This is a genomic window from Clostridium sp. AM33-3, assembly GCF_003480315.1.
In the GTDB taxonomy this organism is placed as follows: domain Bacteria; phylum Bacillota; class Clostridia; order Lachnospirales; family Lachnospiraceae; genus Brotaphodocola.
This window is the reverse complement of the sequence record NZ_QUIV01000012.1, coordinates 547-55,649: the sequence shown is the minus strand read 5'-3', so window position 1 is coordinate 55,649 and position 55,103 is coordinate 547. Positions and strand designations below refer to the sequence as shown.

The 55,103-nt window shown below is 47.9% G+C and carries 70 protein-coding genes (1 of these 70 running past the window's edge); 8 read left to right on the top strand and 62 right to left on the bottom strand.

Features of this window, described 5'->3' with window-relative positions:
- The 51 genes from DW819_RS08800 to DW819_RS15655 form a co-directional block, all read right to left on the bottom strand.
- Positions 1-649, bottom strand: partial view of an Ig-like domain-containing protein gene (locus tag DW819_RS08800; protein ID WP_118732969.1) — the 5' portion only. The gene continues 266 nt to the left of window position 1, outside the view; the window shows 649 of its 915 coding nt (coding positions 1-649); the start codon lies at positions 647-649; the stop codon falls past the left edge of the window.
- 531 nt (positions 650-1,180) lie between these two features.
- Positions 1,181-2,221 (bottom strand): phage tail protein, encoded by a 1,041-nt coding sequence (locus tag DW819_RS08795; RefSeq protein ID WP_118732968.1) that lies wholly within the window; start codon positions 2,219-2,221, stop codon positions 1,181-1,183.
- A gap of 13 nt (positions 2,222-2,234) precedes the next feature.
- Complete coding sequence (locus DW819_RS08790; protein WP_118732967.1) at positions 2,235-2,915, bottom strand: hypothetical protein; 681 nt, start codon at positions 2,913-2,915, stop codon at positions 2,235-2,237.
- Positions 2,912-4,090 (bottom strand): baseplate J/gp47 family protein, encoded by a 1,179-nt coding sequence (locus tag DW819_RS08785; RefSeq protein WP_118732966.1) that lies wholly within the window; start codon positions 4,088-4,090, stop codon positions 2,912-2,914. Before DW819_RS08785 ends, DW819_RS08790 begins: the two co-directional genes overlap by 4 nt.
- Entirely contained in the window at positions 4,083-4,445 is a 363-nt protein-coding gene (locus DW819_RS08780) for a hypothetical protein (RefSeq protein ID WP_118732965.1), read from the bottom strand. The genes DW819_RS08785 and DW819_RS08780 overlap by 8 nt, the downstream gene beginning before the upstream one ends.
- Positions 4,446-4,449: 4 nt before the next feature.
- A complete protein-coding gene (locus tag DW819_RS08775; RefSeq protein ID WP_118732964.1) occupies positions 4,450-4,848 on the bottom strand; it encodes a Gp138 family membrane-puncturing spike protein in 399 nt (132 codons plus the stop codon).
- Between the two features lie 36 nt (positions 4,849-4,884).
- On the bottom strand, positions 4,885-5,736 hold the full coding sequence (locus tag DW819_RS08770; RefSeq protein WP_118732963.1) for a hypothetical protein: 852 nt from the start codon (positions 5,734-5,736) through the stop codon (positions 4,885-4,887).
- A complete protein-coding gene (locus DW819_RS08765; RefSeq protein WP_118732962.1) occupies positions 5,736-6,095 on the bottom strand; it encodes a hypothetical protein in 360 nt (119 codons plus the stop codon). Before DW819_RS08765 ends, DW819_RS08770 begins: the two co-directional genes overlap by 1 nt.
- Positions 6,096-6,107: 12 nt before the next feature.
- Entirely contained in the window at positions 6,108-6,707 is a 600-nt protein-coding gene (locus DW819_RS08760; protein WP_118732961.1) for a phage baseplate protein, read from the bottom strand.
- Positions 6,708-6,716: 9 nt separating this feature from the next.
- A complete protein-coding gene (locus tag DW819_RS08755) occupies positions 6,717-9,107 on the bottom strand; it encodes a hypothetical protein (RefSeq protein WP_118732960.1) in 2,391 nt (796 codons plus the stop codon).
- Positions 9,108-9,143: 36 nt separating this feature from the next.
- On the bottom strand, positions 9,144-9,338 hold the full coding sequence (locus DW819_RS08750) for an acetyltransferase (RefSeq protein WP_118732959.1): 195 nt from the start codon (positions 9,336-9,338) through the stop codon (positions 9,144-9,146).
- Complete coding sequence (locus tag DW819_RS08745; RefSeq protein WP_243025742.1) at positions 9,331-9,594, bottom strand: hypothetical protein; 264 nt, start codon at positions 9,592-9,594, stop codon at positions 9,331-9,333. The genes DW819_RS08750 and DW819_RS08745 overlap by 8 nt, the downstream gene beginning before the upstream one ends.
- A 59-nt stretch (positions 9,595-9,653) precedes the next feature.
- The gene (locus DW819_RS08740; protein ID WP_118732958.1) at positions 9,654-10,055 is read right to left on the bottom strand and encodes a phage protein; all 402 of its coding nucleotides are present in this window, start codon (positions 10,053-10,055) and stop codon (positions 9,654-9,656) included.
- 12 nt (positions 10,056-10,067) lie between these two features.
- Positions 10,068-11,132, bottom strand: a complete 1,065-nt coding sequence (locus DW819_RS08735) for a DUF3383 family protein (RefSeq protein WP_118732957.1) — start codon at positions 11,130-11,132, stop codon at positions 10,068-10,070.
- On the bottom strand, positions 11,125-11,652 hold the full coding sequence (locus DW819_RS08730) for a hypothetical protein (protein WP_118732956.1): 528 nt from the start codon (positions 11,650-11,652) through the stop codon (positions 11,125-11,127). The genes DW819_RS08735 and DW819_RS08730 overlap by 8 nt, the downstream gene beginning before the upstream one ends.
- Complete coding sequence (locus DW819_RS08725; RefSeq protein WP_118732955.1) at positions 11,649-12,017, bottom strand: hypothetical protein; 369 nt, start codon at positions 12,015-12,017, stop codon at positions 11,649-11,651. The genes DW819_RS08730 and DW819_RS08725 overlap by 4 nt, the downstream gene beginning before the upstream one ends.
- 30 nt (positions 12,018-12,047) lie before the next feature.
- The gene (locus DW819_RS08720) at positions 12,048-12,803 is read right to left on the bottom strand and encodes a hypothetical protein (protein ID WP_118732954.1); all 756 of its coding nucleotides are present in this window, start codon (positions 12,801-12,803) and stop codon (positions 12,048-12,050) included.
- Between the two features lie 3 nt (positions 12,804-12,806).
- Positions 12,807-13,454 (bottom strand): phage gp6-like head-tail connector protein, encoded by a 648-nt coding sequence (locus DW819_RS08715; protein WP_118732953.1) that lies wholly within the window; start codon positions 13,452-13,454, stop codon positions 12,807-12,809.
- 97 nt (positions 13,455-13,551) lie between these two features.
- Positions 13,552-13,959 carry a hypothetical protein gene (locus tag DW819_RS08710; protein ID WP_118732952.1) on the bottom strand — a complete coding sequence of 136 codons (408 nt, stop codon included), beginning with the start codon at positions 13,957-13,959 and terminating at the stop codon, positions 13,552-13,554.
- A gap of 13 nt (positions 13,960-13,972) precedes the next feature.
- A complete protein-coding gene (locus tag DW819_RS08705) occupies positions 13,973-15,610 on the bottom strand; it encodes a phage major capsid protein (protein WP_243025739.1) in 1,638 nt (545 codons plus the stop codon).
- A gap of 16 nt (positions 15,611-15,626) precedes the next feature.
- Positions 15,627-16,307: an HK97 family phage prohead protease gene (locus DW819_RS08700; protein WP_118732951.1), complete on the bottom strand. Its 681-nt coding sequence runs from the start codon at positions 16,305-16,307 to the stop codon at positions 15,627-15,629.
- 84 nt (positions 16,308-16,391) lie between these two features.
- Entirely contained in the window at positions 16,392-18,407 is a 2,016-nt protein-coding gene (locus tag DW819_RS08695; protein WP_243025737.1) for a phage portal protein, read from the bottom strand.
- A gap of 134 nt (positions 18,408-18,541) precedes the next feature.
- On the bottom strand, positions 18,542-19,993 hold the full coding sequence (locus tag DW819_RS08690) for a terminase (protein ID WP_118732949.1): 1,452 nt from the start codon (positions 19,991-19,993) through the stop codon (positions 18,542-18,544).
- The gene (locus tag DW819_RS08685; RefSeq protein WP_118732948.1) at positions 19,983-20,807 is read right to left on the bottom strand and encodes a terminase small subunit; all 825 of its coding nucleotides are present in this window, start codon (positions 20,805-20,807) and stop codon (positions 19,983-19,985) included. The genes DW819_RS08690 and DW819_RS08685 overlap by 11 nt, the downstream gene beginning before the upstream one ends.
- A 118-nt stretch (positions 20,808-20,925) precedes the next feature.
- Positions 20,926-21,372 (bottom strand): sigma-70 family RNA polymerase sigma factor, encoded by a 447-nt coding sequence (locus DW819_RS08680; protein WP_118732947.1) that lies wholly within the window; start codon positions 21,370-21,372, stop codon positions 20,926-20,928.
- Between the two features lie 27 nt (positions 21,373-21,399).
- Positions 21,400-22,521: a DUF4317 family protein gene (locus DW819_RS08675; RefSeq protein WP_118732946.1), complete on the bottom strand. Its 1,122-nt coding sequence runs from the start codon at positions 22,519-22,521 to the stop codon at positions 21,400-21,402.
- A gap of 38 nt (positions 22,522-22,559) precedes the next feature.
- Positions 22,560-23,279 carry a hypothetical protein gene (locus DW819_RS08670; protein ID WP_118732945.1) on the bottom strand — a complete coding sequence of 240 codons (720 nt, stop codon included), beginning with the start codon at positions 23,277-23,279 and terminating at the stop codon, positions 22,560-22,562.
- A 1-nt stretch (position 23,280) separates the two neighbouring features.
- Entirely contained in the window at positions 23,281-23,823 is a 543-nt protein-coding gene (locus DW819_RS08665; protein WP_118732944.1) for a LemA family protein, read from the bottom strand.
- 147 nt (positions 23,824-23,970) lie between these two features.
- On the bottom strand, positions 23,971-24,384 hold the full coding sequence (locus tag DW819_RS08660) for a hypothetical protein (RefSeq protein WP_118732943.1): 414 nt from the start codon (positions 24,382-24,384) through the stop codon (positions 23,971-23,973).
- Between the two features lie 38 nt (positions 24,385-24,422).
- Positions 24,423-24,638, bottom strand: coding sequence for a hypothetical protein (locus DW819_RS08655; protein WP_118732942.1), 216 nt, complete (start codon positions 24,636-24,638; stop codon positions 24,423-24,425).
- 56 nt (positions 24,639-24,694) lie between these two features.
- Positions 24,695-24,868 carry a hypothetical protein gene (locus tag DW819_RS15675; RefSeq protein ID WP_182432609.1) on the bottom strand — a complete coding sequence of 58 codons (174 nt, stop codon included), beginning with the start codon at positions 24,866-24,868 and terminating at the stop codon, positions 24,695-24,697.
- A 63-nt stretch (positions 24,869-24,931) separates the two neighbouring features.
- On the bottom strand, positions 24,932-25,189 hold the full coding sequence (locus tag DW819_RS08650; RefSeq protein WP_118732941.1) for a hypothetical protein: 258 nt from the start codon (positions 25,187-25,189) through the stop codon (positions 24,932-24,934).
- Positions 25,190-25,427: 238 nt separating this feature from the next.
- On the bottom strand, positions 25,428-25,631 hold the full coding sequence (locus DW819_RS08645; protein WP_118732940.1) for a Lar family restriction alleviation protein: 204 nt from the start codon (positions 25,629-25,631) through the stop codon (positions 25,428-25,430).
- 18 nt (positions 25,632-25,649) lie between these two features.
- Entirely contained in the window at positions 25,650-25,874 is a 225-nt protein-coding gene (locus DW819_RS08640) for a hypothetical protein (RefSeq protein ID WP_118732939.1), read from the bottom strand.
- A gap of 15 nt (positions 25,875-25,889) precedes the next feature.
- Positions 25,890-26,057: a hypothetical protein gene (locus DW819_RS15670; protein WP_182432608.1), complete on the bottom strand. Its 168-nt coding sequence runs from the start codon at positions 26,055-26,057 to the stop codon at positions 25,890-25,892.
- A gap of 21 nt (positions 26,058-26,078) precedes the next feature.
- Positions 26,079-26,333 (bottom strand): DUF1653 domain-containing protein, encoded by a 255-nt coding sequence (locus DW819_RS08635; protein ID WP_118732938.1) that lies wholly within the window; start codon positions 26,331-26,333, stop codon positions 26,079-26,081.
- A 268-nt stretch (positions 26,334-26,601) separates the two neighbouring features.
- Positions 26,602-26,907 (bottom strand): hypothetical protein, encoded by a 306-nt coding sequence (locus tag DW819_RS15480; protein ID WP_147353166.1) that lies wholly within the window; start codon positions 26,905-26,907, stop codon positions 26,602-26,604.
- Complete coding sequence (locus tag DW819_RS08625; RefSeq protein WP_118732936.1) at positions 26,894-28,147, bottom strand: N-6 DNA methylase; 1,254 nt, start codon at positions 28,145-28,147, stop codon at positions 26,894-26,896. The genes DW819_RS15480 and DW819_RS08625 overlap by 14 nt, the downstream gene beginning before the upstream one ends.
- Before the next feature lie 8 nt (positions 28,148-28,155).
- Positions 28,156-28,569: a hypothetical protein gene (locus DW819_RS08620; protein ID WP_118732935.1), complete on the bottom strand. Its 414-nt coding sequence runs from the start codon at positions 28,567-28,569 to the stop codon at positions 28,156-28,158.
- Positions 28,570-28,807: 238 nt separating this feature from the next.
- The gene (locus tag DW819_RS08610; protein WP_118732933.1) at positions 28,808-29,173 is read right to left on the bottom strand and encodes a hypothetical protein; all 366 of its coding nucleotides are present in this window, start codon (positions 29,171-29,173) and stop codon (positions 28,808-28,810) included.
- 119 nt (positions 29,174-29,292) lie between these two features.
- Positions 29,293-29,580 carry a hypothetical protein gene (locus tag DW819_RS08605; protein WP_118732932.1) on the bottom strand — a complete coding sequence of 96 codons (288 nt, stop codon included), beginning with the start codon at positions 29,578-29,580 and terminating at the stop codon, positions 29,293-29,295.
- Positions 29,558-30,919, bottom strand: coding sequence for a hypothetical protein (locus DW819_RS08600; RefSeq protein ID WP_118732931.1), 1,362 nt, complete (start codon positions 30,917-30,919; stop codon positions 29,558-29,560). The genes DW819_RS08605 and DW819_RS08600 overlap by 23 nt, the downstream gene beginning before the upstream one ends.
- Complete coding sequence (locus tag DW819_RS08595; protein WP_182432606.1) at positions 30,920-33,037, bottom strand: PcfJ domain-containing protein; 2,118 nt, start codon at positions 33,035-33,037, stop codon at positions 30,920-30,922.
- Positions 33,018-33,614, bottom strand: a complete 597-nt coding sequence (locus DW819_RS08590; protein ID WP_118732929.1) for a hypothetical protein — start codon at positions 33,612-33,614, stop codon at positions 33,018-33,020. The genes DW819_RS08595 and DW819_RS08590 overlap by 20 nt, the downstream gene beginning before the upstream one ends.
- A gap of 2 nt (positions 33,615-33,616) precedes the next feature.
- A complete protein-coding gene (locus DW819_RS08585) occupies positions 33,617-34,126 on the bottom strand; it encodes a hypothetical protein (RefSeq protein ID WP_118732928.1) in 510 nt (169 codons plus the stop codon).
- Positions 34,127-34,132: 6 nt separating this feature from the next.
- The gene (locus DW819_RS08580; protein WP_118732927.1) at positions 34,133-34,501 is read right to left on the bottom strand and encodes an RNase H family protein; all 369 of its coding nucleotides are present in this window, start codon (positions 34,499-34,501) and stop codon (positions 34,133-34,135) included.
- Positions 34,482-35,303: a hypothetical protein gene (locus DW819_RS08575; RefSeq protein WP_182432605.1), complete on the bottom strand. Its 822-nt coding sequence runs from the start codon at positions 35,301-35,303 to the stop codon at positions 34,482-34,484. The genes DW819_RS08580 and DW819_RS08575 overlap by 20 nt, the downstream gene beginning before the upstream one ends.
- 184 nt (positions 35,304-35,487) lie before the next feature.
- Positions 35,488-35,682, bottom strand: a complete 195-nt coding sequence (locus tag DW819_RS08570; RefSeq protein ID WP_118732926.1) for a hypothetical protein — start codon at positions 35,680-35,682, stop codon at positions 35,488-35,490.
- 180 nt (positions 35,683-35,862) lie between these two features.
- Positions 35,863-36,300 carry a hypothetical protein gene (locus DW819_RS08565; RefSeq protein WP_118732925.1) on the bottom strand — a complete coding sequence of 146 codons (438 nt, stop codon included), beginning with the start codon at positions 36,298-36,300 and terminating at the stop codon, positions 35,863-35,865.
- A gap of 96 nt (positions 36,301-36,396) precedes the next feature.
- Positions 36,397-36,549 (bottom strand): hypothetical protein, encoded by a 153-nt coding sequence (locus tag DW819_RS15660; protein WP_182432603.1) that lies wholly within the window; start codon positions 36,547-36,549, stop codon positions 36,397-36,399.
- 11 nt (positions 36,550-36,560) lie between these two features.
- Positions 36,561-36,722, bottom strand: coding sequence for a hypothetical protein (locus DW819_RS15655; protein WP_182432602.1), 162 nt, complete (start codon positions 36,720-36,722; stop codon positions 36,561-36,563).
- Positions 36,723-36,819: 97 nt separating this feature from the next.
- On the opposite strand from DW819_RS15655, the gene DW819_RS08560 reads away from it, so the two are divergent.
- Positions 36,820-37,677: a hypothetical protein gene (locus DW819_RS08560; protein ID WP_118732924.1), complete on the top strand. Its 858-nt coding sequence runs from the start codon at positions 36,820-36,822 to the stop codon at positions 37,675-37,677.
- Here the strand turns inward: DW819_RS08560 and DW819_RS08555 are convergent.
- Entirely contained in the window at positions 37,655-38,002 is a 348-nt protein-coding gene (locus tag DW819_RS08555) for a hypothetical protein (protein ID WP_118732923.1), read from the bottom strand. The two genes, DW819_RS08560 and DW819_RS08555, sit on opposite strands and share 23 nt — an antisense overlap.
- A gap of 147 nt (positions 38,003-38,149) precedes the next feature.
- Here DW819_RS08555 and DW819_RS08550 point away from each other — a divergent pair, with 147 nt between their 5' ends.
- Entirely contained in the window at positions 38,150-38,509 is a 360-nt protein-coding gene (locus tag DW819_RS08550) for a helix-turn-helix transcriptional regulator (protein WP_118732922.1), read from the top strand.
- Positions 38,510-38,805: 296 nt separating this feature from the next.
- Here the strand turns inward: DW819_RS08550 and DW819_RS08545 are convergent, their stop codons facing one another.
- Entirely contained in the window at positions 38,806-39,003 is a 198-nt protein-coding gene (locus tag DW819_RS08545) for a helix-turn-helix transcriptional regulator (RefSeq protein WP_118720694.1), read from the bottom strand.
- 177 nt (positions 39,004-39,180) lie between these two features.
- On the opposite strand from DW819_RS08545, the gene DW819_RS08540 reads away from it, so the two are divergent.
- From DW819_RS08540 to DW819_RS08530, 3 genes are all read left to right on the top strand, one after another.
- Complete coding sequence (locus tag DW819_RS08540; RefSeq protein WP_118732921.1) at positions 39,181-39,363, top strand: type II toxin-antitoxin system HicA family toxin; 183 nt, start codon at positions 39,181-39,183, stop codon at positions 39,361-39,363.
- A gap of 39 nt (positions 39,364-39,402) precedes the next feature.
- A complete protein-coding gene (locus tag DW819_RS08535; protein WP_118732920.1) occupies positions 39,403-39,801 on the top strand; it encodes a type II toxin-antitoxin system HicB family antitoxin in 399 nt (132 codons plus the stop codon).
- 174 nt (positions 39,802-39,975) lie between these two features.
- Positions 39,976-41,412: a recombinase family protein gene (locus DW819_RS08530; RefSeq protein ID WP_118732919.1), complete on the top strand. Its 1,437-nt coding sequence runs from the start codon at positions 39,976-39,978 to the stop codon at positions 41,410-41,412.
- On the opposite strand, the gene rlmD is transcribed toward DW819_RS08530, so the two are convergent.
- The 4 genes from rlmD to DW819_RS08510 form a co-directional block, all read right to left on the bottom strand.
- A complete protein-coding gene (gene rlmD, locus DW819_RS08525) occupies positions 41,399-42,802 on the bottom strand; it encodes a 23S rRNA (uracil(1939)-C(5))-methyltransferase RlmD (RefSeq protein WP_118732918.1) in 1,404 nt (467 codons plus the stop codon). The genes DW819_RS08530 and rlmD overlap by 14 nt on opposite strands.
- Before the next feature lie 278 nt (positions 42,803-43,080).
- A complete protein-coding gene (locus DW819_RS08520; RefSeq protein ID WP_118732917.1) occupies positions 43,081-43,362 on the bottom strand; it encodes a DUF4366 domain-containing protein in 282 nt (93 codons plus the stop codon).
- 126 nt (positions 43,363-43,488) lie between these two features.
- Positions 43,489-45,879, bottom strand: a complete 2,391-nt coding sequence (locus DW819_RS08515) for a UvrD-helicase domain-containing protein (RefSeq protein ID WP_118732916.1) — start codon at positions 45,877-45,879, stop codon at positions 43,489-43,491.
- A 110-nt stretch (positions 45,880-45,989) separates the two neighbouring features.
- Positions 45,990-46,370: a RidA family protein gene (locus tag DW819_RS08510; protein WP_118530959.1), complete on the bottom strand. Its 381-nt coding sequence runs from the start codon at positions 46,368-46,370 to the stop codon at positions 45,990-45,992.
- Positions 46,371-46,561: 191 nt separating this feature from the next.
- Between DW819_RS08510 and DW819_RS08505 the strand changes: the two genes are divergently transcribed.
- Positions 46,562-47,185, top strand: coding sequence for a DUF1836 domain-containing protein (locus tag DW819_RS08505; protein WP_118732915.1), 624 nt, complete (start codon positions 46,562-46,564; stop codon positions 47,183-47,185).
- A 37-nt stretch (positions 47,186-47,222) separates the two neighbouring features.
- Here DW819_RS08505 and DW819_RS08500 read toward each other — a convergent pair whose 3' ends face one another.
- From DW819_RS08500 to DW819_RS08485, 4 genes are all read right to left on the bottom strand, one after another.
- Entirely contained in the window at positions 47,223-47,567 is a 345-nt protein-coding gene (locus DW819_RS08500; protein WP_243025735.1) for a YerC/YecD family TrpR-related protein, read from the bottom strand.
- A 97-nt stretch (positions 47,568-47,664) separates the two neighbouring features.
- Entirely contained in the window at positions 47,665-48,495 is an 831-nt protein-coding gene (locus DW819_RS08495; RefSeq protein WP_118732914.1) for a Cof-type HAD-IIB family hydrolase, read from the bottom strand.
- A 101-nt stretch (positions 48,496-48,596) separates the two neighbouring features.
- Positions 48,597-49,589, bottom strand: a complete 993-nt coding sequence (locus DW819_RS08490; protein ID WP_118732913.1) for an ABC transporter substrate-binding protein — start codon at positions 49,587-49,589, stop codon at positions 48,597-48,599.
- Between the two features lie 82 nt (positions 49,590-49,671).
- Positions 49,672-50,826: a D-alanyl-D-alanine carboxypeptidase family protein gene (locus DW819_RS08485; protein ID WP_243025755.1), complete on the bottom strand. Its 1,155-nt coding sequence runs from the start codon at positions 50,824-50,826 to the stop codon at positions 49,672-49,674.
- 357 nt (positions 50,827-51,183) lie between these two features.
- On the opposite strand from DW819_RS08485, the gene DW819_RS08480 reads away from it, so the two are divergent.
- The gene (locus DW819_RS08480; protein WP_118732912.1) at positions 51,184-52,602 is read left to right on the top strand and encodes a polysaccharide deacetylase; all 1,419 of its coding nucleotides are present in this window, start codon (positions 51,184-51,186) and stop codon (positions 52,600-52,602) included.
- A gap of 34 nt (positions 52,603-52,636) precedes the next feature.
- Here the strand turns inward: DW819_RS08480 and DW819_RS08475 are convergent, their stop codons facing one another.
- On the bottom strand, positions 52,637-54,016 hold the full coding sequence (locus DW819_RS08475) for an MATE family efflux transporter (protein WP_118732911.1): 1,380 nt from the start codon (positions 54,014-54,016) through the stop codon (positions 52,637-52,639).
- A 165-nt stretch (positions 54,017-54,181) separates the two neighbouring features.
- Between DW819_RS08475 and DW819_RS08470 the strand changes: the two genes are divergently transcribed.
- The gene (locus DW819_RS08470) at positions 54,182-55,045 is read left to right on the top strand and encodes a hypothetical protein (protein ID WP_118732910.1); all 864 of its coding nucleotides are present in this window, start codon (positions 54,182-54,184) and stop codon (positions 55,043-55,045) included.
- Positions 55,046-55,103: the final 58 nt, after the last annotated feature.

Below are 55,103 nucleotides of genomic sequence, written 5' to 3'. Positions count from 1 at the left end.
GGCTGGATGTCTTATCGTTGGTAGTACCCTTGACGGTGATTGCAGTCTTATTTGTGATCAGCTTGTCTGCCGGAGCGGTGATGGATAAGGTCGGCGGTACGGTATCCACGGTACAGGTAACCGATTTCTGAGTCGCTGCATTGCCATCGTAGTCAGATGCATCAATCTTGATAGTGTGTCTGCCATCTGCCAGCGCGGTAGTCGGCGTGTAGGTGCATTTATAACCGCCGCTAACCGTTTCTTTGGCAATGCTATCTCCGGTAACCTTGGCGCCGCTGTCGATCGTAATGCCGATGGTAGCCGGATTAACGCCGGAATCTGCATCGGTAACCGTCCAGACAATACTTGGCTTGTTGTTGGTCAGATAAGCCCCTGCGGTCGGGCTGCTGATAGTGATTACCGGAGCATTCTTTTCCTTGACTTTTAATTTAAGGCTATCACCCAATGTAGCGTCCGTATCTGTCTTTGTGGTCGTGTTGCCTGCCGCATCTGTAGCTTTAATGGTAACCGGATAATAATGGCCGGAATTCACATTGTAACTGGACTTTGTCGGGGCTGTGATTGTAGCTTCATACTTTCCTGATGCAGTATTATATGTAAGCGTGGTTGTTACACCATTTATAATGGCCTGTACTGTTTTTACTGCCATTCTTTTTTCCTCCCTTTTTGTTGTTCTTTTTTGGTAGATTAATCTTTTTTATTTTGAGTTCATTTTTAAATTTGTAAGCGTTCCTTACATGTTCGATGTTCCTACATCCCCCCATCCCATCCACTGCGTTGTATAGTAATTTAAAATATCTAAACGGTGGATATTCTGCACGAATTACTAGAATTAAAAATATCCAAATTAACGATTATTATGTATACATCGACTTGGACACTAGTGATCTTCCAACTAATAAAAAATTATCTGAATATCCGATGATACTGGTTGCAGTTAATACAAATATACTGTAGCAGAACCTATATTGTATGCTGATCGTGCTGGCGACCGAAAAATTCGCATTGTGTTTGCCGGAACTATCACCGGTACAATCAATTTATGTTTGCAATATTCGGTTTCTCCTGTGTAATTTAAACAGCGTCACTCCATTCTTCCCATTTACCACTGACGTATGATTGACATTTTAATTAATTTGTAGAACGGTCAATCCATTCACGTTTTATAATAATTGTTTTATTATGAAAAAAGCTTCAACCATTGCCAATTTCCATAATTTGCTGTATCGATTCCACCAATTATCCACGAATGACCCGTCCAATGATTAACAACTAAAATAACAATAGCATCAGAATGAGGACCAAACGCAATGATATTAAAGTTTCCGGTTTCATCGAACATTGCAGCAGATTTATCATTGAATATATTTAAAATTGATACTGGAGGCACAAAATTATTAATAATCCATTTTTGCAATGTATTGGTTTCAACGTTAACATCTTGAACTTTGTATGTCTTAATTGGATTCAAGCCAATATTACTATTTAACGCATTATATTTGGTCAGCAGATCCTCACATTTCTGCAACAATGTTTTATTGAGCTGATACAGTAAATATGCGCTTGGTACCAGATTCGTTGATTCGACATTCTGATTCGATATCATTTCTTTTGTTACAGCATATCCCTTTAACCAGTTAATGTCGCGATCATGCTGATATCCCAGTACAGTGCCCATAACTGTTTCATGATCACCGGCCGTATCACTAAATGAATTAATAATATCGCTTTTGTGTACGGTCTCTGCTTTTTCTGCCTCAAATTTTTCTTCTGTGATCAGGCTTCCCGGATTAATCACCGCTGTAACACTCTGTACCTCTCCAATCTTAACCACCAATGTCAGCTCGATAAACTTACTGATTGCATTGTTTTCCGGATACATGTACTGTGGATCCGCTGACATATCCAGATAAGCATACAAGATTTCTCCTTCGTCCGGATCTGTCGCAAAAAGACCGGCCTCCGTGATAGTAAAGCCAGTCTCTACCCCGATGGAACTAATCTGCATAACAACACTCGCTTCATCTCCCGATGCGCTGTGTGATGCGATGCTCCCGTCCATTTTGTATTCATTTAATCCAGTCATGCTGCCTGGATCATATCCTCCCGGCACCTTTCCTGTACCAATGGCTACTCTCGTAAAGGTCAGTGCTGTCTCTGATGCCACCAGTTTCGCGATCAGCTGTAAGCCTTTTCGCGTTACTACTGTTCCGTTTGCCATGATTTACTCCTCCTTAATTTGCTCCATATGTAATCTGCAGATGTTCTAATCGCGGCAAAGCCACTTTGATTCCTACATCCACTCTGATTTTTTTGTTTGTCGCGTCCGGTGATGCTGTTATTTTGATGTGATTGGATCTCATTGACATGATGTACAGATTTTCCGCCCCACCGAAATAGGTCTGATAAAAGATCCGGATGCCGATTCCAGATGCCTTGATTCTGCTCATCAACCCTGCTATGGTTTCCGCGACTCTTTTATGCTCCTCATCCAGCTTGTCCTCATCTATGTACAGGTACACTTTAGCCGGATAGATTTCTTCGGTTTTAACATCTGCTGCCGTTACTCCAAACAGCGTAGCTGCTGACAGGATAATCGTGTCTAAATCTCCAGATGCCAGCATGGCAATGGTCTTTACCTTGATCATGATTCGCAAAATCTCATCACTTGCCTCGCCCCTTGGCACTCCAAAGCTCTCTCCATACCTGGTCAGCGCAGACCCCTGCATGACATCTATGTTGTCCCACAGTTTTACCTTTTCCGTCTGGTCCTTGATAATATCAAATCCCCAGCCCGCAAGCGAGAACAGCTTTCCGATGTTGGTCTGCGGCATCTGGTTTTCTTCCAGGCGCTGCATATCCGTCCGGTTGTAGGAGCTTGTCAGCATCTCCAGCATCTTGATTGCAAAACTCATACAATGATCACCGCGCTTTCTTCCGTGATGGCCTTTTCCCGATACCCCACTTCGATGTTTGTCTTTGTGTAGGTTTCTCCGTCCGTGCTGATATCAATGTCAAAGTCTTCCACCCCCGACACCGCCGTTACAATCCCAGGGAGCTTGATGTAGACCACATTCTGTCCAATGTCCAGGCCTCCATCCGTGTTACTGCCAATATACTCAATCAATGCCTGTTTCACAGCATCATCTCCGGCATATTCTGTGCCTTTCTTCAGTTTTGAGACCTTGATCCATACCTTTTTCGTTGTCGGCCGCGAAAAGCGAATGGAAAGCTGCTGCTGTGATGCTGTCATCACACTCACTGCAACATTTCCAACGGTCTGGATTCCTCCTGACCGTTTTGCATAGATAGTCTTTGCAATGGTCTCATCTACTCCACCATAGACCACCGCCTCTATGGAATGCGCCGGAAGATTATATGTATTGTCAAACTCATCTGTGTCATTCTCGTACACAAACGCGGATGATACACCCTCAACGTCATTCAGCAGTGCTGCGCGAAGTGCGTCTGCATTTACCCCACCCGGATAGTCTACGGACTGATAATATCTCTCCCTGAACTCCGCATCCGTTTCTTTCAGTCTCCCTCCCGCTATATCTGCGTCGTTTGTAATTGATTCAATGCCCACCACCGAAGAGGGATTGACGATCACCAGCACGGTTCCTGCTGCCGTGTTGTACTCTGGACCTGTCTCCACCGCTCTGACCAGTGCCAGAACATTCCCGGAATCTCCTATTGTCACCTGATCCATAACGGTATACTGCAATCCTCCATTGGTTGCTACCAGAAACCCTGCCGGAACCGTTGTCCCCGGTGTTCCTGTTACCTTGATGTATCCGGTTGCCTTCCCTTCTGTGAGGAGCTGCATGCCGATTGAATTCCCCAGGTGATACAGGCTTGTCCCCACTGCCGTATCAATAAACCTGCTGTTATAAACATCTTCTAGGCACGCAAAGAGGATATTCCAGATCCATGCCAGGATGCGCAAAAACACGCCCAGAGGGGAGCGCACAGTCAGATTGATTCCGTCCCCGTATAACTCACGCGCCTTGTATTCCAAAGCGTTCAGGAGTACCGTGTAGGTCGGTCTGTAAAAACCTTTGTCTGTTAATCCCCAGTTATCATTCACCTACGCTCACCTCCATGCTGACTTTCTTTCCGTCATTCAGCGTGCCGGAAAAACTGATTTCAACCGCTCGCTTATCCATGTTTACTATAAGCTCATCGATCATTGCCACCCGGTCCTCCTGGAATATTGCCTCGCGGATGACTTCGTCTGTGGTCTCGTCATCGACCGGCAAGCCCAGTATTTGCTCGTAGTCCGTACCATGTTCGGGTACAAGGTCAAAATCACCCTGGAAGGCTGTCAGAGCCATTCTTACGCCCTGTGCTGCTGCCTCATCCTCCTCTATGGTTTCCAGTATTCCGGCATCATCAAAACACAGGTCTTTTGTATCCTGATTTATCTTCCATGCTTCATTCATGTTCTTATCCCTTCTGCACTACTCCGACAAACACCGCATCATCACCGGAATGCACTCTGGTGGAGTTTGGCATACTCTCTGCCCCGCTCTTTAACGAGTTATCGCTATCCAGATCCAGGTAAACTACCACTCCGATATCTCCAGGACTGATTTTCACCTTTACGATTCCTTTCTTTCCCTCAACCTCTACCTCAATCGGAACGTTGGCCACCTTTACTCCCAGCACCGGAGGCGGCGATACGTATGTTCCACCAATCTCTCTTTTTACAAGTGGCTTTACATCAACGGTCATCTTTCCCTCGTTAAATGCAGTTACCTGTACAAGATCTGCGCAGCGTACCTTTAACAGGTTTTTCCTCTCGTTGGCTTCCAAATTGGCCAATCCCGGGTCTTTTCTTGCCATAGCCTAACTGTTCCCCACCTTTCTGCTTTCTGGCCGTTATCCGGCCACCTTGAACTCAATCTCCGTGTTCCACGTTCCGGTCGGGCTACCTTTGTGCGTTCCGGAAACGATCTGAAACGTCCCGTTTAAATCTCTCGACTGGATCTGTACAATGTCACCAGGTCCCATACGATAATTTAACAGGCATGTCCGTTTCCATGTTTTCTGTTCTGCTGCCTTCTTTTCTGCGTCTGCCCCTTTGGTCTGGGCCGACTCAACCGTTGTAACATCCGAATCCGCAGATGTGAACAGCAGCCCCGTTTCCGGTGTAAGTAAATAACCTTTATTTACACCGTCAGCAGGATTGTTGATAATAATCTGGTTTGTGCGGATCAGGAGACGCGATTTACACTCGTTTACCACGATCTCAGTCAGGATGTCTTTTAGCTTTCCGGAACACACACGCCCTCGCGGATATGTCACATTCTCCACAAGCTGAAAAACTCCAACCTCCAGCCCGAAGATGTTGAGCAGATCTCTCACAATATCCTCTGCCTTGCAGTTTTCCGCATAGGTTTTATTGATCTGCGTGTTTAACCACTGATCCAGGGCCGCCGTGGCTGTGATCTTTGTCACCCACTCAACACCCTGCTGGACATGCCGGCAGCTTGCTACCTGGCCAACAAACAGCACTCCCACATCGTCCTCATATCCTGCATTGAGGATAACAACCTGATTTTTTTGGATTCCGGCTCTTGATGTGGCGCTGAGGTTGTTTACCGTAAAGCTCGCGGTCACCAGCTGGTCTGAGTCATAAAACGGCACCTCAAAGTCAAAATAAAATCCATCATCCATGTTATATTTAAGCGGTCCGATCTGCAGCATGGCAGACCTCAGAAAAAATGCCATCAGTCCGTCCTCCTCTCATGCAGGTACAGCTGCACATCGGTGCCTAAATTGTCTTTAGTAACCTCATCGACCTCTCCTGTCAGGCAATACGGAATAATAACCGGCATCGGATACCTCGCATCCTCAATTACCCGGAACATCGGTCTCCCATAACGAACCGGATCTCCGTAACAAAGAACCTCACCCGTTACCATAATAGCCAGGTCGATCGTGTAAAACCCTCCCTTATCGTTATACTTGACCGTCATCGTATAGGTGCGATCGTCCAGCTTAATCGAAAAGGTATATGGTACCTTTTCCGCATCGATTGGAATGTATTCCACCTCAGCGGTCAATCCCATTGACTGGAGTTCATCCATACCCCCGCCTCCTTATACTCCATTGTGGCTTGCCGTCTTTCTCTGTGTCGGTCCAGAGCTGCTTTTGCCGTTGTAGCTGTTTACATAGGCCGCATAGGCGCTCTGGCTGATCTGCTTGCTCACGGTTGTCTTTAGCCCTGCTGCTTTTGTTTCCTTCGCTGCCTCAGGTGCCTTAGATTCGCCTCCTTTAGACTTATCCTCCTGGCTCATAAGCTGCTTTTGTCCAATCTCAACATAGGACCCGGAAACTATATTCGCCTTCTGCAGTGTTGCCGTGAAAGAAAATCCTTTTTTGTTTGACGCATCATTTTTTAACTGCAGGTTCGTGATCACATAATTACTTACCCGGAATTTTCCCACATACGTCACCAGATCCCGGTTCTTCCACATGCTTTCCAGCCTTGATTGAAAGGAGCTGTAGTTTTTTACTACAACTCCCACAATCTGGATCTGCTCCGGATTAAGATATACATGGTCCTCGATACTGCTTCCGCCCTCGATAGCGTTGGATGTCATCTTGCTGGACTTTGTCACAGTCTCTTGTGTAATGGTTCCGGTCTTTGGCACAAATGATACCGTCCCGGACTTTTTCCCAGTCAATCTATATGACATAATCTCCTCCTACGCATTTCCCTGCTGGATTGCCAGCTGATCGTTCTGATCGCTCTGCATCTCCTGATATAACTCTTTTACCATCTGTTTCAGATCGTCGGTCCACTTGGTGCCGCCTCCACCGTCTCCATGGATTTCCACTTTGATCGTTGGATTAAAATTGATATCAGTCTTGCTTGTTTTTGTGCTGTTGCTGTTGTTAATGATCTTGTCGCTCTTATCGGCTGGAATGATCGTTGATCCGGACGGGAGATATGCCATCTCTCCACCACGCTCATTGATATGTGTCCAGCCTCCACGGAAATTAAGATCACCATCCGCATTATGTGGGATCTTGGCACCAGCTGATTTTACAGAGGATCCTCCTCCAAATAATCCGGCTACCTTTTCCAGCACTGCTCCGACACCGTTGCCGACATACTCTATAATCTTGGACAAAAAGCCCACGACTGTAGATAACACGCTTGCGATACCGCTCAGAACCGGTGATATCGTCTGCAGAATCGGCGGGATGATACGCAATCCTGATGCCAGTGCTGGCAGGAGCGCGTTTACCATGCTTTCAACGTGTGGCATGAGCGGCGCTATCACGTTGTCGTTTAACGTCTTTAATATGCTGACTAATGGCGGTGCTACCGTGGTTGCGATGTTCCCGATCATGCGGGCCAGCAGCGGTAATACCGTTGTCCCGATGCTTAACAGGATTCCTCCCACCGGAGCCGCTACACTTCCCAGTTGTCCCAGGATGTCCATAAGCGGCGGTATCGCATTCTGAGCCAGGTCCATAATGACCGGTGCTCCTGCTGCAATTCCATTGCTCAGCATGTCAACCAGCCCCATAAGGACCGGTTCAACCTGCGGCCACGAATCCAGCATCGTTCCTACCAGATTCGAAAAGACCGGTTCAAATCGTTCCGCGGCATTGGACAAAAAGTCCTGCCAGATACCGTTCAGGCTTTTCAGACCATTGGTATAGCCTTCCTGCTTCTGCGCGGCCTGTTGCTGTATCTCCGTGGAGTTTTTCAGCAGCGCATTCATGCGGACCTGTGCCATGGCGGCATCATCCAGTCCGTCAATATTCTGCCCCAGCCCCATTTCCATAGCTGACTGTTTCAGTACCGTGTCATTGATCTGGATTCCATATTCTGCAAGGGCACTGGTATTGCCATTGATGTAATCCTGCATGACTCCCAGTGCTTCCGCATCGTCCATCTTAAAGGCTGTCCCCAGGTCATAAGCCAGTGACGTTGTTATCTTTGACAGATCTGTCGCGGCCTCTCCTGTTATTCCCAGCTCGTTGTACATGGCTTTATTGGATACCAAAAAGCCTTGCACTTCTTTTTCACTTCGGTGGATCGCTCCTGCGAAGTTTTCCGCCCACTCTGCCACCCCAGAGTCTGCAGAAAACGCAGCATCAAACTTTGCCCCTGTCTGCTCTGCGTTCTTTCCAGCTTCTAATAGTGCGGATCCGAATTGCTTTGCGACATCGATTCCAGCCTTGACTACTTCAATAGCCGCCGATATAGCAAAAAACGACTTGACCGCAGATCCCATAGCATCCTTGATGCTGGTTCCTGCGTTCTCGCCGTCTTTACCCATATCGTCCAGATCGTCTCCGGTCCTGTCCGCTTCGTCTCCTACATTGTCCAGGTCTTCGTGTGCCCTGTGCAGTGCCTCCGAAAGCTTTCCCTTTATGGTCTGGATCGGATGCTCAAATGCGTCCCTGACGCTCTCAGCGCCCGCCACAGCCTTTTCTTTGAACTCATCCGCACGTTTTCCCGCATAGCCAAAAGCGCCCTGCATTCCGGCTCTCATTGTCTTTGCCATGGAGTTTGTTTCCTTGTTTGCTGCCGCACTTGTCCGAATTACGGCTTCCCGGAAGCTCCCGGCCTCAGCGCCCATCTGAACATATGACTTCTGAACCTGGTCTCCCATTTGGTCAAAGCTGTCTCCGGCATCTTCTGCTGTGTCGGCCATCGTATCCATGTCCTTTACAACCGTTCCTGCAGTCTTTGCGACTTCGCTTCCCAGGTCTTCCGCTGCATCAGCAGCTTTCTCCAGTTCCCGTTTGGTATCGCTCACATTCTCCGCGGCTTTGGAACCCATTTTGTCAAATTCTCGACCCGTATCCCGGATAGAGTCCCCAACATCCTCTCCAGCATCACCCACAGCATTCATTCCAGCAGTAACTTTCCAGCTTTCCTCCCGTGCCTCATGCAGCTCATCCGTAAGCATTCCGGCGCTTTTGGCTACTTCGCTTCCCATTCTTACACCGGTATTTTCTGCTTCCATGAATCCTGCCTTAATATCGGATATCCTGTTGATGATTTCTCCAATCTGAGAAATGGAATCACTAAGGCCAAATGTCACACCTATGGTCAGGTTTCTCTTGTCATTCAACTCCGTCCCCCTTCCCGCATATAAAAAGCGGTGGCTCTACGACCTTCCCGCTTGTTGTTTCCGTTCTTCCTGGTAAATTATCCAGGCTTCTCTTGCTTCGCAATATTCTGCCAGGTCCATGGCTGCCCATTCCGAATAGCTCATTGTTCCTGATGTAAAAACCAATGTCCAAAATTCATGATGCCGTCTTGCGCTTGCTTGTGCTTGTTCTTCATCACTTTCACTATCCAAGAAAGTGTTCCACCTCTGTCAGCAGCTTTCCGGCTGTTTTGATATCCTCAGTTTCCTCGAAATAATCCAGTCCATTGGTACTGACTTCTTTCGGTTCAACTACTACATTCTTGAATAACTCGTCCATGTATTCCGCAGTCTTCCTGCGTCCTCCAGTCATTCCGCACCGATCATTCAGATCAAAATACCATCTCGGAGATACACTCTGTAAAGTAAATTCCATTCCATTTACAGTTACCTTTTTCTGTCTTGCCATATATTTTCTATAGCTCCTTTCTGATAGTCCTTTTGGCCGCTCAGGCCACGCTTTACTCATTAGCGGATCTGCAGGTTCGGCACGAAAATACTTACCTGCACACTTCCGGCGGTCTTTCCTCTTGTTACATCCGGCATCTTTACCACGCGGCACCTCTGGGCGCTTACTTTGATAGAATCACTGTCATTCGAATCTGATACCATCAGCGAAACCTCTTTCCGTGATGCCGCCCAGGACCGGAACTTACTGATTGACGACGATGTGCCTGCTAAAGTCAGCTGGACGGTACCGCTCTCATTTGCGTTTTCGGAATATACAACATCTCCCTGGCAGCCGACCTCCGTTGTTACCGCATCTTCATTTTTTGAAATGGTAATGAGCGAATCTGCTGCAAAGCCGGTAATGATGCTGCCATTTACACTTACATTTACCTTTTTTACGTCATAACTGGTAATTTCCACGGCTTATCCTCCTTAATCCATTGATACTTTTAACCGACCGGAAATCTTTACACCATGAACAGCTCCGGCCAGCGTAGCCTCCCACGGAATATCCGGCATCTGTCTGGATGCTGCCTGCTTATCGGTTGCCTCCGCACGTTTCGGCACGGTCACGGTATAAACTCCGGATCCTGACTCTGCGTCTGTTGCAATAATGCCATATCCTGCTGCCTCATCCAGGGTCTCGAATACACCTGCTGCAACCTGGGTGAATCCTGCATCTGTATACGGGATGGTCGGATTGCTCATAAAGATAGCATAGAGTTTTTCTCTCATGGTCATTGCGATCCAGTCCGCACCCAGAATAGCATCGATCCACTCTCCATCGGCACAGCATCCGTTTTTGATGTAGTTCTTTTTATACTCATTGGTTACCCAGTTCACATGATTTTCTTCCAGTGCCGTAATCTCCGACTCTTTCAACTTCGGCACGGACACGCCGTTCGGGAGCTTAAATTTCCATGTAACAGACTGCGGATACCACGGACCTACTGCTCCGATCCATGCAGCGTCGATGTGCTCCTCCGGATCCTCCGTGTAGACCACGACAGAGCGGCGGTTTTTGATTGCCAGCGCTTTGTTGGTGGTCTGCGCAAAGTAAAACTTTCTGTGATCCTCCACACCTGCAGTCAGCTCAGCCTCGCTCGGTTCGCTGTCCTCTGCAAACTTGGCAAGCGCTGTGATGTATTCATCCTCACTTTTATCGGTGAGGAACATATACCAGTCGTTGTCCATCTCCTGAAAGGTCTTGATAGCCTCAACCAGGGCGGTTGCAGATTCCGGCTCTGCAAATCCCACGATTCTCACCTTTTTGATCAGTGATGCCGGAGTGGGCTTTGCCTTTCCCTGTCCCATCATCTGAGCGGCCATTTTATACATATCACTGGTCTTGCCCCAGTCCGCCTCGATATCCTCTAATGCGGTGTAGTCCTTTGCGGTCTTTTCCCCGGCCGTCGAAATGAGCAGGATATCCAGGGAATCCACTGAGGTGTCAACCTGTTCCAGACTCACAACGACTACTACGTCTTTACTACTCATTGTTATCTCCCTTCTTTGTAACCGCTTTTTCAATAGTGCTAATGTTCCTGGATTCTTTGTGCGGATACCGGATCCGTACGTCAAATCCGTAACGCCGTGCCTCCTCATCCACCAGCAGCGTTGACCGCTCCTGTACGGTAGATGCATCGATCACGGTTACGCCCATGCCGGAAAAAAAATCATATCCGACATGCTCAAACCAGCCTGCTGCCTTTATGGCTAAAAAGCAGGCCTCATCCTCTCCTGAGACGTATTCTCCATTTTCTTCTCGGTCCACACTACAGACCGTAAAGGAAAAGCTGCAGCTCGGCTCCGTTCTGCGCCGCTCAACGCAGGTGTCTCCCTCCTGCTCGGTGCTGTAGTCTCCCAGTTCTCCCATTTCCGGGTTATATGGATATGCGCTGTAAAATACATAAGGCGGGTTCTGTTCCGGGTTCTGCTGGTTGTTGAGCACCACAGGGCATTCCAGATACTCACTCAGTCCCTGGACGATTTTGTTTCGGATCTCCAAAAAACTCATCGTTTTGCTGATGCCTCCTTTCGCTCAATCAAATAGCGCTTCATCGGATGTATGGAGTTATGACCCAGCTCCTGGATAATGGTATACGTGGTTCCGTCTGCGTCCATCACCTTTGCTCCGTTCTGCAGGCTGTGACCATTTGTGTAGATTTTTTCGGTGCAGTGCGTATAGGTACCCGCCGCATCCCGAATCAAATCTTTGTCATTTACCGGCATGACGATCCCTTTAAATGGGATCCTTGTCTCTTTCCCCGGGACATATTGTCCGCCGTTGTCCTGTCTAAATTCTGCCCCGGACTGAATCTCATACATGGTGTGCAACAGCCCGTCCGGGATCTTTGGCTGTGCATAAGCAAATCCTATCATGCTGTTTCCTTTCCGTTGCACCGGTGCAACTTAGTCTAATCCCTCAATGCTGTATGTGACGGAGTTTCTAAGCCGTCCGGTTTCAATCAGCGGGTTATCTGGCCAGTTTGTTGTTGCTTTTGTGATTTTACTCTTTGGTTTAAAATTAAATGGTTGATTGATGTATTCCTGTATCATCCCGACCACCTTCATTCCGATTCGATGCGCGGCCATTTCTGCGTCTGATCCCTCAAATATGATTTTTGATACCGCATCATATGCGATCTCTTCCAGCGCTTTCTGGTTGTTGTCATACCCGGCACGTATAAAACTACGCTCCGGAATATTGACCGACTCCATCAGGATAAACAGAAATTCAATATCGTCGTTTTTCTTTTTTTGTCTTTTTTTGTTCTTCCCGGGCTTTTTCTTGTCTGGCTCTTTATCGGACGGTTTCGCCGGTTGTCTCGGTGCCCCACCCTTTCGTTCCTTGCTGATGCATCCATACAGGTAGCCTTCTAGCGTGCGCAAAAAGAACAGGCCGGGAAAGTCCAGCGGACTCTTTCCGATTGCTTTCTTCGCGATCGGGATAGCCAGGTACTTTACATTTTTAGCCTTTATCGTGGCTCCAAACTCATGCACATTTGCTATTGTTATAATGTCCGCCGGTGCGCCCTCTCGCCCTTCTCCGCCCGCTCCATATCCACTTGACCCCTGGATACCGATATGGATCTGTATGCTGCTTAGCTTGATCAACTCTTTTTTGATCCGTTCCAGCTCTGGAGTAGCAGTATCCTCAATCGTCACGCTTTACACCCACCTCATGTACTTATCAATCACGCTCTGTACCTGTGTGCTTAACGCTTTGTCAAACGTCCAACTCACATCTGATACACTAAATGCTGACAGGCCATTTGCGCCGTTGCTTGCAAGATTCCACTGCTGCTGCACCATTTGCCACACAGCATACTGCAGGTCATACGGTAAATCCGACGGTGTCTCCTCCGTGCCATCCTTTGGCATGATGTATCCTGCCTCATAGGTCACCCGCAGGCACCGCTTTACCGCCACCATGTCATTTGACAGACCGCCATAATATCCGCGCAGGCTCCACCCGCTATCCCGGTACAATACGCCAATCTCTCCCGTATCCTCGCAGGAATAGGAATCGGCTTCAATGATTGCTCCAGAGTCGGTATCTTTTACCTGTTTCACAGACCGGATCGGGTACTGGTTTAAGCACAGCTCCTGATCTCCGCTTGGAAAATGGTTCTCGGCATATTCTTTTTTCGCGAACCTCCGGTTCGTCATCGTCTCGATGTAACTGGATGCCGCGTTGATGAGGCGCTCCAGGTTGTTTTTGATCGCATCATCTGCATCGGGCATCCCCAGAAAATCCATGAGATCTGACAGTGTTGTCATTGCGTTATTTGCAAGCAGGCTTTTTCTCTCTTCCATGGCTCTCCTTTTTTAAGGCAGAGACCGGAGCCTCCGCCTTATTGCATCTCGGACCAGTTTTTTTGTTCTCACATTTTTTCCGATCCATGGTGCCTCCTTAGACTGGGGCCTGAGTCGGATCACCCAGAACCATTGCATAGGCTGCACCTGCTGCCGCCGGGCTGCTTCCGCCGGTAAAGCTGATGGTCGGAGTGATCTTGACATAGCGTTTACATCCCAGGAGATCCAGATTCATTTTTACTTCGTCTCCGGACTTCACGGCAACCTCTTTCAGGATTCCGTTTAAGGTCGTGGTATCCGGATCCATTTTGGTATCCGGTACCAGCTCAAAGTCTCCGTCAGTAGTATCGCAGTGCTCAACTTTTACCGATAATTTTGCCGCAGTCGGTGATCCGGTGATAGTTCCAATAGATGCCGCAAAGACCGCGGAGATATATCCTTCGCGGTCTACTGCCTCTCCTGCTCCAATCACTACAGACACATTATCAAACAGCTCTCTTTTCATTCCTTGCGCCTCCTTAAAATACTTTAATGCCCTTGCAGTACATGAAACTCTCGCCATGGCGAACAGCGATATCGTCAAACATGATTGCACGGGTTGCAGACAGGTTCTCTTCGAATGCGTTGTGGCTGATTCCCTGCTCATCGGTCCAGGAACCTTCCAGGGTGGTGTAGGTCTCCAGACCCATCTGATCACCAATTAACAGATCAGACCAGTTGCCGAAGAACAGGTCGGTCTTTCCGTTCTTATCGGTCAGAATCTGGTTGCTTACCTTGTACGGTACGCCACACAGCTTGCCTTCGCTCATCATCTCATTGCGGTAGATGTACTCTCCGGTCTGGGTCTTCATGTTTTTAAACACGCCTTCCAGCATGCTGTTCATGGCCCATCCTGCATGTAAATCATCGATATTTTTGCTCATTGCCTTTGCGGATACATAAACCGGGAAATCTGCAGTAATCTTACCGTTTACATCTGCCAGCTCAGTGTTGTCCAGCTTGGTTGCATCGATGTTCTCGACCTCTTTGTTGTTTGCAATACCCATCGGCTGGAACTCAGATCCAGTTCCGTACAGGCCGCCATAATCAAGACCTAACTGCATGCGGCGGAACAGGTCGTTCGCGAACAGCGCATCCGCAGAGTAGGTGGTCATTAACAGCAGCTCTCTGGACTGCGGCACGATAGCCTCCAGTCTCTTTGCAGACATACGGATGTTTCCGTACTTCGGGCTGGTGGTTGCAATCTTACGACCTTCACCGCCCCACTGTGCACGGGTTCCGGCGGTCATACGCGGGAGGTTTAAGTTACCATTGGTCAGCGGAATCTGCTGAGCACCTAACTCCACGATAACGGTCTTCGGATACAGCAGCTCAATGATCTGATCAGAGTAAATCTCCGGGATCAGGAAACCGCCGCCTACGGAGTTGGTTGCGGCCATTGCCTTAAACTCACGCTCCATATTCTTGTCACCGTACATCTTACGTGCGGTGTATGCTGCACGCTCCGGATCGCCCTTGCCATGTACGTCCATACATTTGATTGCTCTGGCTACCTGGATCGCTGCAGGGATTTTCTTCTGCTCCACTACGCCTGGATCCTCCTTACGACTAAAATAAATGTTGCTATACTTTCTGTTCGGCTGGCGGCGCGGTGCGGACTTTTTCTGGCGGCGCGGTGCAGCGCTCTTTCTGGATTTCTCCTCTTCGTCCTCTACGTCGTCATCCTCCATAACCTCGGATACGGCATCCAGAAGCTCATCTGCAAAACCGTCTCCCAGCTCATCATCCTTGCGGGATTTACGCTTTTCGTTGACATCGTCGATAGCGTCCTGGATCACGGTTTCCAGATCGACCTCATCGCTCTTGGTTCCGTCTGCTGCATCCACAACCGCTTCGATGATCTCGTTTGCCTCTTCCTCGCTGACCTCATCTGCTTTCGCAGCTTTACGTTTCTCGTTCATGGCATCGATAGCGTCACTAACGATATCTGCCAGCGGATCCTCGCCTTCGTCCTTGCTCTCTTCCGGGTCATCGTCCCCTTTTCCCTCTGCCATTGCGTCTTTGACTGCAGACTTGATCAGATCAGTCAAATCATCTGCGCCCATCTTCATGCTTTTTCTTCTGGCTGCTTTACGACTCATTTTGTATTTTCTCAACGCTTCAATCCTCCCTCTAAAATACAATTTCAATGTTTCTTGCTTTTCTGCTTCCAGGAGTTCTCCTCCGGGAAACGGACTTTTTCTTGGCTCCTGCCTCGCTGATCACCGCATCAATCATGCCGGCCGATTCTTTCATGGACCGGCTGACCTCTTTTAATGATTTCAGCCGTGCGTCGCTGATCTTGCGCCCTTCTTTGATCTCCTGCATGATTCCATTTGTGGCTGCTACCGTCGCGGATTTATAGTCCGTGATGACCGCTTCCGGATTCATGGCCCAGGTGACAACGGATACCTCCCACAGATCCACCTCTTTCAGATGACGGATTCCTTTTTCATCGTAGTCAAAGACCACAGGCTCGTATCCAATAGACAGCTCATTTAAGACTTCGTCTTTCAGCAAAATCTTGATGTCCTTACCCATGGATGTATCTGAGATCTTAGCCTTTAAAAACAGGCCCTTCTCATCTTCGCGAAGTTCAAGCGGCTTTCCGATTGGGAGCCAGCAGTCATTATGCAAAGCCAGGATTTTCACCCGCTCCCATCCTGCCTCCAGTGCTTTCTTAAATGCTCCAGCTTCGATGATGTCCCCTCCGCTGTCCACATTCTCAAACACCGCACCGTATCCGGAAAACACGCCCTCTTCCTCGTCGTATTCGTCCATTTTGAACGACATCCGCTTTGTTTTGTGTTCCACGCTTGGTTCCTCCTTTCTTCCAGATTTTTATAAATAAAAAAGACCAGGTCTCCCTGATCTCTTCTACTTGCTATTCTTTTGCCCCTAATCGTAAGTTAGGAAGCAATGACAGTTTACTGTCTCCGATGCCACCGTGCAGTTCGGATCGCACGGCATCATCAGCTTATTTCCTTTTGATGTCACAAACGGCTCCGACATCATAACTGTTTTCCCATTCAGTTCCCTATGCGTATCCCTGGCTTTTCCCACATTTGTGACGTGCCAGGTCTTTGTGGATAATCCGCCGCGCTGGGCCATATCAAAGTTGCCCGCTAAAAGGCTGGTGTTGCACTCCTGCGCTGCGATGGTCCGCGCCCTGGTCTCTGTGCTACCCATGGCATCCATAATCTCTTCGGTCAGCTCCTGTCTGCCTTTTCCAGTCTCCAGACCCTCTGACACAATCTTTGCAATCTGGTCTTTTGTGGTCTGCGTTACCTGCGTGATGCGCTGACCTCCTCGCAGTCTTGCGGTCGATGTCAGCTCCGGCCGGTTAATCGCCGGGATGCGGTACATCCGGACAACATCCTCTGCGCCTGCATCGTAGGTTTCCGCCCACAGCGGTGTCAGAATCTGATCCAGCAGCTTTTCCTCTTCTTTCCAGTCCAGCAGACCGTTGACAAATTGCATCGTCAAACTCTGTTGCTCTGCCTGCGACAACTTCTGGAACTCCTCCTCTGTGATCCCGATGGCATCCCACACGTTTTCGCTTTCTGCTTTTTTCGTACCGTTCAGCGCCTGCTCAATCCGGTCATGCTGCTGATTAAAATACTGCTGCACTCCCAACTCAAACTTATGATTCTGCGTCCTTCGTGTGCGTTCTATACTTCTGCCTGCTGCCTTGATCCGTTTCGCCTTGATTTCTGCTGCCCGTCTGAGTACCTTTTCCTCCTCCAGTTCGATAAGGTCCGATGGTTCGATTTCTATCTGATCCCTGTCCTCTTCCATTGGCGGCGCTCCATCTGCGTACTGCATATTCGCGGATGCAGAGCTTACTGCTACCGGGTTCTCATTTTCCTGCAGGAACAGATCCGCGAAATTCATTTTATAGATGTCTCCGTTCTTTATCGGTTCCATACTCAAAAGCTCCCGCGCTTCATTCTTGGTTAAAAGACCATTGTTCCAGCCGTCCAGAGCGATTGCTTTGTCAAACTCCTGGTCATGTGGGATGATATCGTCATATTCCCATTCCAAATCATCCCCGTATGCAGATAGGAGCTGCTGATTGATAGCATCCTGCCGGTTTCTCAGCTTTGGTGTAAGCACATTTTTGGCATAGATATACTGTGCCGCATCCGCTGTGGAGCGGTTGCTGTTTTGGGTGATGCCCATGATCTCTCGCGGTACCCCAAAATGCTCCAGCACTGCATCACGCACAAAGGTCCTGCCATTTACCATGTCCAGATCCTTCATGTTGTCGGCTACCTTTGTTACCGTTGCCGGATGATCTGGCGGTCCACCTATAGTTATAATGCCATGGCTTTTATCTGCTCCGCGTAACTTTTCTCTCCATTTTGTCAAAAATCTGTTCTGCTGATCATCCGATGCTCCAGGCATTGATACCACAAGTCCCGGTGTCGCATCATTGTAAAAAAACTTTTTCTGGAACTTCGCCGCGTACTCATCAATCTCAATCTCATCAGACAGCGCCTCAGCCTGTCCCAGTCCTCTGCGGTACGGATCCAGTGGATTTAAGTCACGCATGACAAACATCTCATCCACTGACACGTTCATGATCATGCCATCCGTTGTCCTTACCTGATAAAACGGATTGCCCTGATATGGTGTCATCTGTACCCAGTGCGTCGGTACCGGCCAAAGTTCTGCCGGAGTGCCATCGTAGTATCGCTCAATGATAAAGTATCCCTCACCTTTGAGCATCAAGTAGATTGCCTGCAGTCTCCAAATTGATGAGGCGGTAAATTCATACAGCGGGTTCGGCTGATGCATAAAGTCCAGAAACGGGTGAGACGTTATTTCCTGCCGTTCTCCGTCCTGTTTGATCCGGTACAGTTTTCCTGTCACATAAGACAGATCTGAGGCGATCTTATCAATAACAGCCATACGCGGGTTTTCCCCGAAGCTTTGCATCCACTCTTCCGTGTTTCGGTCAGGCGGTGTGCTCCACCTTGGATACATCTTATCTGTGCCGCCTTCAAAGCGGTTTTTCCTCAAAAAATCTAATAATCCCATTTATATCACCAGTTTACTGTCCACTCTGGCGGATCGTACAGTGCAAGAGCCAGCGCATCGGCCATATCCGGAGATTTTAACCCACGCTTTTTCATCTCTTCTTTTCGCTCCAGCTCTATCCGTCCGTCTTTGTTTACTCTGTATTTACGGTTGCTCAGCTGTGTCATGAGTGTGTCATTTTCCGGGATCTGCAATGCTCCGGCCTTTAATGCTTTTCGGACGGCTCCCCACATCAGTCCGGTGCTGTTGGCATACTCTACAGGATCATCCTCATCCACCTTACCTCCGGATCCGCCGAAATGGCACTCTACGATGTGTATGTCTGGCTTTTGCACCCTCTGGCATGCATCCCATTGATGTGCATCTTTCGGGTTCAGTCCGTCCTCTCTGCAGCGATCCTCCCATATATCGTCAATGATCCTGTCCTTTTGCTCCTCCAGGTTGTCGTATACGCCGACTCCCAGTCCATCACAGTCCACCTTGACATGTATGGATGCCTCTCGGTACTCCATAGCATAGCGTTTTACCATAATGACCGCGTATCCTGCGATCTCCGTTGTGCGGTTGTGGTTGTACTGCTCTATCTTATCTGACTTTTGCTTGTCAAATACTGGATACAGCACGGAGCTATCGTCTCCAAATCGGGCAACGTCAATCCCGATATCAATCCTCTGTTCCGGAGGCTCGATGCTCAGCTTGGTTGCCTGTTCGCACCACTCCATTGCTATAAAGGAGTCCGGCGTGCTCTTCGGAAATTCTCCAGCCACGCGCACCCGGAAGACATCGGAGTCCTCGCCAAACATCTCAATGATCTTGTCAACAAACTTTTTCGATACCCTGATGCTGTCGCGCCCGTCTACGTGGATAGCGCTGTAGGATCCTCGGTTTTTATGATGCGAGTCATAAAAAAAGCCCGACAGTCTTGTCGGGTTACCCATCATCAACAGCTTTGCGTCTGGTCCTGTCATAGCACCCAGAACCGGCTCGAATACCTTATCCGATACGCCGGATGCCTCATCAATGATATACAGCACATGGTCTGCGTGGAATCCTTGCAATGCCTCCGGGTTGGTTGCTGTACGCGGTACCGCGAACCACTCCTCTGGTTGTCCGCTCATGTATAGCTTTTCCTGCGTCCAGATCAGGTCCTTTTTTAATACCGGATTGCCTCGCATCCACTTACTGATCTCAGCCCACAGGATATCATAAAGCTGGTGCTGTGTCGGAGCTGTGCACGGGATCTTCGGAAATGGTCTGGTCACCATAAACCAAATCACAGACCATGCCTCCACGGCGCTCTTACCGATACCATGTCCAGATCTCACGGATGTCATGCTGTAGTCCCTCAGAGATCGTAGTATGTTACGCTGCTTATCGTCCGGTGTCGCATGCAGGATGTCTTCGACAAAATCAATCGGATTATCTGCATAATATAATATTGCATTATCATCCAGCATCGTCCGCACCGTCCTCTCTCTGCTTTGCCATTCTCTTTTCCCATGCGCCCACAATCGTCTGCGCAAGGGACTGCTGCCCGCCTGTGCCTAAAGACATGTGCTCAGACAGCCACTCCATGGCCTGCATCGCATCGTATAACTCCACATTTGCACCATCTTTTCCGTTTTTTATCTTTTTTATTGCCCGGCCGTCTACCTGATCAGACTCGAGAAAGTCCACATAATTGACCATCTTCATAACCGGCTTCCCGGTCTTTTTATCTACGATCGGTCCAAATGCTCCCATGACCTGGACCTCTCTCCTGCCAAATTTTATGTAGTCTGTGATGGTCGCTGTGGCTACGTCCAGATACCACTGGAATATATCATGCTCATCAAACAGCTGATTCTCAAACCGTTCTTTTTTCAGGCGTTTGATTTCGTCTTTTACTCCAACATTTCCCAACATTCTAGGCCCAGCTCTTAGCGCCGTCTCGTATGAGCACTCGTATGCTTTCATGTATGCTCTTGTCGCATTAAGCGTTTTGGCGTAAATCAAGCAAAATAGCTGCTGCCGCGCTGTCAGCTCACCATTCTCAATGGTCTCCTCTACATCCTCTTTGGGGTGCTTTTTTCCAATGGTAACGTTACCATTGGAATTTGGTAACGTTACTTTTTCTTTTTGGTCTTCCCATTGGTCCTGATTTTTCCACTTCCGAACCTGCGATTCTGATACCTGGAGTTCTGCTGCGATGTCTTTCAGCTTTTTCTTTTTTTTACTCTCAATCCATAACTGATACGCTTTGTCCCGGTTGGGACTCCTTGTCCTGGCCAATCACCTCACCTTCCGTTCTTTGGATATGAAAAAGGCACCCTTCCCGGATGCCCTTTAATATATTTTACACTATACCACAGGTCAGGTGTGCAAATCTATGCAAAGTTTTATAAATTTTCTAGTCCTGCTTTCTCCACGCTTCTGGAATCTCGAGTTTTTCCAGCGCCCGGCTATGGATGTAATGCACATTACGGATGGCATATCCCATCTCTTTTGCAATTTTTTCCCAGTCCCATCCCATCATATAACGTTTGGTCAGAACATAAACCTCATCACTATCGTTTAATTTTCTGATGGCTTTTGCAACTTCTGTAGCATCCTTTACCAGCTTGTAGCGTTCATGGATGATAACCTCTTTCAGTTCTTCCAGCTTTGCAACATAATCCGACAAATCTGTCTGGTTATGTGCATGAGGCATTCCGTCTCCAATTCCACAGGATGATGCTCCCAGCTTTGCGGATTTCAATTCTTCCAGCTGATCAATCAGTGCCGCTATATGTTTTTTTCGTTTTCTGTAGGAGCGTAAAAATTCTTTTTTTCGCTCGTTTTCTGCTGCTCGGTCCATCTTGCACACCCTCCATCTGTCATTTTATCACTTTTCCGGATCCTCTTTTACCGGGACACCGTTCACCTCGGTCCGGCCCGTGATCTGGATTGTCAGAAACTTCATGCCCGCCGTGTTCTCCACGGTCACCTTGCCAAGACCACTCGGTTTTACATTGATCACAGCTCCTTCGGTTTCTACCCTCAGCCGTTTTTCGTCTATGATCTTTTTCGCTGTCAACTTTTCTTTGTCCCCCAAGAATTCATCCCAGGTGTCCTCAAATTCTTCCAGCGTGTTCGGATTCGCCCCGGCATTTTCCAGTATACTCTTCATATCCCGTTTCGTTAATTCCAGATCATCTTCTTCTCTCCATTCCATCAGCCGGTTGATGATCCGCTCATAGATATCTTTTAACTGACCGAACCCGTTCCGATCAGACAGGACTCTCTGCATAACTTTCTCAAATGCTTCTTTCTTTTCCTTGTCCGTTCTTCCCACGCTGCAGGAAAACAACATTCTGACTATGCCGTCTCCAATACCTGGATTATCCAGATACAACAACGCACCTCTTGTATCTGCCCGCCGGTTGTTAAACGCCGGGTACAGAATCCCCATCTTCGGCCCCAGCATTGCAAGTGGCGGCGTGACCCGCTCAAAAACATTTTTAAACTCGTTATACCCTATGTACGGGATAGGGAGTGCTACCGGGCAGATACATACCAGGACATACGCATATACTGATTCCGATGCATCATCCAGGTCCATGCCGTCTTTTGTCACTCCCGGAATATCATATACGCTGTGCATGGCCAGGATCATGTATCCGCCTACCCAGTCTCTGTTGTTCTCTATTACCTCTTCACAAAAATCCTTAAACACATTGTCATCTTTCAGCCTTGTTCTGCGTAAAGGTTCTAGCATTTCCCCAAAGCTCATATTACCCTCATCTGCTGCCAGGTTATGGAGCTTGTCACCCAGCTTCCCACGCAGGCAATCTGTTGCAATCCTGAGATACTTAAACATCTCTTCTTCCGGCAGGCTCATAAATGGTTTATTCATATATGTGACAGCCTCCCCGTTCGGATTGACGTAGCATCCACGCAGGCGTGTTATAGCACATTCCGTAGCTTTAAACTGTTTTTTTATCTCCGTGATTTCTTTCTTTTTCATGGCATTCCTTTCCGTTGCACCGGTGCAACTTCTGAGTTTTAATCTAAATTTAACCAGTCATTGTCCAAATAGCAAAAGCCATACACTGCAGCACCTGTCAGTATCATCCACAGGATCCAAAACATCCATGTATACGATCTTGTTTTTTCTTTTACCGCGTCCTCGATGCCAGTATTTACTAGCATTTGCGTGTTGTCCGAAATCGTCCCATCTCTTAAATCTGTGTATATGGTCCCCTCGCACTCGGCCGGCGCTCCATAATAATTAAATCTAACATGTGCGGATGTCTGGATCGTGTCTATATATTGCGCGCTTGGCCTTGTTATTTTTCTGTAATCCATTTCCACATCCAAAAAGTTGATTCTTTGACTGTATATGTTCCAGCTGTCGTAATAATCCCACGTCCAGTACACCTCTGTCCTTGTGTGCGTTTTCCCCTGGCTATCCGTTTCTGTTACCGTTCTCGTATGACGGTTATAGTGTTCTTCTTCTTTTTCTGCATACAGGTATGCTCCACCGATTTCTGGATATGTAACCGGATCTACCGCCCGCAAGACACCATACACAAATGCATTTCCCACGGACGTGTCCATTCCATACTGGAACTGTTCCGGGCTTGTGATCTGCAGTGCCGTATAATATTCTGCGTTCTTCTTGATCTGCCAGGCTTCAATACGTCCTGCCACCAAAAAACCTATAATCATCATGACGGCCACGATCGTAACACTGGCACCAATCTCTCTCTTGGTTATCTCCATCCTATTCTCCAAACAAATGTGCCGGCGCATCTACAGGCGCATCATAATCAAGCAATTCATACTCCACCGATTCATATCCTGTCCAGTCAAGGAAGATTCTGGCCGGAAAGCTTTTTACATATCGCCGATAGGCTCCGACCTGTTTGTTATAATTTGTGCGGTACTGAGCAATCAGGTTCTCGGTGGTCGCCAGTTCCATCATGTATTGTTTATAGTTCTCATTGCTTTTCAGCTCCGGGTACGCCTCTGCCACCGCCGAAATGGCCGTGGACACATTCTCGATGCCTGCTGCCCCTCCGCGGCCGTCAACGATTGCCTGTAAAACCTCTGCCTCATGCTTGTCATACTGTTTAATCGCGTCAACCAGATTCGGGAGAAGATCGAACCGTCTCTTCTCCTGTACATGAATATCGGACTCTGCCGTTTCCACCGCCTGTTCCAGGACTATTGCTTTATTCCTGCTGCTCTGCACTCCAAACACGCACATCAGGACCAAGCAAAGCGCTCCTACTACTCCTACTGCTGCTACTTTCATTTTTCCCATCTTCTTTCCGCCTTTCTTTGTCGATTTTTGCGATTCCCATCCATTGCATATTTTTTCAGGATGAGATATCATGTAACTGTCCTCAATCAGGGACTCATAAACCTAGGCCTTAGCTTTCCCCATAGCTAAGGCCACTTTTCTTTTTAATTACGCTTTATCATTCCTGTCACAAGCAACATTAATGATTTTGATTATTGCCAACCACTCAGTTTTGGTCAAAAACGGTCCGCCTGTGATGTTGTGAATAATCTTGCGTAAATCTCGGTTCTGTGCCATTGTTACAGTCTCATTTGATAATCCAGCGGTTTGCACACGCTCCTGAAAACGCTGCTTTTTATCCTTGATCTGCGCCGGATCAACCAGTAATCTCAGCTCGTTTGCACACTGGATAACGTCCGTGTACTCCTCCTGCAAATGCGCTTTTGCATTTCCTAACAATACCGGGGTCGGATTCTCGCCTCGCAGGATCCGCGCAACCTTCAATGCTGCCTGAGACAATTCCGCCGCCTCTTCCGCCAGCTGTTCCAGCATTGCCGGAGTGCCGATAATTTCAATCATCATTTTCAAGATCCTCCTCTATATTTCAGTTTAGCAATACTTCACTCTTTTCTCTCATGCAATGCACAACTAGAAACATGGTGATGGATCCAGCCGTTCCCGCATATCCTCCGTTCTTTCCACGGTTCAAGGTATACGATGTTTCCGCTCATGCCGCAGATGCCATATCTTGCGCCATGTCTTAGCCCGTATTTAGGCGTACATCTCGGACATTCTGTACAGTCCAGAAACTCTTTGTTCCCGATTAACTCCGACATTGCACATACCTCCTATTATATTTCTTTACCTGATCGGTTTTCCTCCAAATTTTAATTTACATATGTTTCTCTAACCACTTTTCCTGTTCGTACATCCAACTTTGTAACATTTCATAGCAATCTTTACAAAGCACTTTTTCTTCATCATTCATTTTGATTTTTTCATATTTATCTCTAAAATAAGCATCCATAACCTTATTGCATCTTTCACAAGCTATTTTCATTTCCATTCCTCACAATCTTAATTATCCTCAACAGCCTGGCCACACCATTTACAATGTACTGCAAATGAATCATTTCCCTGCTTTCGCTTTATACTCTTCCGCACTGATGGTTCTAACTGATTCTTCTCCTACTCCACACCAAGCCGCTAGGCTTGTGATTGCATTCTTGGTGTAGTCATATGCGCTGTGTTTAAAAATTTGCCGTTTTTCATCTGTGACAGCAAAATCAACTGCCTGCTGCATATATCCAACAGAGCCTACTCCACCAAACACTTCCGAATCGTTAATCTGGAAGCACAACAATACTCTAAGCTTTAGTTCTTTCATTTCGCACTCCCACCGAATCTTAATTCCTCTGTCATTTGATAATCGGGCATATATCCGCAGTCTTTCCGTTCATGTACGCTACAGTTACTCCGCAATACTTTCCGGTCGGTTTTAGTAACATACAAATCCATTCCCCTCTTTCTTTTATTTTTACGCAATAACCGCAGGTCCTACATGAATACGGTATATCAACTTCTACAATCCCTTTGTTCATCTAATATCCCTTCCAAATCTTAATTTAACTAATTAGTGTCCCCTGTCTTCTGTTCCATTCTTCCATTACTTTATTTGGATTTTTCCCTTTCGGGAACCCTTCTGCCGGAACAGGGCAGTCCGGGTTATTGCACTTGACCATGTACATCCTTCCTCCACTCGACCACGTTTCTACTTTTATATTTATTCCTTTACAGAAACGGCAAGGTAATAATTTGATTTTGCTCATTTTATCCTCCACTAAATCTTAATTTATCTGTGGTATGAACTGAAATCTCCACGTCTCATCCTCGATCACAATCAGCGTTCCATCCGTATCAATAGCCAAAACGCTTATAAAATCCGGTTTGCTGATTGGCTTTTCGCATTCCTCTTGTCTCTCTGGGTGTTTCAATCGCATACCTATCAATGACAGCGCATTTAAAACCTTGTCCCCATAAACAACCTTATATCCGCTTAAACTAACTTCCATAGCATCCTCCGAATCTTAATTTTCGCACGCGTCTATAATCTTTCCTTCCGCCGTCCCGATTCTTCCCAACCAGTGAGCGTATAGTTCTTCATCATCTGGCTTTCCATCTGTCTCAAGGTACTTAATAAAATCTCTAAGTCCCTCCAGCTCTTTTCTTGTAAAATAAATGCTCTTTCCAGCCATATTCTTTTCTCCAATCTTAATTTAGCAAAGCTCCTCAAACCGATATCGCTGCGCGCATTCCGGATATTTTTCATGATCTACCTCACTGGCAAACATGCCGTAAGGCCGTGCATATACCTCATACGCTCCGTAAAGCGCTTGATAAACAACCAGCTTCTCGCCAGTCTCTGTATGTGTCGCAAAACACATAATTCGATAAAGACCGCCTTTAAAATGCCTGTAGATTGTGTCTGCCTTAAGTTCTCTGCTTTTTATCTCTGTCCTACTTACTGTCATTATTCGCTCCTTATAGTCTGATAACACCATTTCTTGACATTCCACTCACACGTTACCGGCTGGCCACATACCGGACACTCTGTCTCTGTCAGCCTGTCACGGCTGTTCGTGAGATACTTTGCATTCGCTCCGCATTCACAATTTATAAAGAGTCTCCTCGTCTTTGTGACTATGTTTTTCCCGCATATGCAGCGGTAACCCTCTACAGGCGGCAACATTTTCTTTTCTCTGCCGCAACTTGAGCATGTGATTAATACCACACTCGTCCTCATACGCTGCTTTTCCCTCCCGGAATATAATCTTCGTACCGTTCCAAATCCATTTCCTGTGTTTCTGCATTGAGTGTCATGTGTATCAGGGTTCCACACCCCGCGCAGGTCCCTGCGCCGATATTTATTCCCATTTCCATAGCCCAGCTTTTGCAGATCCACATTACTTTTCCACACACCGGACAAACTCCTTTATACCTCGGGCGGTTGTCGCTAGTTACCATTGTTTTTCTCCTCACCAAGTACTGATACACGCCGTGGCTTCTTTTGATTTCTTCGCTATCATTTTTTCTATGCTGTTCCATATTTCATCACTAGCATCCGTTTCCACTTTTCTTTTGCCTGCTGCAACTGCTGCTCACTCTCTTCCGTCGTTCCTGTTAGCTGCTTCATCATGTCATAAAAATCATATTCTGCATCCTCAATCTGCTGCTCAATCCGGATCAGTTCGTCCAGTGATTCGAGAAGATCTGGAATCTGCTCTGGTATGTATGTATCCACATATCTCGGAATGTTCAGGTTGTAGTCATTTTCCCGGATTCTCTCTATACCGACGATACTGGAATACTGTTTTTCTGCCTGTCTGTTTTTATAGCAGTTCCAGATTCGCTCTATATGGTCTCCGGTCATCCAGTTCTGTTTTCCTGCTCCTTCGTACTCGTTCGATGCGTCTGCCATTAATATGTTTTCGCATCCGCCTGACCCGAATCCAATCAGACAGACCGGAATCTGAGTATTTAAAAACAGCTTATTGGGAACTCCTATGACCGCGTCGATATTTCCATGCTCCAGGAGCTGTTTTCTGATTTCCAGTTCACGCCCACCTCGGAATAGCACTCCGTGCGGCACGATGGCCCACATTCTCCCTCCGCGCTGCAGCTTATGGAGACCATGCAGGATAAACGCATAGTCCGCTGCTTTCTTCGGCGGCACTCCGTAGCCTGCAAACCTCGCATCTGTGCTATATTGGTCTACATCTGGCCACTGCATCGAATATGGCGGATTCATTACCACGGCATCGAATAAACCGCCCGCCGGTTCCGGAGCCGCCCGAATGTCGCTAAACCGCAAGCCTGGCACCAAATCATACACTGCGAAAACCTCTCCGGTTAATGCGTCAGTATTTACCACCTGTCCGCGCACGTTCCGGATTGCAAGATTCAAGAGCAGCACCGGTATTGTTCGTTTAGAAAATTCTTCGCAATAATAATACCGATCCGGGTTCCTGTTCCAGGCAGCAATCGTCAGCCCTCCAGTCCCGGCGCAAACATCCGCATGCCTGCTGCCGTTTGTTCCAACGAGTCCCGCAAGGCACTCTGTCAGGCACCGTGGCGTGAAGTCCTGTTTTAGTGCATCCCGGTCTCCATGCTCCTGCTGATAAACATCCGTAAACCAGTCGTATGACATATCTGTTTCCTGATCTGCCAGAATCGTAAAAATGCGTTCCCGTTCTCCCTTGTTCTCCAGTATTTTCATCAGTTTTTCCGGCATTTCATAGTTTTCACTGATGCCTATAAGCGCCTTGAACTTCTCGTTGTCTAACATCTTTTCTCCTATTTCGGAAACATCCCATTCATGTAAAACTTTTTCATATCTTTCATGGTCTCTATTTCCTGCTCTGTCTCATTGATCTGGTCATTCAGCTTTTTTATTGCTCGCATCCATGCCAGCTGATCCTCTTTTCCGGTCACAACAACCTTCAAGTGCTTCAGCTCCGAAAACTGTAAATTGATACCGGTCCGGTGCTTATGCAAGAACTCCGGCATCTCCCATTTCACAGCCTCGAACAAATACTCCGGTTCTATCTTTTTCGGCATGATTACGGCATAACGCGTATCTATCTCTCCGCTGTCTGGTGCATATTCCGGTTCTGGTTTTGTTGCAGACAGTGCTATCAGCGTGCACCCGGCTGGATATATCTTTCCCTTAACTGCCCGCTCTACTTCTGTTATCTTTTTTCGTCCCATTTTATCCTCTGTCCGCATGACGGACAGTAAAAATCCATACATGTCACCATTTTTTTACACGTCGGACAATTCCCATAAAATGGATTGTACCTCTCCGGTTCTTCGCTTATTTCTATGCGCATCACTTTTTTGGGAATGCTTTTCTCAATGCAGGCGCAGGCCGTACGCAATGCGCTGCGTTCCGGCCCCTCTGTTCCACTCATCATTTTTCTGATGGTTTTATGTACGGTTCTTAACTTCATCCGCTCACCCCCGCCATTTTCATATGTTCCGCAAACACAGCTTTCAGCTCTTCCTCGGTGTACCAGTGATCAGTCACCGTGAAAAACACCAGTCGATTTCCCGGGACCCAGACAATGGATACATGTTTCTCGGACGGTTGCTGCACCTTGTACTCTCCGATCATGATGCTTTTCCGCTTATCCATTATGTCGCCCCACTTTTCTTTCTTCTGGCATTTTTCTGTGTAGTTTACTGGTGTTCCGTTTATCATCGTACATACGATATGACCTTCATTGTTTTTCAGCAAATGGTAGCATTCCTGTATCTGCTCCCATTTTCCTTTCAAATCCGGCCACATCTCTGTTTGTTCTTTCTTGGCCATCCTCTTTCCTTTCTTGCCCCGCCATAAAGTCAGCGGGGCAGTACCAGCGGCATGTCGTGACACATTGGCTCGCTTGATCAAATACATCTATGTAATGCCCTTTCGGACGCATTACCCCATTAATCGTCCAGATAATTTTCTCCAAAGATCCGGACAAATTCTTCGCGGCTGTGGTTCTTTTCAAAGACTCTCTGGGCGATTTGCTCCAGGTATCTTCGTTTCTCCACAGCCTGACCATGGACCCCGTTTTTGTTGTCCCTGTGATCATACGGGCACAGCCACACTTTCAATCCGTATTTCTCGGACCACTTCCGGTTCGGATTCCCGAAAAAGATGTGGTGGGATTCCAGGTTTCTACAACACCCGCAGATATAGCATTCTTTTTCAGTCTGGATAATGCTCTTCAACGTCCCAGCCTCCAATCATGCTTACGACCTCTTCTGCCAGAACCTCGGCATCTTCTTTGTTGTTGTTCAGGACCTTTTGTCTCAGCACATACAGCTTGTCCAGGATTTTTCTCTTATCACTGATGCAGACACGTTTTTCCTCATCCTGATCATTTTCCGGCTGTTCCTGTACATTTTTCTGCTCATTCTGTGCTTTTTCTGGTTGTACCGGTGCAACTTTCTGCTTTTCCGTTACATCCTCATATGTGGTATCAATCACCTTGTTCGGCATCCACTCTTCATGATTCTCGATACTGTCCTGTCCCTCAATCTGGTCATCTGCATCCTTCACTTCTTTTTCCAGCTCCTGCTGCACCTCCGGCTCCACCGGGTCCGGCTTCGGAATTGACGGCTCCACATCATGGAGCAGTGGCTTTTCCGGTTCTTTCGGCGGTTCCGGTTTTCTGGTCACCGCCCGCGTCACCTTGCTTTTTTCTTTCGGCTTCGGCTTTTCCGGTGCGCTGGGTTTTGGTTGCTTCGGTGCAACTTCCGGCTTTTTCGGAAACGGCTCTGCGTAAGCCTGCTGCCAGTTCGCCTCCACATCATCGCTCGGCATGAGTCTCATCAGCATGGCCTCCATTTTGTACCACTCATACGATGTTTTTTCACCCGTCCGGACGGCAACTACCTCAATATTGTTATCCGGTCCTTTGTAGGAGACCATCAGGCGGCCAATTCCAGGTATGCGGACCATATCCACTTTGCTTTCTCCCGGGCAGAACACTTCTGCAATGGCTTTTCTGCTGTTTGATTTTCTGATGATTACATTCAGCTCCATCCACATCTCCGGAGCATCATGCAGGCGGCTCTTGACCGCCTTGGCCAGCATATTCTCTTCCTGCTGCTCCGGATGTTCCTGCAGGTGCTCCTGCTGCTCGATCATAAGTTCAATGTCTGTTGTCTTCTGCTCTTCATCAATCTCATCCTTGATGGCCTTTATATCCGCCTTACTGAGATCCGGTGTCAGCAGCTCATTCACCTCATCCGGAAGATTGAGCATCAATGACAGCTTTGCATAGCCAAACGCTACATACTGCTCCTGAATTCGGTCAGAATATCCTCCCTCGGAGAATTTGTCGTTGATCGCAATGAAGCGAGATACCTGGGACTTGTCCAGGTTATACTCACCGGCCGCAAACGCTACCACACTGGTATATCCGCTCTCATACAGGATGCTGGTGTCTCTGGCCACTTTCAGCGCGTATCCGATCCGCACAAAGCCATTCGCCACACGGTTCATCTCTGCATCGAGCTCAGCTTTAAATTCTTTGTAACTTTTTTTGCATTCTACGATATCCATTTACCCTACTGCCTCCATAAAGTCCTCCATCAGCCCTGCAAGGACTCTGGTGTTGTTTTTCTGTTTCAGATCCTCAATGTTCTCCTCACGCTTCAGTTTTGACATGGCTGCCCGTTCGTGGTCCTCTGCTTTCATCCGCTTCCGGATCACCTGCTGCCACTCACGCAGGAACGGTTTTACCAGTTCAATGTCCGGTTCTTCATCGAACATGCCGCGATGCTGCCGGATCGTTCCTCCCGGCTCTACCTCAATGGTGTAGAACGGCTCATCTGGTTCCTCATTCTTCCGCAGGAAACAAATATAGGTTTCATGGTTCTTGATCCGGTCGAAATAGCGGTCCGTAGCTCCAGCACAATGATGGAGGGCTCGTCCTTCTTTTACGATATCTACAATCTTCTGCGGTACCAGAATCCTGTAAACCTGGCCAGTATACTCAAATTTGCTTCTGACCTCCTGCATGACCTGCTCGGCCTCGCCAAACTTTTCAGAATATTCTTCTGCCTGCAGCTCTTCCTCTCTCGCCTTGATCTCCTCAACAGCCTCATCATGCCGCCGTTTCAGTTCCCGTGGCCGATATACCATTTCATCCGTCATATCCTTCTTGAGCTTCTTGCACATGCTGATATAGTCTGCATACTGTTCAATGATCGACCGTACTGTTCTTCCCTGATACTGTTCTTTTTTCTGCCGTATCAGATAATTCATGCTTTGTTCCAATGACATATACTCTGTCATCCTATCCATCGTGATTCCCGGCCAGAGTCTCACTTGATTCAGCCAATCCAGTACCTTTTCCGATACCTTAAAGCCCTCTTTGTCGCTTTCCCGCATCCAAGCCAGCATTATCTCCCCGCCGTTTCTATCCCGGATCCGGTTTATTTTCTGCCGGTCCGAAATCTCAAAAACGCTTTCGATGCTGTTTCCATCCGGATGCAGCATGCCTGTATAGCTCCATCGTGTATATCCACCTACGTTTTCGCTGGTCTCTCTCAAAAGCTTGTAGAAACGTCCACGATAAAGCATCTCAATCAGTCCACGATACTCATCGGATGCGTGCATGCACATCATTTTGTTATATTCCAGCTCCAATCCTGCTGCCGCAAACTCTGTAAACAGCTTTGTCCACGAATCATAAACAGTTCCACGAAATGCCTCAGCAATACCATCATCATACATATAGCTTTTTACCATTCTGATGTTGTAATTGTTTCCCTTGTTATCAAACTCATCCCGGAAGGTCTGATAATATATGTCGCACTTCCAGTTGTGGAGTCTGTATTTCTCGCTCCCAAACTTGAACAGAATGATTCTCACCCGTTCGCCTATCCACACCTGGCGCTGTCTATTTGGCTTATTCTCACATTCTCCCCAGAAATGCCGCACGACGGAAATTTCTTCATCAATCGGCTGCACAACCGTAAAACCTCCGGCAGCAACCACAGATCCCCTTCTTGACAGGTATACTATCTTTTTCCCACATTCTTGACAAATGATCTCATCATTGTTTTTCGGTTTCCCCGGAATCTTCTCAAGCTGCCGGCCGCACGCGGTACAGGTCCATTTCCCGGTTTCCCGGTCTTTTAAGCAGTAACACCTTCCCCCGTCCAGCTTTTCGCTTGCCCATTCCCTCAGATTCTCCGGTTCACCCGGCACTCTGGCCATCATAGCTTTCACACGCTTCACTCTTCTCAGTTCCGCGCACTCCCGCTCCTCAATCTTTCCCCTGGTTTCCATATCCGAAATGATTCTGGCCCATTCTTCCGGCTCCCTTTTTCTCCAATGATCATCATGCGCCTCAATCATGTCATATACTGTTTTCTGGTCACCGGCCTCCAGCTCTGATCGTTCATCCAGATTTCCCCAGATTTCGTTGTATCCATAGGCACATTCGTATTCCACGCCGTAGCAAAACGTGATACGCTTATGGTTCCACTTGCCACACGCCGCATCATACGTTGCATACTCTTTTGTCTCCGGCACAAAACAATGCCGCCATTTCAGTTCTCTTTCCTGATGGATATTAAGAACGATGGTATCTTTGATGATCTGTACTGTCGTGCACCACCCGTCCGCTGTGGCCTGGATGGCTGGCATGGCCTCAATAGCTTTCTTTTTCACTGGTCCACACCACCTTTCTGTCATCGGTCAGGCTCAGTTCCTTATCTGCCTGCCCCTCTGATACCTTAAACAGCTTGCACATGACCAATCCCGTCTCGTTTTCGACAATGAGTCCCAGGATCGCTCCGGCCGGTCCTTTTACAACCGGTTCTTTTCCACGTGCGATTGCAATTTGTCCCGCTGCTGTGGCCTCCGCGCTGTCCTGCTGCACACTTACATTCAGTCTATCCTGCTCCCAGCCGGAGCGGTCCGGATGCTCTACCATATAACGCATCGCTTCCATGGCCATCTCCCACGGTGTCAGCGCTTTAATCAGCGTGATCTTCGTGCAGGCGATCCGGCCGGATGCGTCCTCGTTGATGTCTCCTGCGGCTTCCACAAGCCATAACTGGTTTTTCCCGTCCAGCGGATAATACGACAGGCAGTCCAGTGGATTTTCGTAGCAATGGAATCCATTACGGCTTACCTTGCATTCCTTCTCTTCTTTTGTTTCGCCCGGCTTGAAAACACAGCCCTCAGCCTTTCCATTTCCGTAGGTTGATCTCAGCTCAGGCGAAAAGCCTTTGAACGCTTTCATGGTCACGCCTCCTTTTTGCCGCAGTAATACTCTAAGGCCAGGCGGCGGCGTGTTCTTGCGTCCTCTGCTCCGATCGTGAGCTGATGGCTCCTCATGATCTGTTTTACCCGCTGCGTCCTATCTGTGATTCGATGATCTACTGTAATCCGGTTTTCATAGCCATAGTCGATGATCAGCGCAATGTATCCTGCCAGGTCCTTTCCTTTTCTGCGTACTCCTACAGTCATCTCGTCATCCTCGCTGCACTGATCGGCCAAATCGTTCACCCAGTCCTGCAGTACGCCTTCCAGTTTCAAGTCAGCTGCCTCCACTTCCAGCTTTCCCACTGCTGCGCCAAACGGCAAAGTGATAAAATCCGCAATTCCTGCCAGAAAACAGTCTGCGTCCTCCGGATCCAGACCGTTTTCTTCTGCCAAAGCTCTCACGGCCTCTGCGTCTCCTTCTGCTCTCTGGGCCAATGCCGCCCGGTTCAGTTCCTCTGCTGAATCAAATTCGCCAAATTTTTCCCACATTGTAAATTAATCCTCCTTGTTTTTTATGAATCTCACGGCATGCGGTGCCAGGAGTTTTTTTACCTGCTGCCACTGCTGTGCATTTCTCACTGTTTTCCCTTTTGCGTTCTTCCAGTCATGCTGCGCCCAGCTCTGCAGCCACCCCTGCCGGATCGGCTCTACGATATAATCGGAGTACGAGTAAATACTCATATTGCAGGGTTTTTGCAGTGCTTCCAGGACTGCGATCAGTCCGGCCAGATAATTGCTCTGCATACTGGCTTTTCTCTCCGTCTCGATGAGCTTCTCATGCAGCTTGTCCTTGTTGTCCGTAAAGCTCATTTTTGCCTTATATCCTGACTGCGTTGCCTTGATCTCAACATTTACGAGATACACTTCTTTTCCTCCTCTTTCTCTTTACCGGCTGCAGATCATCGGACGGCCAGTCTGTGTCTGACGGGTTTAACTTGACCATGGTATAGGTCTGGTACTCATAGCCCATCTTGTCAAAGCCGTTATACAGGCTGTCTTTCTTGATGTAATACCCTTTCCATGGTTTCGGATCCTTTTCCCAACCCTTCGTGGTTTTTACATCTTTTCGGGTTACCTTCGGCCGCACCAGGTTCCGGCTGCAGGAGTACCGCTGCTTTACCGGGCTGTCCGAATCGCGGAATGTCTTGTCCGTCTCTTTAATCAGGTAGTCAGCCAGCTGAGCATATTCCGCATCCTCATAGAGCGGCACATATTTTGGATGGCCATTTGCTTTCCAGATCTTCCGGATATGGTCTTCCGATGTCTCTTTCCCGTCATTGATCTTGTTTACGATCAGATGATGGTGGATGCTCTTGCTCTTGTATTCGGTTGCACATATGTACCTGAAAGCTTTTCCCCGTTTCCGGTACCACGTCCGCATGGAATCCAGAAAACTTTTTAGCCTCCTCTGAGCCTCTTCTGCATCCGGTCTTTTTTCCCGGATGTATGTCAGGATTACGTGGAGGTCTCCCGGCCGGAAGTTGGCATTGATCAGTCTCTCTAACTTTTTCGCTGCCTGCCGCCGGTTCGCCTCCCGGATCTCCTCTGCTGTCTTTTTCTTGTAGTTCGGATCCCGTTCGTGTCCTTTCCGCATCCGGAAGGCATAACACTTTACAATCTCCACTACCGCCCCGCACCTGTGGGTGATCATTCTGTATCTGTGCATACCCTTTAGTCCTCTAAGTTTAATCCTTTAATCAAGCCTAAATACCGGCTCAAAATCCGGTATTTTCTTGACTTTTTGGGGCTACTGGTATACAATGTTTTTAGCCAATTTTTTCACATTGTATACCCGTAAGACGGCGGCCCTGCCAGGTTGCCGTCTTATCTTTTGCCCTGTTATCATCCTGTCACCCCACCATAACCACCATGCATGCTCCCAGGATCATGCCGCCGACCAGTGTTACCGCCGCGCCGCATACACACATGCGCAACATATTCGCAGTGCGCTCCAGCTCCTGCTTTACGTCTGCATGTTTTTCGTTTTTTCTGATAACCGCATAGCTCAGCATGGCCTTATGTTTAGCCTGTTTAAACTCAATCATCGTCTGCCTCCAATTCCACCCAATCAAAGGGATTTAATGTTTCCGCCTTCCCGGCGGCATCGTACACGGTAACCGTGCTCTCATTCCAGCGGATCCGCTGGACTGTCATGGTCACCTCTCCACACTCTCTGGATCTTGCGCATATTGTCTGACCGACCTTTATGCGATTCACTGGGTATTTCATTTCATCCAAATCCGGATGAGCATGTTGTCATATGCTCTTTCAATCGCATCCCACGATTCGATTTCGTGGTCCTTTGCCTCCGGCCACCAGTCCTGCATCGACATACAACTAGGCTGATACTTGTTCCGGTACATTTCTTTCTTTTCTTCCCATTCCTCAGGATCCAGAATCATGTAATCATAGCGCTGGTCAAATGTGAGCGGTTCCCCGTGCAGGTAGATGCTGAACGTGCCAGTTCCGTCCATTTTCCCGACGAATTCTTCCAGCGTCATGCCCTTTCGTGGTCTATCTTCTTTTTCTTCCGCCTGCGCGATGTCGTTCAGGCCACGTGCGATCGCATTCAGCCACAGTTTGGCCATGTTCCAGTTAATCTGCGTCGGCGCATACTTATCAATCGCCTCCAGGATTACTCTGGCTTTTTTGTTTCTGTTCATTTCTTCTCCTTTCATAGTCCCTGCATGGATATTTCCGATCCCGTTCCCGGCATCTTATCCAATACTTACAGGTCATGCATGATTCGCCCATTCTGATCACGCACCTTTCGCATCTTCCTGGCTCTCTTCATCCTTCTTAGCTTTCCGCGCCTTCGCGATAATATTGTAGACTGGGTGCCCCTCCGGAACTACCAGACCCTCTACGGAATCGACTACCGTTCCGTCACTTAATACATGGATCACTTTCACATTCTCACCCCCTACACGACTTTCAGATCGACACCAGTAGCCAGCTTATAGCCTTCCATGATGCCTAACAGTCTGATCTTGTTTTCTCTTTCTTTGACTTCTTTCATCATCGCTGCCATTTCCTCTGCATCGTCCATCTGGTCCTGCAGATTCTTTTCGTTGGTTGATAACATACGCCTTTCCTCCTTCCAATGCATTGTGTTTTCTTTTCTCCTGTCCTATAATTCATGTATCAGACCCCGTTGAACTATCTTACAAAGGAGAAATCTTATGATTTTTGATCCAAATGGTACCGATATTGGTATTTCTGGTTTGAACATGGGTCTACGCGTGAAGCCAGGTCTACAGATCGACATCCCCACCATTGACGAACAGGTGTGGGAGCGTTTAAAAGAACAGGCTCACTCTGACCCGGATGCCGCCATTGAATCCTGCAAAAAGCAAGTAGAGCTTACGCAAGGACAGTTTTTTGCAGCTATGATCAATCAAATGAATGATCTTAATGAAAGATTGACTAAAATAAGCGAATCTTCTGAGCAAAGTGCTAAAGCTGCTGCGTTACAAGCTGAATCCTCTGCAAAGAGTGCTACTGCCGCTGAATCCATGGCTGCATCTGCTTCCAAAAGCGCTTCTGCCTCCGAATTCATGGCTGCATCTGCTTCCAAAAGCGCTTCTGCCGCTGTGAAAAGTGCTGCTGCCGCCGAATCCCAGGCTGCTTCCGCTGTGAAGAGCGCTGCTGCCGCTGAATCCCAGGCTGCTTCCGCTTCAAAAAGTGCTGCTGCCGCTGAATCTCAGGCTGTATCCGCTTCAAAAAGTGTTACCGCCTCCGAATCCATGGCTGCTTCCTCTGTAAAGAGTGCTTCTGCCGCCGAATCCCAGGCTGCTTCCTCTGCGAAGTGTGCCGATGAAGCTAAATCTCAAGCCATATCTTCTTCACGAAGCGCTGATGCTGCTGAATCCATGGCAAAATCTTCTGCTCAAAGTGCTGCTGCTGCCGAAAACGCTGCTAAAGATTCTGCGAGACAAACAAAGATTAATACTCGCATTTCCGTTTTTGCTTTGATTATTTCTATCTTTGGTGTTGCTGCGCAATATCTTCCGTTTTTTATAAATGTGCCAAAACCGTAATCAAACGGATCACACTAACAACAAGCGCCACTATGGAAAGAATCATTGCTCTGTGCAGTCTCTTTGCATTTTCTTTTACAATTTCATGCGCTTTTTCTGCGCTCTCTGCATTACATTTTGCCTCTTCTAATGACTTTGAAGATCTTCCGGCATAATAAGCCGCTACTTCTTCCGCTGTTTTGGCTACCTCTGCATTACGTCTCGCTGTTTCTTCCGCTTTTGCGGCCACCTCAGCGAACTGTCTTGCTTTCTCTTCTGCTTTAGCGGCAACCTCCGCAGCGCTTTCTGGTTCCGCTAAAGCCTTTTCTTTTTCAAGGTCCATCATCTCTCTCGCCTCCCTCCTGTTCCGTATGGTTACATCATAGTCCCGTTTGGTTACTTTGTCAACTTCTTTTTGTCACCATACGGAACTTTTTTATTGACAGAGTCACTTTGCTGTGTTATTGTGATGTCGGAAAGGAGGAGGTCACCTATGACACAAGGAGAACGTGTTCGGGAAATCCGGAAGGCTCTTGGACTTACATTGGAAGAATTCGGTGAAAAAGTCGGTGTTAAAAAGCAGACGGTCAGCCGTATCGAAAATGGTGTAAATAACATCACCGATCAGATGTCCATATCTATCTGCCGCGAATTCAACGTCAATTATGATTACCTGATCTACGGTGACGGCGATATGTTTGACAGCCTGCCGCAGACCATTCTCGATGAGCTGTGCCAGCAATACGATCTGGACGATCTCGACAGGAAAATCCTGGACCTTTACGTTTCATTTCCAAAGGAGCTGCGGGATACGATAAAAAATTACATTCGGGATCATTTCACGAAAGACTGACCCGCAGACGCAAAAAGGCGGGAACCAAAGCATTACGCTCTGGCTCCCGCCTTTCATTTTCCCGTATGTAGGTATACATACTGTATGAACTTATAAATCCGGGTCAGGTCTCTTTGTGAAGAAATCTTGTTAAGCAACTCGTTGATTCGTTGGCGTATGTCCATCCGCTTCACCGTCCTTTCCTCTGATCCGATTATAAACCGGTATCAGGCGGGCGGGAATAGGCTCTGCGGCTTTGTCCGGATATCCTGACAAACAGCCCTGGACTGTTTCATACGTTCGATTCTTTTGCTATACTACTTGTAGTCGGATTCATAAAGCTCGCTGATTTTCATGTCAAGCGCACGGGCAATGGTTTCCAATTCCCACAGCGTCGGTGATACCTTGCCATTTTCGATATCATTGAGTGTGGTCCTGCTGATTCCTGTCAGTTCTTCCAGTTTCCGCAGAGTCAGTCCACGTTTCGTCCGTGCCTGCCATGTCAGAATCTCCATGCACATCTCCTCCGCGGTGTCATCTCTTCTGATCGTGGATGTGCATAGATCTATTATACAGAAAATTCTTCTTTCTCTCGCTGGGAAATCCTGGTAAAAATCGCACGTATTAATACATATTTGCATTGACATACGTGTTAATACGTGTTATAATTTAATCATAGAAAGGAGAAAGAAATGAGATACCCGGAATTAACAAGGATGCTTAGTGACAACCGATGTTATTTGTTAAGGCATGGAACCAATCACGACATCTGGCACAGCGAGATCACTGGAAAGAACTTTCCGGTACCTCGGCACAAAGCAGAAATTCCTACCGGAACATTAAAAAACATCCTGAAGGATGCGGGACTGAATTAGTCCCGCACCTCCTGGAATTTGTATAGAAAGGAGATCATCATGGCTAAATATGCTTATCCGGCTGTTTTTACACCAGAGGAGGGAGGTGGCTACTCCATTAATTTTCCTAATCTGGAAAGCTGCTACACCTGCGGTACTTCTTTACAGGACGGAATCGAAATGGCTGAGGACGTTCTTGCGCTTGTCCTCTATGAATATGAAAAAGATAAAAAAGAAATTCCTGCACCTTCTGCACCTGCTGCCCTTCCGCTTTCCGGAAACGAATTCGTCAACTGGATTGCCTGCGATACAATGAAGTACCGCAAAATGTACAACAACAAGGCAGTAAAGAAAACTCTCACGATTCCGGAATGGCTGAACGAAACAGCTTCGGATATGGGTCTGAACTTCTCGCAGATTCTGCAGGAAGCTCTCATGGAAAAGATTCAGGGAAAATAAATTTTAAATAATAAAACCGCCCGGTGCTGGAACACCGAACGGTCTTTCGAATAGATTTTTCTCTCGCCGGATTGCTCCGGATTGATATAATCACCCGATACACGTGAATTATATCATCTCCAGTACGTCCTGGCAAGGGGCGTATTTTTTATACCCATTTTTTGGAGGTGCTATATGAAAAAAGTTGCAATTTATGTCAGAGTATCCACGCAGGAGCAGGCCGCGGAAGGTTACTCTATCCAGGAACAGACCGAACGGCTTACCAAATATTGCGAGGCTCACGGCTGGGTCATTGTAAAGGTCTATACAGATCCTGGCTTTAGTGGCGCAAATCGTGACCGGCCTGCTCTGCAGATGCTTTGCTCTGATGTTAAAAAATCCATGTTTGATACTGTGCTTGTTTATAAACTGGACCGTCTTTCCAGATCGCAAAAAGACACCCTCTATATCATCGAGGATGTCTTTGAAAAAAATCACATTGCTTTTGTGTCCATGCTGGAAAACTTCGATACCGGAACTCCGTTTGGCCGTGCCATGATTGGTATTCTGTCCGTATTCGCCCAGCTGGAGCGCGACCAGATCCGTGAGCGTTCGCAGATGGGGCACGATGCCCGCGCCAAAGAAGGTTATTTTCATGGCGGCGGTTATGCCCCGATCGGCTACAACTACGAGAACGGTCTGCTCAGCATCAACGAATATGAAGCCACAATCGTCCGCAGGGCGTATGAGCTGTTTCTGGACGGTCTTCCGGTTCATTCCATCTATCTTACCATGGAAAAGGAATTTCCGGCCGGAACGCGTTTTGGCCGCATCACCTACTCCAGCGTTGAATCGATGCTGAAAACAATCCTTTATGCCGGTTTTATCACCTGGAAAGGGAATATTTATCCCGGAAAGCACGAAGCGCTCATCCCTTACGAAACATTTCAGGAAGTGCAGGCCATCATGAAACGCCGTCAAATTGAGGAGCCCCAGCGCCTCACCGCCTTCCAGCACACCACCATTCTCGGCGGTATTGTATTTTGCGGGTATTGCGGTGCTCGGTACTTCTGCAAAACGAATACCGCCTCTAAAAAAAGCCGCATTGTGCAAAAATATTACACCTGCTATTCCCGCGGCAAGTGCAATAAAAAAATGATTCGTGATCCCAACTGCCAAAACAAGTCCTGGAACTCGAAAAAGCTGGATGCCGTGATCCTGGAAGAAATCAGCAAGCTGAACCTGTCCCGTGACTTCGCGTCATATGAAAACGCGCCTGACAATTCAGATCGGATTGCATCGATCACCGCCGCACTCTCTGCAACAGATAAAAAGCTGGAAAAGCTGGTTGACCTTTATGCTTCCGATACCATTCCGGTGCAGATCCTGAATGAGCGTGTTGCAAAGCTCAATGCGGAAAAAGAGACTCTGGAGGCCGAACTTGACGCGCTCCAGAATGCTCCGGTTCCGGATCTGTCCACCGAAAAGGCGAATGAAATTCTTGACGGTTTCCAGGCCGTGCTCGCCTCTGGTGACCGTGATATGCTCCGGAACTTCATCCGCTCATTGATTGACTCTATCATTATCCGCGGGAATGATATCGAAATCCATTGGAAATTTACTGTGTTTTAACCAGGCAACTTATCACCTCTACGTTTGCGGTGGACGGGAACATATCTACCGCACATGCTTTCTCCAGCTTGTAACCTCGCTCCTGCAGGACCACCAGATCTCTGGTCAGGCTGGTCGGCTTGCAGGAAATATAGACCATGCGGTCTACGCCAAAGTCAATGATCTTCTCCAGAGCCTTCGGGTGAATCCCGTCACGCGGTGGGTCCAGGATGATCAGATCTGGCTTATCCTTTAGTTCTCCGATGACCTTCAGCACATCTCCGGCAATGAATTCGCAGTTGTCCAGTCCGTTTCCGGCTGCATTTTCCTTTGCTGCCTCCACGGCCTCCTCCACAATCTCCACACCTACAACCTTATCGGCCACCGGCGCGATGATCTGAGCAATGGTTCCTGTTCCGCTGTATAGATCAAAAACCACCTTGTCTTTTGTCTCGCCCACATAGCTTCGGGCCGTCTCATAAAGCACCTCTGCTCCCAGTGAGTTTGTCTGGAAGAAGGAAAACGGGGTAATGCGGAATTTTAATCCCAGCAGTTCCTCATAAAAGAAATCCTGTCCGTAAAGAATAGTGGTCTCATCGCTTCGGACCACATCGGCCAGACTGTCATTGCGGATATGCAGGATCCCGGCAAAGGTTCCCGTAAGCTTTAGTGCCTGCATACAGGAGAGCCAGCCGGCCAGCAGCTCCTGCTCAGACAGCGGCGTGGTACACTCCTCTGTCACGCCCAGATCGTCTGTCTGACCGGAAGTAACCAGTGCCACCAGGATTTCCCCGGTCTTTACCGCCCGGCGCACCAGCAGATGACGCAGATAACCAGTGTGCTGCATCTTTTTATGATAGCTGATATGCTTTTCTGTAAAGTAGTTCAGGGTGGCTGTTAAAATCTTACAGAAATCCTCATGCACGATCTGGCACTCCGGCGTATTCACGATATCATAAAAGCTGCCCCGGCGGTGCATGCCAAGAGCCAGTGGGCCGTCCTTATACTCATCCCCGAAGGAGAACTCCATCTTATTGCGGTAGCCATCGGATATCGGGCTGGCCTTGATGCCCTCAAACTCGTAGGAATCACAGACTTCATCTAACAGGGCTTTTATCTGGCTTTCCTTGATTTTTAACTGTTCCTCATACGGAAGGCTCTGATACAGGCAGCCTCCGCAAACTCCAAAATGCGGGCAGGCATCTTCTGTTCTCTCCAGCGGTGACTTTTCCAGTACCTCTAAGAGACGTGCCTCACATTTGCCTTTTCTCTTTTTATTTATCACAAACCGGATCTTCTGCCCCGGAATAGCATTCTTGACGATGACCCGCTCGCCATCTACATATAACATTCCCTTATTTGGAAAATCAATGGTCTCCACAACCGCTTCAAACATATCTCCCTTTTTCACGTTCTATCTCCCAAATGATATTTCTTATGAAGTTTCATAGGACGCAATTTCCTATGAAATGAAAAAGAATGTGCCAAGGCACATTCTCGCGCCGAGGCGCGGTTGCTTCAGCAACCATCTGCCTTTGCGCCGAGTGCGCATCCTCGCGGAGCGTTTTTGTATGATAGGACGCAATTTCCTATCATACAAGAAAGGCGCATCCCGGTCTGCGAGACACGCCTGATTCTGATTATTTTCTGATTTGATTTCCGGCTTTGCCGACTTAATCATCCTGCTAATTATTTCTCGTCATCCTCATCTTCGAAGAAGTCATCGTCAAAATCGTCATCGAAATCATCTTCGAAATCCTCCAGGTAATCCGGAGTAAAGAAACGGTATACACCGTATGCAATGGCTGCAACAGCTGCTACCACGCCAATGATGGCAAGGACCCAGAGAATGCAGGTTTTCTTCTTCTCCTCTTCCTCTTTTCTGTGTAAGAACTCATTTAATTTGGTGGAATTCATGATTTCTTCCACACGTGCCATTGCGTCTTTGCTCATGTTATCAAAACGATTCATACTGCCACATCCTTTCTACCATATTCCTGGCTCTGTTTCCAAAGCCATACCAATACTTGGATTATATCATTATTTTTCTGTTTTTACTATCCTATTTTATTCAAAAATATATTTTGTATGTATTCCTTACAGCTTCTGAAGCTTTGCAAAGGACGCAAACATTTTCTTGACTCCGGCTGTGTCAAAATTCACGGACACCTCAAAATCCTTCGTGCCGTCCTTCACACTGAGCACAATCCCCTCTCCAAACTTGATATGGCGGACCCGGTCGCCCACACTGTAATCCAGAGCTGCCGGCTTCTGCACGGTAAAGGCCTTTCCAAATCCCGGACTTACCGGTTTTGCACTCTGTCCGGCAGAGGAAGCATTCGCCGGTTTCCGGTCAAAGATACTGCTTAAATCCTGTCCTGCCACTCCGCCAAAGCCGGAGCAGGCACTGTCTCCGGTTCCGGACACATAGGATGCCGTCCGGGATGCGTAGGAATTGGACTTCATGCCAAACTTGCTGATGCCCAGGCGGCTCTGAGTCTTATTCCACGGCAGTGTGTCATCGTCATATTCATCCTGATTGACGCTTCGGCTCACCCTCGGCTCCAGCTTTTCCATCTGGATCAATTCTTCCGGGATCTCATCCACAAAACGGCTCACTTTAGAATAATGGGTCTCGCCGTTGATCATGCGCATGCGGGATGCGGTAATGACCAGGCGCTCCTTCGCACGGGTGATGCCGACATAGCAGAGACGACGTTCCTCCTCAAGCTCTGTCCGGTCATCTGACATAATGGACATGCGGCTCGGGAACAGTCCATCCTCCAGGCCGCTTAAGTACACCACCGGAAACTCCAGTCCCTTAGCACTGTGCAAAGTCATAAGCGTAACCCGGTTTTCAGAATCATCCATCCGGTCCACATCGGCTACCAGTGCTACCTGCTCCAGAAATTCATCCAGGGACGGGTGCTCCGCGTCTTCACTGTAGCTGACCGCCTTGTTCATGAGCTCCTCAATGTTTTCCATACGGGTCTGGAACTCAATTTCGCCCTCGGCCTCGAGTTCCTCCTTATAACCGGTATCTGCGAGAATCTGCTCTATCACCTCGCGGATGGAAGCACCGCCATTTAAGGCATCCCGGAAAACTTCAATCTGACCTGTAAACACAGCTACCCTGCCGGCTGTCTTTCCCAGCCCAGGCACGGCTGCTGCCCTGGCACAGGCATCATAAAAGCTCATACCCTGCTCCGATGCCCAGGCTGTGATCTTGCCGATGGATGCCGCGCCAATACCGCGCTTCGGCACATTGATAATGCGCTGAGCTGCCAGGTCATCCTGCCCGTTGGCAATGGTCTTTAAATAGGACAATATGTCCTTGATTTCTTTTCTCTGATAGAAATTCACACCGCCTACAAGACGGTATGGCACGTTGTGCTCAATGCATTTTTCCTCCAGCAGACGGGACTGGGCATTGGTACGGTAAAGAACGGCATAGTCCTGATACTCCCGTCCATCCCGCAGGATATCCCGCACGATGCCATCAGCCTCCTCGTAAGCCTGCTCATACTGATGGAAAATAACCGGAACGCCCTCACCGTTGGCTGTCCACAGTGTTTTGTCCTTACGGCCCTGATTGTTGCGGATGACTGCGTTAGCTGCGTCAAGGATATGACCTGTAGAACGGTAATTCTGCTCCAGCTTGATCACCTTTGCCCCCGGGAAAGCACTCTCAAAATCCAGGATATTGCTGATGTTCGCACCCCGGAACTTATAAATAGACTGATCATCGTCGCCCACCACACAGAGGTTCTTATATTTTCCTGCCAGCAGCTCAATGAGGCGGAACTGGGCCGTATTTGTATCCTGGTACTCATCTACCATAATGTATTTAAACCGCTCCTGATAATACTCCAGCACATCGGCATTGGTACGGAACAGATCAACCGTCTTAAAGATCAGATCATCGAAATCCAGTGCATTATTCTTTTTTAGCTCCTCCTGATAACACTGGTATACCTCTGCGATCTTTTTTGCACGCCAGTCCCCCTGTGCATTGAGACGAAATTCCTCCGGACTCATCAGTTCATTCTTCGCACCGGATACAGCAGTCAGCATGGCACGATCCCGGAATGCTTTCGGGTCCAGCTCCAGCTTCTTTAAGATCTGCCGCATCAGTGTTTTCTGATCATCTGTATCGTAGATGGAAAAATTGGTATTGTAACCAAGATGATCTATGAAACGCCTCAGAATCCGCACACAGGACGAATGAAAGGTGGAGACCCACACACTCTCAGAGCCAAATCCTATCAGATTGTCTACACGATCCCTCATCTCTCCGGCGGCCTTATTGGTAAAGGTAATTGCCATGATATTCCATGGATTCACGCCCTGTTCCTCAATCAGATATGCAATGCGGTGCGTCAGCACCCTGGTCTTTCCGGATCCTGCTCCCGCCAGGACTAAAAGCGGTCCCTCTGTGCAGAACACGGCCTCCTTCTGTCTGTCATTTAAGGTATCATAAACTGCCATTGTGCTGTAATCCTTTCAAAATCATTGATAAATGCTCGTTACATCTTACCACAAAAAAAGGGGCACCGCAAACCTTTGTTCACGATGCCTGTCTTATTTTTCTTTTCAGATTATTCAGCGTATGCAATAGCCTCGATCTCAACCAGTGCACCCTTCGGAAGTGCTGCAACCTCAAAAGCTGCTCTTGCCGGGCAAGCACCCTCAAAGAAGGTAGCATAAACCTCGTTCATGGCGCCGAAATCAGCAATGTTGTTTAACAGAACGGTGGTCTTTACTACGTTAGCCATGCTCAGTCCGTCACTCTCAAGAATGTTCTTGATATTGGTTAAGGACTGCTTCGTCTGTGCAGCAATGTCTGCGCCTGCAAACTCGCCGGTAGCCGGGTCGATTGGGAGCTGACCGGAAACAAATACAAATTTGTCTGCGTGGATTGCCTGGGAATATGGTCCGATTGCGGCCGGAGCATTGTTCGTTGCTAATACTTTTTTCATAAGAAATCGTTCTCCTTTGTTTAATCTTTGTAATTTCTTATTATAAACACTCCGAATAAAAAATTCAATCCCTTTTCACAATGATTATGACCTTTTGTTAGCTTTATAACTTTTCGTTTTATCTCAATCAGTGCTTTCCCTCTTGCCATCTGGTTTTCAATACTATATAATAAAGTGCAAGAGGTGACATCATGAAAAACAATTCCGAAAGACTATCCGATATTCTGAGCTGGTTAGATTCCATCTCCTATATCAAAACAGAGAAGATTCCCGAAGTGGATTTATATATGGACCAGGTAACTTCTTTTATGGAGGAGCACTTAAAGAAGACCAAGCGCAGCCCGGAGGACAAGGCCCTCACCAAAACCATGATCAACAACTATGCCAAAAACCGCCTGCTTCCCGCCCCGGTCCGCAAAAAATACAGCAAGGAGCATATTCTCCTGCTGCTGTTCATCTACTACTACAAAAACCTGCTTTCCATCGGAGACATTGAACAGCTCTTCCGTCCGGTCACCGAACAGCATTTCCATATCGACAGCGGACTGAACCTCAGCGATATCTACGAAGAAGTATTTTCGCGCGAAGCCCTTCAGATGGATCGCCTGAAAGAGGATATCCGTGCAAAATTCGAAGACAGCTGTCTTACTTTCACGGACACAGACAGCGAAGATCAGGAATATCTGCAGCTGTTTGCCTTTATTAGCGAACTTTCCTTCGATGTCTATCTAAAAAAGCACATGATCGAGATGCTGATCGATCAGCTCCGTGAGGAGAGCATCCCTGATTCCAAAACAAAGAAAGCAAAAAAGTGATGCCGCATGCGCATCACTTTTTTACTGTTTTTTGATATTAGTTTTCACTCTGCGTTTCTTCCTGGTCTTCTGTCTGTCCGTTGTCTGCTGCCTGTTTCGCTGCAATACGGGCAAATACCATATCATAACCATCATTTCCGTAATTTAAGGATCGGTTCACGCGGCTGATGGTTGCGGTAGATGCTCCGGTCTTGTCCGCAATTTCAAGATAAGTGCGCTTTTCACGCAGCATCTTTGCCACCTCATAACGCTGAGACAACGATAACAGCTCATTGACTGTGCACACGTCTTCAAAAAAGATATAGCACTCCTCCGGCGTTTTTAATGTTAAAATAGCTTCAAACAGATGATCTACAGCCTCTGTCTTGATTTTCTTGTTCATTCTGTATAATTCCCTTCTTAAAATGCATCCTTCTGATGTTTTACTTTTAACAGTTTATCACACTAAAATTGTAAAGTCTATAGTTCTAACGGTATTTTTAGTTCAGAAAATGCCTATCCGTGTACAGTAAGAATTTCTCCACTACATGGGCCACGCCGTCATCGTTGTTGGAGAAGGTAACATAATCGGCCGCACTGCGCACCGGCCGAACCGCATTTTCCATGGCTACGCCAAGTCCGGCAAACTCGATCATGGAAAGATCATTATAACCGTCACCGCAGGCAATCATCTCCTCCCGTTTCATGCCAAGCAGCTTTAACAGCTGTGCAAGGCTCTGGGCCTTGTCAATGTTCCGCGGCAGAATCTCCAGGAAAAACGGATCAGAACGATATACACTGAAATTCTTTCCCAATGCTGCTTTCACACGAGCCTCTACCAGTGCCAGATAATCCCCGTCATCCAGCATAAGGAATTTGGGAACCGGAAAATCCAGATACTCTTCCAGATTATCTACCTGCTTCAGTTTCAGATGATTGATCCTGGATTCCAGCTTGGCGTAGCGGTTTTCCGGATTATTGGTAAGGATCTGCGTATCCTGATAGGTCAGAATATCTACCTGCTCCTTTTTCGCCAGCTCAACAATGCGGCGGTTGGCCTCCACCGGAAGCTCCTGCTTGAAAATGACTTTCCTTGTGCAGCAGTCCGTGATCATCCCTCCATTGAATGACAGGATATAACCGCCATAGTTCTCCAGTTCCAGTTCCTGCGCCAGAGGCACTACGCCGTAGGTCGGCCTGCCGGAAGCCAAGACTACTTTGATCCCCCGCTTCTGCGCTTCCATCAGACTCTGTTTTGTTCTCGGAGTGATTACCTTGTCCCTATTAGTTAAGGTTCCATCCAGATCCAGAACGATTATTTTATAATTCATAAGCTTTACTCTCCATGCAAATAATCTCTTTTCATCATATCACGAAAATGTCCGTTTGTCACAGACATTTTCGTGATTCAGCGTATTAAATTACCCGTATGCTATTTTACTGCCTCCTCTGCGAATTGTGTTGTTACCAGATCCTCATACGGCACACGCGTCTGCAGCTCTCCTGCTTCCTCCAGAATATTTTCCAGCAATTCAAAGCTGGACCTCTCAAAGATCAGATTCTCCTTCCAGGTATCCTGATCCTGATATCGTTTCACGATTTTTGTGATATTTTCCAGCGGAGTATCCGAAAACTGTGGCTGGATGGTCTTTGCGATTTCTTCCGCTGTGTGGGAATTCACATAATCCATTCCTTTCTGGAGCGCGCTTGTAAATCTCTGGATGAGATCCGGATGCATGGCAAGATAGCTTTTCTTCGCACAGTAAGCTGTATACGGCACGTAGCCGGAATCCGTTCCCAGAGATGCGACTACATATCCGTTTCCTTCCAATTCCAGTCCTGTAGCAAATGGCTCAAATTCCACCGTATAATCCGACTGGTCACTGGTAAAGGCTGCTGCTGTCAGGCCAAACTGAATACTCTGATCCATAGTCAGGTCTGTTTTGGGATCAATTCCGTTCTTTTTTAAGATATACTCAAAGACCATCTGCGGCATACCGCCTGCACGTCCGCCCAACACCCGGCTGCCCTTTAATTTCTGCCAGGTAAAATCCGGATCCGGCTGACGTGCAACCAGAAAGTTTCCGGCCCGTTGGGTCAGCTGCGCAAAATTGACTGCATAATCCTCCGCTCCCTGGGCGTAGGTATAGATGCTGGCTTCCGATCCCATAAAGCCGATATCCGCATCTCCTGCCAGCATGGCTGTCATGACCTTATCTGCCCCTGCCCCGTTTACCAGAGTCAGATCGATCCCTTCTTCCTGAAAATATCCCAATTCGATGGCAGCATACTGCGGTGCGTAAAAAATCGAATGTGCCACCTCATACAGCGTTACCGGTGTCCGGCCGGATGTTTCCTTCCCACAGCCGCACAGCGCTGCACACGCAAGAAAGCCTGCCAGCAGAACCCGCATTGCTTTTTTCATACTTTTCAAATCCTCCCGAAACTGTTCTTAATACCTACATTGTATGACAGCCGCCATCTCACGTTTCCGTTTTCGGGTTATTTTACTCAGACCTGAGACTCCAGACGCGAAAAACAGCCTGCAGATAGTCCGAAAATCCAGCCTGCTCTACATCACCCGCAGTCAGAATATCCACTTCGCCCAGTGCCTTTCCATCCAGCTCATAACGCAGCACTCCGGCTTTCTCACCTTTTGTAACCGGAGCCTGCAGCGCTTCCGGCAGCAGAAGCTTTTTTTCTATCGAAGAAAAATCTTCCCCACCAAGACCCAGATAAGAAAAGCCTCCCGCATACTGAAGCTGCACTGAAGATTCCACGCCATCCCTCACTTCCATATCCTTGAGCATTGGCATCTCCTGATCCTCATAGAGCCTGCAATTTGCATATCCGTAATTTAACAATATCTGGGCATCCGCGAAGCGTGCCTTGTAATCCGGTGCCGCCATGATCACTGCGATCAGCCGCACGCCATCCTTCTCCGCAGTAGCGGACAGACAGTATTTTGCCATGGATGTAGAACCGGTTTTTAAACCGGTCACACGATAGTTCGTTGCCATTTTCAAAAGTCTGTTCGTATTGGAAAGCCCAAATTCCCTGCTTCCCTGCTTTGTTACATGGGTAATATTCTCCATCCATATGGTAGAGTAATTATGAATCTGAGGATATTTCGTAATCAGCTCCCGCGACATGACAGCAATATCCCGGGCCGTAGTAAGATGTTCCGGCGACTCCGTCAGACCACAGCAGTCTACAAAGTGCGTGCCTGTCATTCCAAGTCCCTTTGCCCGCTCATTCATACTCTGAACAAAGGCAGCCTCCGAACCCGATATGTATTCCGCCATAGCTACAGACGCATCGTTGCCTGAGGCAATGACAATGCACTTGATCAGTGTTTCTACCGTCTGAATTTCCCCCTCCTCCAGAAACACCTGGGAACCACCCATGGATTTTGCGTGAGCACTGGTCACCACCTCATCATCCAGCCGTATTTTTCCTGCATCGATGGCATCAAAGATCAGAATCAGCGTCATAATCTTGGTAATGCTGGCCGGACTTCTCCGCTCATCCGCATTCTTTTCGTAAATGATCTGTCCTGTAGAAGCCTCCATCAAGACCGCGCCGGGCGCCTGAATCTGTAACGTCTGGCTGCCTTCCGGATTCTTCTGCTCTGTCCGGCTTTCCGCTGTCTGATACCGCATTTTCTGCTCTGCCCGGTTTTCCGCTGTCTCATATCGTATTTTCTGCTCTGCCCGGTTTTCCGCTGTCTCATATCGTATTTTCTGTTTCGTCCGGCTTTCCATCGTCTGGCAGCAGCTTTCCTGCACCGTGATGTATCCCCGGTTTTTTTGTCCTGCCCAGGCAGATGAAACAGTCAGATTTACCAGCAAACTGACGCACACAGGCATTACTGCCTGCTTCACAAGTTTTCTCACAGTTTTCCCCCTCATTACTGCGCAAGCAGCAATCTCTTTTACTGCAATCTATGGCTATTTTTCCGGTTCTATGCTATGATGGAAGCAGGAAGAAATTTACATAAATATAAAGGGGTTTACCATATGAATCTATATTATTCCGGCAAGTCTTACAGGCGCAGTCACCGCCGTTCCAGGTTGCCGCGCTTTCTGGCGGCTGCCGCCTGCATTGTACTGATCGGCGCGCTTGGGACCGGTATTTTTTTTCTTAGAAAACAGCATCAAAACCATGACCCCGGCAGCACCGGCAGCATTGTCATCTCTACGGAGCCGGACAATACGGAAGCGCCCACTGAGGGGGACGGATTCGTGATGCCGGAGACCCCGGCTGCAGATCTGCTCCACCAGGCCTATCTGCTGGCTTCCGGTTATGACTATGATGCCGCCATCGAACTGTTAAAAGGTTCCGAAGAATTTGCTACTGATCCGGAGGTCGTTTCTGCCATTGCCGGATACGAAACCACAAAAACAACTCTGGTTCGCACCCCCATCAGCAAAATCACCCACGTGTTTTTTCACACGCTGATTGCAGATCCATCCAAATCCTTCGACGGTGACCGGGATGAGAACGGCTACAATCAGGTCATGACCACCATCGACGAATTTAATAAAATTCTGGAAACCTTATACGAAAAAGGATATGTTCTCGTAAAGCTTCATGATATGGCATACGAAACCACAGATGAAAACGGCAATACTGTCATGAAGGCAGGAGACATCATGCTGCCGCCTGGCAAAATCCCGTTTGTCATGTCCCAGGATGACCTTTGCTACTACCCATACATGAGCGGAGACGGCTTCGCAGACCGTATTGTTATCGGTGAAGACGGAAAGCCAACCTGCCAGATGGTCCTTGATGACGGCACCGTCACTACAGGAGACTACGACCTGGTTCCGATCCTTGAAAAATTCTGCGAACAACATCCTGATTTTTCCTACAAAGGTGCACGCGCAGTATTGGCCTTTACCGGCTATGAAGGCATTCTCGGCTACCGTACATCCTCTTCCTATGCCGGTTCTGAAACTTATGAGCAGGACCGCCAGGCAGCTGCAGAAGTTGCCCAATGTCTGCGGGAGCATGGCTGGGAGCTTGCCTCCCACAGCTGGGGACACCTGGATCTCGGTACTGTAGAATGGGAGCGTTTCCAGTCTGACACCGACAAATGGGAATCCGAAGTCGAATCTCTGATTGGTCCCACCGACATCATCCTCTTCCCATTTGGGGCAGATCTAGGCGACTGGCATCCATACACCATGGAAAATGAGCGCTTCCGCTATCTTTACAACGCAGGCTTCCGCTACTTCTGCAATGTCGATTCCAGCCAGTACTGGATACAGCTCGGCGATGATTACCTGCGCCAGGGACGAAGAAATCTTGATGGCTACCGAATGTGGAAAGATATGACCGCAGAGTCAGAAGGGCGATCCCGCAAGCTGGAGGATCTGTTCCACGCCGAAGACATCTTCGACAAATCCAGGCCGACCCCGGTTCCAGATATGTAAAAAACACTCCAAACTTCAAAAGCTGCTGGTGAACTTACGCACCAGCAGCTTTTCTTATGCCTGCTCTCTCTCTTTTCAGCTTTCCAAAGAACAGATAGTAAATCACAAACAGTACTGTTGTGGTAACCCAGGTCAGCGGATAGCTGAACATGATCGTATAAATATCACGCTTTAACGGCACAGCGATCAGAATCCATCCAACTCGCAGAACACAAACTCCCAGTAGGCTGATGATCATAGGACACCAGCAGTCTCCCACACCACGCAGGGAACCTGACAGAATCTCGATAGCCACATACTCCACATACAGGGGCGCCAGATAACGCATCATGGCAATGCCTATAGAAATAACATCCTGATCTGTGGTAAACAGCTCATACCCATACACACCATATCGGTAGATGAAAAATGACATGCCAAGAGATGCCAGTACCGTCATGACCATGCAGGTCCGCACACCACGGTGCACCCGATCCATCTTTCCTGCACCGTAATTCTGTCCTACAAAGGTCGTAATCGATATGCCAAAGGCATTGATCATCATCCAAAACATGGAATCCAGCTTACTGTATGCCGCCCACGCCGCCACCGTATTGGTTCCAAGCGAATTGATGCCCGACTGGATAATGACATTGGAAAGGCCATACATCACAGACTGCATGCCCGCCGGAAGGCCTATGCGGATGATGCGCTTCAGCATCCGCCCATCCAGGCGGAGTTTCCTTAACACAAGCCGGTGCATATCCTTTGTGCGGATCAGACAGACTACTACCAGAAATGCACTGAAAAGCTGGGACAGGATCGTGGCAATGGCCGCTCCCACAACTCCCAGACGGAAAAATACGACCAGCACGATGTCCAGAGCAATGTTGACCATACAACTTGCCGCCAAAAAATACAGCGGTCGTTTGGAATCTCCTACTGCACGCAGAATGGCTGCCCCCACATTATAAACCAGATTGGCAATGATACCGGCAAAGTAAATTCTCAGATATACTACCGAAAGCCCCAGCACATCTTCCGGCGTTCCCATAGACTCCAACAGAAACGGTGCCAGACCGATTCCCACAAACATGAGCACAATTCCGGAAAGGATACTGAACATCAATGCTGTATGAACCGCATATCCCACCATTTCCGGCCGTTTTGCCCCATAATACTGGGAAACGATCACTGATGCACCGGATGACAGGCCTACGAAAAAGCCTACGATCAGCTGCGTCAGCATACTGGTGGAGCCTCCCACCGCCGACAAGGCTTCCTTTCCCACAAACCGTCCCACGATCATGGCATCTGCCGCATTATAAAGCTGCTGGAAAAAAGTCCCAAACAGGATCGGAAAGAAAAAGAACAGCAGCTGCTGCCAGATGATGCCCTCCGTGATCTGATTCCCCTTTGATTTTTCTTTTGTCATGCTGCAAAAACCTCCCCATTACTGTCCTTTCATGATAACGTATTTTCTATTTTTCGTCAATTCCCATCCCTGTATCCAAGAAGTAATCTAAAATTAAAAATATCTTAAAGCTTTTTTGTCCCGTACTTGCTATAATGACAGAACGATTAAGTTTGGAGAATTATTATGCAAAAATACCGAAAATATCTGGCTCTTCTGTTTCTGACGGCCGCTGCAGCCACCGTCACCGGATGCGGCATCTCTGAAAAAGAGGCCAGCATTACGTCCGGCGCGCAGACTGCCCATATGCAGACAGACGAAGAGCCTGTCAATATCGTCCTGATCAATAACATTTATTACTACGATACAGGTCGGACTGCTTTCAGCATTCCCGATCACACAAACGGCACCATCCATTCTGTGACAGCTTCTCAGAATACCCGGCCACAAAAAAATGAAGAAGCAAATTTTGACTGCCAGGGAGCTGCCTACTGCATTCTTGCTGACGGCGCTGCTGCTGTTATGACTGATGAAGCCTCCGGTACCTATGAACTGTTTCTGGCCGATGACACGGTAGAATTCCAGGGTGTCTGCAAAAAGAAAAAAGAAATTTCTTCTGACACCTTGAAATGGCTGGATTTTTATTACAGTCTTTCCGAGTCAGACCGCAATGCCCTTTCCATGATTCCATCCGAATTTGCCGGACAGATTTCCGGAAACAGCATGAGCACAAATGAGACGAGTACCTCCGACTCTTCTTATCTGGAAGCTCTTACCCAGGAGGAACTTGACGCCACAGAAGCACTGGCACAATATTACTTTACCGAGGAGGTTACCTCCTTTGAGGGTGTCGACCAGATTTACCCCGCAGATTCTTCAGATCCACAGTACCATAACAGCGGTATCGAAGATGATTACGGTCCCGGCAACATCATTATCTACCGGGTTCTAACCAATCTCGACCGCCGCGACGGCAACCCATTCCGCTACATCAGCATAGCAAGAAAATCCAAGTCCGATGACTGGAAAATCATCAACAGCGGATTCTAAATAGCAATTTAAGGGAATAGCACGAAAGGGTCCGAAGTTCCGGGGAGGGCCTACAGAA

Excerpts from the sequence above, each read along its gene's own strand:
- DW819_RS08795 (WP_118732968.1), bottom strand. The coding sequence starts at position 2,221 with ATGGCAAACGGAACAGTAGTAACGCGAAAAGGCTTACAGCTGATCGCG.
- DW819_RS08790 (WP_118732967.1), bottom strand. The coding sequence starts at position 2,915 with ATGAGTTTTGCAATCAAGATGCTGGAGATGCTGACAAGCTCCTACAAC.
- DW819_RS08780 (WP_118732965.1), bottom strand. The coding sequence starts at position 4,445 with ATGAATGAAGCATGGAAGATAAATCAGGATACAAAAGACCTGTGTTTT.
- DW819_RS08775 (WP_118732964.1), bottom strand. The coding sequence starts at position 4,848 with ATGGCAAGAAAAGACCCGGGATTGGCCAATTTGGAAGCCAACGAGAGG.
- DW819_RS08770 (WP_118732963.1), bottom strand. The coding sequence starts at position 5,736 with ATGGCATTTTTTCTGAGGTCTGCCATGCTGCAGATCGGACCGCTTAAA.
- DW819_RS08765 (WP_118732962.1), bottom strand. The coding sequence starts at position 6,095 with ATGGATGAACTCCAGTCAATGGGATTGACCGCTGAGGTGGAATACATT.
- DW819_RS08760 (WP_118732961.1), bottom strand. The coding sequence starts at position 6,707 with ATGTCATATAGATTGACTGGGAAAAAGTCCGGGACGGTATCATTTGTG.
- DW819_RS08745 (WP_243025742.1), bottom strand. The coding sequence starts at position 9,594 with ATGGCAAGACAGAAAAAGGTAACTGTAAATGGAATGGAATTTACTTTA.
- DW819_RS08735 (WP_118732957.1), bottom strand. The coding sequence starts at position 11,132 with ATGAGTAGTAAAGACGTAGTAGTCGTTGTGAGTCTGGAACAGGTTGAC.
- DW819_RS08730 (WP_118732956.1), bottom strand. The coding sequence starts at position 11,652 with ATGAGTTTTTTGGAGATCCGAAACAAAATCGTCCAGGGACTGAGTGAG.
- DW819_RS08725 (WP_118732955.1), bottom strand. The coding sequence starts at position 12,017 with ATGATAGGATTTGCTTATGCACAGCCAAAGATCCCGGACGGGCTGTTG.
- DW819_RS08715 (WP_118732953.1), bottom strand. The coding sequence starts at position 13,454 with ATGGAAGAGAGAAAAAGCCTGCTTGCAAATAACGCAATGACAACACTG.
- DW819_RS08710 (WP_118732952.1), bottom strand. The coding sequence starts at position 13,959 with ATGAAAAGAGAGCTGTTTGATAATGTGTCTGTAGTGATTGGAGCAGGA.
- DW819_RS08695 (WP_243025737.1), bottom strand. The coding sequence starts at position 18,407 with ATGGCTGTTATTGATAAGATCGCCTCAGATCTGTCTTATGTGACAGGA.
- DW819_RS08690 (WP_118732949.1), bottom strand. The coding sequence starts at position 19,993 with ATGCTGGATGATAATGCAATATTATATTATGCAGATAATCCGATTGAT.
- DW819_RS08680 (WP_118732947.1), bottom strand. The coding sequence starts at position 21,372 with ATGGACCGAGCAGCAGAAAACGAGCGAAAAAAAGAATTTTTACGCTCC.
- DW819_RS08675 (WP_118732946.1), bottom strand. The coding sequence starts at position 22,521 with ATGAAAAAGAAAGAAATCACGGAGATAAAAAAACAGTTTAAAGCTACG.
- DW819_RS08670 (WP_118732945.1), bottom strand. The coding sequence starts at position 23,279 with ATGGAGATAACCAAGAGAGAGATTGGTGCCAGTGTTACGATCGTGGCC.
- DW819_RS08665 (WP_118732944.1), bottom strand. The coding sequence starts at position 23,823 with ATGGGAAAAATGAAAGTAGCAGCAGTAGGAGTAGTAGGAGCGCTTTGC.
- DW819_RS08660 (WP_118732943.1), bottom strand. The coding sequence starts at position 24,384 with ATGATGATTGAAATTATCGGCACTCCGGCAATGCTGGAACAGCTGGCG.
- DW819_RS08655 (WP_118732942.1), bottom strand. The coding sequence starts at position 24,638 with ATGTCGGAGTTAATCGGGAACAAAGAGTTTCTGGACTGTACAGAATGT.
- DW819_RS15675 (WP_182432609.1), bottom strand. The coding sequence starts at position 24,868 with ATGGAAATGAAAATAGCTTGTGAAAGATGCAATAAGGTTATGGATGCT.
- DW819_RS08650 (WP_118732941.1), bottom strand. The coding sequence starts at position 25,189 with ATGAAAGAACTAAAGCTTAGAGTATTGTTGTGCTTCCAGATTAACGAT.
- DW819_RS08645 (WP_118732940.1), bottom strand. The coding sequence starts at position 25,631 with ATGAGCAAAATCAAATTATTACCTTGCCGTTTCTGTAAAGGAATAAAT.
- DW819_RS08640 (WP_118732939.1), bottom strand. The coding sequence starts at position 25,874 with ATGGAAGTTAGTTTAAGCGGATATAAGGTTGTTTATGGGGACAAGGTT.
- DW819_RS15670 (WP_182432608.1), bottom strand. The coding sequence starts at position 26,057 with ATGGCTGGAAAGAGCATTTATTTTACAAGAAAAGAGCTGGAGGGACTT.
- DW819_RS08635 (WP_118732938.1), bottom strand. The coding sequence starts at position 26,333 with ATGACAGTAAGTAGGACAGAGATAAAAAGCAGAGAACTTAAGGCAGAC.
- DW819_RS15480 (WP_147353166.1), bottom strand. The coding sequence starts at position 26,907 with ATGGAACAGCATAGAAAAAATGATAGCGAAGAAATCAAAAGAAGCCAC.
- DW819_RS08625 (WP_118732936.1), bottom strand. The coding sequence starts at position 28,147 with ATGTTAGACAACGAGAAGTTCAAGGCGCTTATAGGCATCAGTGAAAAC.
- DW819_RS08620 (WP_118732935.1), bottom strand. The coding sequence starts at position 28,569 with ATGGGACGAAAAAAGATAACAGAAGTAGAGCGGGCAGTTAAGGGAAAG.
- DW819_RS08610 (WP_118732933.1), bottom strand. The coding sequence starts at position 29,173 with ATGGCCAAGAAAGAACAAACAGAGATGTGGCCGGATTTGAAAGGAAAA.
- DW819_RS08600 (WP_118732931.1), bottom strand. The coding sequence starts at position 30,919 with ATGGATATCGTAGAATGCAAAAAAAGTTACAAAGAATTTAAAGCTGAG.
- DW819_RS08590 (WP_118732929.1), bottom strand. The coding sequence starts at position 33,614 with ATGAAAGCGTTCAAAGGCTTTTCGCCTGAGCTGAGATCAACCTACGGA.
- DW819_RS08585 (WP_118732928.1), bottom strand. The coding sequence starts at position 34,126 with ATGTGGGAAAAATTTGGCGAATTTGATTCAGCAGAGGAACTGAACCGG.
- DW819_RS08575 (WP_182432605.1), bottom strand. The coding sequence starts at position 35,303 with ATGCACAGATACAGAATGATCACCCACAGGTGCGGGGCGGTAGTGGAG.
- DW819_RS08570 (WP_118732926.1), bottom strand. The coding sequence starts at position 35,682 with ATGATTGAGTTTAAACAGGCTAAACATAAGGCCATGCTGAGCTATGCG.
- DW819_RS08565 (WP_118732925.1), bottom strand. The coding sequence starts at position 36,300 with ATGAACAGAAACAAAAAAGCCAGAGTAATCCTGGAGGCGATTGATAAG.
- DW819_RS15655 (WP_182432602.1), bottom strand. The coding sequence starts at position 36,722 with ATGTTATCAACCAACGAAAAGAATCTGCAGGACCAGATGGACGATGCA.
- DW819_RS08560 (WP_118732924.1), top strand. The coding sequence starts at position 36,820 with ATGATTTTTGATCCAAATGGTACCGATATTGGTATTTCTGGTTTGAAC.
- DW819_RS08555 (WP_118732923.1), bottom strand. The coding sequence starts at position 38,002 with ATGATGGACCTTGAAAAAGAAAAGGCTTTAGCGGAACCAGAAAGCGCT.
- DW819_RS08550 (WP_118732922.1), top strand. The coding sequence starts at position 38,150 with ATGACACAAGGAGAACGTGTTCGGGAAATCCGGAAGGCTCTTGGACTT.
- DW819_RS08545 (WP_118720694.1), bottom strand. The coding sequence starts at position 39,003 with ATGGAGATTCTGACATGGCAGGCACGGACGAAACGTGGACTGACTCTG.
- DW819_RS08540 (WP_118732921.1), top strand. The coding sequence starts at position 39,181 with ATGAGATACCCGGAATTAACAAGGATGCTTAGTGACAACCGATGTTAT.
- DW819_RS08535 (WP_118732920.1), top strand. The coding sequence starts at position 39,403 with ATGGCTAAATATGCTTATCCGGCTGTTTTTACACCAGAGGAGGGAGGT.
- DW819_RS08530 (WP_118732919.1), top strand. The coding sequence starts at position 39,976 with ATGAAAAAAGTTGCAATTTATGTCAGAGTATCCACGCAGGAGCAGGCC.
- DW819_RS08520 (WP_118732917.1), bottom strand. The coding sequence starts at position 43,362 with ATGAATCGTTTTGATAACATGAGCAAAGACGCAATGGCACGTGTGGAA.
- DW819_RS08515 (WP_118732916.1), bottom strand. The coding sequence starts at position 45,879 with ATGGCAGTTTATGATACCTTAAATGACAGACAGAAGGAGGCCGTGTTC.
- DW819_RS08510 (WP_118530959.1), bottom strand. The coding sequence starts at position 46,370 with ATGAAAAAAGTATTAGCAACGAACAATGCTCCGGCCGCAATCGGACCA.
- DW819_RS08505 (WP_118732915.1), top strand. The coding sequence starts at position 46,562 with ATGAAAAACAATTCCGAAAGACTATCCGATATTCTGAGCTGGTTAGAT.
- DW819_RS08500 (WP_243025735.1), bottom strand. The coding sequence starts at position 47,567 with ATGAACAAGAAAATCAAGACAGAGGCTGTAGATCATCTGTTTGAAGCT.
- DW819_RS08495 (WP_118732914.1), bottom strand. The coding sequence starts at position 48,495 with ATGAATTATAAAATAATCGTTCTGGATCTGGATGGAACCTTAACTAAT.
- DW819_RS08490 (WP_118732913.1), bottom strand. The coding sequence starts at position 49,589 with ATGAAAAAAGCAATGCGGGTTCTGCTGGCAGGCTTTCTTGCGTGTGCA.
- DW819_RS08485 (WP_243025755.1), bottom strand. The coding sequence starts at position 50,826 with ATGCGGTATCAGACAGCGGAAAGCCGGACAGAGCAGAAGAATCCGGAA.
- DW819_RS08480 (WP_118732912.1), top strand. The coding sequence starts at position 51,184 with ATGAATCTATATTATTCCGGCAAGTCTTACAGGCGCAGTCACCGCCGT.
- DW819_RS08475 (WP_118732911.1), bottom strand. The coding sequence starts at position 54,016 with ATGACAAAAGAAAAATCAAAGGGGAATCAGATCACGGAGGGCATCATC.
- DW819_RS08470 (WP_118732910.1), top strand. The coding sequence starts at position 54,182 with ATGCAAAAATACCGAAAATATCTGGCTCTTCTGTTTCTGACGGCCGCT.